55 protein-coding genes, 1 tRNA gene and 1 pseudogene (1 of these 57 only partly in view) are annotated in these 55,884 nt (G+C 65.1%); 37 read left to right on the top strand and 20 right to left on the bottom strand.

Annotated elements, in window-relative coordinates; translation table 11 throughout:
• The 4 genes from E3T19_RS06870 to E3T19_RS06850 form a co-directional block, all read right to left on the bottom strand.
• Positions 1-1,138: the 5' portion of an epoxide hydrolase family protein gene (locus E3T19_RS06870; protein WP_134408418.1), read on the bottom strand. 68 nt of this gene lie to the left of the window's left edge; the window shows 1,138 of its 1,206 coding nt (coding positions 1-1,138); it begins with the start codon at positions 1,136-1,138; its stop codon lies off the left edge, out of view.
• Between the two features lie 1,625 nt (positions 1,139-2,763).
• Positions 2,764-3,648 carry an NmrA family NAD(P)-binding protein gene (locus tag E3T19_RS06860; RefSeq protein ID WP_088456558.1) on the bottom strand — a complete coding sequence of 295 codons (885 nt, stop codon included), beginning with the start codon at positions 3,646-3,648 and terminating at the stop codon, positions 2,764-2,766.
• A 112-nt stretch (positions 3,649-3,760) separates the two neighbouring features.
• Complete coding sequence (locus E3T19_RS06855; RefSeq protein ID WP_134408417.1) at positions 3,761-4,345, bottom strand: hypothetical protein; 585 nt, start codon at positions 4,343-4,345, stop codon at positions 3,761-3,763.
• 250 nt (positions 4,346-4,595) lie between these two features.
• Positions 4,596-5,054 (bottom strand): MarR family winged helix-turn-helix transcriptional regulator, encoded by a 459-nt coding sequence (locus tag E3T19_RS06850; protein ID WP_088456556.1) that lies wholly within the window; start codon positions 5,052-5,054, stop codon positions 4,596-4,598.
• A 156-nt stretch (positions 5,055-5,210) separates the two neighbouring features.
• Here E3T19_RS06850 and E3T19_RS06845 point away from each other — a divergent pair, with 156 nt between their 5' ends.
• On the top strand, positions 5,211-6,026 hold the full coding sequence (locus E3T19_RS06845) for a bacteriorhodopsin-like (protein ID WP_088456555.1): 816 nt from the start codon (positions 5,211-5,213) through the stop codon (positions 6,024-6,026).
• On the opposite strand, the gene E3T19_RS06840 is transcribed toward E3T19_RS06845, so the two are convergent.
• Together E3T19_RS06840 and E3T19_RS06835 are read right to left on the bottom strand one after the other, a co-directional pair.
• The gene (locus E3T19_RS06840; RefSeq protein WP_088456554.1) at positions 5,953-6,126 is read right to left on the bottom strand and encodes a DUF3618 domain-containing protein; all 174 of its coding nucleotides are present in this window, start codon (positions 6,124-6,126) and stop codon (positions 5,953-5,955) included. The two genes, E3T19_RS06845 and E3T19_RS06840, sit on opposite strands and share 74 nt — an antisense overlap.
• Positions 6,127-6,198: 72 nt before the next feature.
• Positions 6,199-7,179 (bottom strand): diacylglycerol kinase family protein, encoded by a 981-nt coding sequence (locus E3T19_RS06835; protein ID WP_134408416.1) that lies wholly within the window; start codon positions 7,177-7,179, stop codon positions 6,199-6,201.
• Positions 7,180-7,328: 149 nt separating this feature from the next.
• Between E3T19_RS06835 and ppk2 the strand changes: the two genes are divergently transcribed.
• Complete coding sequence (gene ppk2, locus E3T19_RS06830; RefSeq protein WP_088456552.1) at positions 7,329-8,153, top strand: polyphosphate kinase 2; 825 nt, start codon at positions 7,329-7,331, stop codon at positions 8,151-8,153.
• Between the two features lie 82 nt (positions 8,154-8,235).
• Here ppk2 and E3T19_RS06825 read toward each other — a convergent pair whose 3' ends face one another.
• From E3T19_RS06825 to E3T19_RS06815, 3 genes are all read right to left on the bottom strand, one after another.
• Positions 8,236-9,666 carry a protein kinase gene (locus tag E3T19_RS06825; protein ID WP_134408415.1) on the bottom strand — a complete coding sequence of 477 codons (1,431 nt, stop codon included), beginning with the start codon at positions 9,664-9,666 and terminating at the stop codon, positions 8,236-8,238.
• Between the two features lie 227 nt (positions 9,667-9,893).
• The gene (locus E3T19_RS06820; protein WP_134408414.1) at positions 9,894-10,616 is read right to left on the bottom strand and encodes a bifunctional 2-polyprenyl-6-hydroxyphenol methylase/3-demethylubiquinol 3-O-methyltransferase UbiG; all 723 of its coding nucleotides are present in this window, start codon (positions 10,614-10,616) and stop codon (positions 9,894-9,896) included.
• Between the two features lie 275 nt (positions 10,617-10,891).
• Positions 10,892-11,170: a hypothetical protein gene (locus E3T19_RS06815; protein WP_088456549.1), complete on the bottom strand. Its 279-nt coding sequence runs from the start codon at positions 11,168-11,170 to the stop codon at positions 10,892-10,894.
• Positions 11,171-11,651: 481 nt separating this feature from the next.
• On the opposite strand from E3T19_RS06815, the gene E3T19_RS06810 reads away from it, so the two are divergent.
• From E3T19_RS06810 to E3T19_RS06795, 4 genes are all read left to right on the top strand, one after another.
• Positions 11,652-11,918, top strand: a complete 267-nt coding sequence (locus tag E3T19_RS06810) for a hypothetical protein (RefSeq protein WP_088456548.1) — start codon at positions 11,652-11,654, stop codon at positions 11,916-11,918.
• An 87-nt stretch (positions 11,919-12,005) separates the two neighbouring features.
• A complete protein-coding gene (locus E3T19_RS06805) occupies positions 12,006-12,959 on the top strand; it encodes a cytochrome c biogenesis CcdA family protein (protein ID WP_134408413.1) in 954 nt (317 codons plus the stop codon).
• The gene (locus E3T19_RS06800) at positions 12,959-13,651 is read left to right on the top strand and encodes a peroxiredoxin family protein (protein ID WP_134408412.1); all 693 of its coding nucleotides are present in this window, start codon (positions 12,959-12,961) and stop codon (positions 13,649-13,651) included. The genes E3T19_RS06805 and E3T19_RS06800 overlap by 1 nt, the downstream gene beginning before the upstream one ends.
• Complete coding sequence (locus E3T19_RS06795; RefSeq protein WP_134408411.1) at positions 13,648-13,932, top strand: thioredoxin family protein; 285 nt, start codon at positions 13,648-13,650, stop codon at positions 13,930-13,932. Before E3T19_RS06800 ends, E3T19_RS06795 begins: the two co-directional genes overlap by 4 nt.
• Positions 13,933-14,035: 103 nt before the next feature.
• On the opposite strand, the gene E3T19_RS19615 is transcribed toward E3T19_RS06795, so the two are convergent.
• From E3T19_RS19615 to E3T19_RS06780, 3 genes are all read right to left on the bottom strand, one after another.
• Entirely contained in the window at positions 14,036-14,380 is a 345-nt protein-coding gene (locus E3T19_RS19615; protein ID WP_134408410.1) for a recombinase family protein, read from the bottom strand.
• Between the two features lie 70 nt (positions 14,381-14,450).
• Complete coding sequence (locus E3T19_RS06785; RefSeq protein ID WP_134408409.1) at positions 14,451-15,062, bottom strand: DUF305 domain-containing protein; 612 nt, start codon at positions 15,060-15,062, stop codon at positions 14,451-14,453.
• Positions 15,063-15,154: 92 nt separating this feature from the next.
• Positions 15,155-15,625 carry a hypothetical protein gene (locus E3T19_RS06780; protein WP_134408408.1) on the bottom strand — a complete coding sequence of 157 codons (471 nt, stop codon included), beginning with the start codon at positions 15,623-15,625 and terminating at the stop codon, positions 15,155-15,157.
• Positions 15,626-15,826: 201 nt separating this feature from the next.
• On the opposite strand from E3T19_RS06780, the gene E3T19_RS06775 reads away from it, so the two are divergent.
• A complete protein-coding gene (locus tag E3T19_RS06775; protein WP_134408407.1) occupies positions 15,827-16,564 on the top strand; it encodes a response regulator transcription factor in 738 nt (245 codons plus the stop codon).
• Positions 16,565-16,704: 140 nt separating this feature from the next.
• The gene (locus E3T19_RS06770; protein ID WP_240632202.1) at positions 16,705-17,694 is read left to right on the top strand and encodes an ATP-binding protein; all 990 of its coding nucleotides are present in this window, start codon (positions 16,705-16,707) and stop codon (positions 17,692-17,694) included.
• 139 nt (positions 17,695-17,833) lie between these two features.
• Here E3T19_RS06770 and E3T19_RS06765 read toward each other — a convergent pair whose 3' ends face one another.
• Positions 17,834-18,262, bottom strand: coding sequence for a hypothetical protein (locus E3T19_RS06765; protein WP_134408406.1), 429 nt, complete (start codon positions 18,260-18,262; stop codon positions 17,834-17,836).
• 198 nt (positions 18,263-18,460) lie between these two features.
• On the opposite strand from E3T19_RS06765, the gene E3T19_RS19355 reads away from it, so the two are divergent.
• Positions 18,461-18,817, top strand: a complete 357-nt coding sequence (locus E3T19_RS19355) for a three-helix bundle dimerization domain-containing protein (RefSeq protein WP_240632201.1) — start codon at positions 18,461-18,463, stop codon at positions 18,815-18,817.
• A gap of 24 nt (positions 18,818-18,841) precedes the next feature.
• Here the strand turns inward: E3T19_RS19355 and E3T19_RS06755 are convergent, their stop codons facing one another.
• The gene (locus E3T19_RS06755) at positions 18,842-19,855 is read right to left on the bottom strand and encodes an NADPH:quinone oxidoreductase family protein (protein WP_241980058.1); all 1,014 of its coding nucleotides are present in this window, start codon (positions 19,853-19,855) and stop codon (positions 18,842-18,844) included.
• Positions 19,856-20,018: 163 nt separating this feature from the next.
• On the opposite strand from E3T19_RS06755, the gene E3T19_RS06750 reads away from it, so the two are divergent.
• A complete protein-coding gene (locus E3T19_RS06750) occupies positions 20,019-20,405 on the top strand; it encodes an MmcQ/YjbR family DNA-binding protein (protein ID WP_134408405.1) in 387 nt (128 codons plus the stop codon).
• Between the two features lie 44 nt (positions 20,406-20,449).
• On the opposite strand, the gene E3T19_RS06745 is transcribed toward E3T19_RS06750, so the two are convergent.
• Complete coding sequence (locus E3T19_RS06745; protein ID WP_166788813.1) at positions 20,450-20,965, bottom strand: SRPBCC domain-containing protein; 516 nt, start codon at positions 20,963-20,965, stop codon at positions 20,450-20,452.
• Between E3T19_RS06745 and E3T19_RS19350 the strand changes: the two genes are divergently transcribed.
• Positions 20,964-21,371 (top strand): ester cyclase, encoded by a 408-nt coding sequence (locus E3T19_RS19350; protein ID WP_241980056.1) that lies wholly within the window; start codon positions 20,964-20,966, stop codon positions 21,369-21,371. The two genes, E3T19_RS06745 and E3T19_RS19350, sit on opposite strands and share 2 nt — an antisense overlap.
• Before the next feature lie 46 nt (positions 21,372-21,417).
• Here the strand turns inward: E3T19_RS19350 and E3T19_RS06735 are convergent, their stop codons facing one another.
• Entirely contained in the window at positions 21,418-21,930 is a 513-nt protein-coding gene (locus E3T19_RS06735) for a MarR family transcriptional regulator (protein ID WP_134408403.1), read from the bottom strand.
• 72 nt (positions 21,931-22,002) lie between these two features.
• Here E3T19_RS06735 and E3T19_RS06730 point away from each other — a divergent pair, with 72 nt between their 5' ends.
• The 13 genes from E3T19_RS06730 to E3T19_RS06670 all read left to right on the top strand — a co-directional run bounded on the left by E3T19_RS06730 (position 22,003) and on the right by E3T19_RS06670 (position 32,793).
• A complete protein-coding gene (locus tag E3T19_RS06730) occupies positions 22,003-23,574 on the top strand; it encodes an MFS transporter (protein WP_134408402.1) in 1,572 nt (523 codons plus the stop codon).
• Between the two features lie 38 nt (positions 23,575-23,612).
• Complete coding sequence (locus tag E3T19_RS06725) at positions 23,613-23,927, top strand: hypothetical protein (protein WP_134408401.1); 315 nt, start codon at positions 23,613-23,615, stop codon at positions 23,925-23,927.
• A gap of 197 nt (positions 23,928-24,124) precedes the next feature.
• Complete coding sequence (locus E3T19_RS06720; protein WP_134408400.1) at positions 24,125-24,859, top strand: hypothetical protein; 735 nt, start codon at positions 24,125-24,127, stop codon at positions 24,857-24,859.
• Between the two features lie 107 nt (positions 24,860-24,966).
• Positions 24,967-25,221 (top strand): hypothetical protein, encoded by a 255-nt coding sequence (locus E3T19_RS06715; RefSeq protein WP_134408399.1) that lies wholly within the window; start codon positions 24,967-24,969, stop codon positions 25,219-25,221.
• Positions 25,222-25,432: 211 nt separating this feature from the next.
• The gene (locus tag E3T19_RS06710) at positions 25,433-25,867 is read left to right on the top strand and encodes a VOC family protein (RefSeq protein WP_088456532.1); all 435 of its coding nucleotides are present in this window, start codon (positions 25,433-25,435) and stop codon (positions 25,865-25,867) included.
• 6 nt (positions 25,868-25,873) lie between these two features.
• Positions 25,874-26,515 carry a helix-turn-helix domain-containing protein gene (locus E3T19_RS06705; RefSeq protein WP_134408398.1) on the top strand — a complete coding sequence of 214 codons (642 nt, stop codon included), beginning with the start codon at positions 25,874-25,876 and terminating at the stop codon, positions 26,513-26,515.
• A gap of 403 nt (positions 26,516-26,918) precedes the next feature.
• A complete protein-coding gene (locus E3T19_RS06700) occupies positions 26,919-27,938 on the top strand; it encodes a C4-dicarboxylate transporter (RefSeq protein ID WP_166788811.1) in 1,020 nt (339 codons plus the stop codon).
• Positions 27,939-27,997: 59 nt separating this feature from the next.
• A complete protein-coding gene (locus tag E3T19_RS06695; RefSeq protein ID WP_134408396.1) occupies positions 27,998-29,332 on the top strand; it encodes a phosphoribosyltransferase in 1,335 nt (444 codons plus the stop codon).
• A gap of 83 nt (positions 29,333-29,415) precedes the next feature.
• Positions 29,416-29,793, top strand: coding sequence for a hypothetical protein (locus E3T19_RS06690; RefSeq protein WP_134408395.1), 378 nt, complete (start codon positions 29,416-29,418; stop codon positions 29,791-29,793).
• 10 nt (positions 29,794-29,803) lie between these two features.
• Entirely contained in the window at positions 29,804-30,235 is a 432-nt protein-coding gene (locus tag E3T19_RS06685; RefSeq protein WP_134408394.1) for a TadE/TadG family type IV pilus assembly protein, read from the top strand.
• Entirely contained in the window at positions 30,232-30,624 is a 393-nt protein-coding gene (locus tag E3T19_RS06680; RefSeq protein WP_134408393.1) for a TadE/TadG family type IV pilus assembly protein, read from the top strand. Before E3T19_RS06685 ends, E3T19_RS06680 begins: the two co-directional genes overlap by 4 nt.
• Before the next feature lie 53 nt (positions 30,625-30,677).
• Positions 30,678-31,319: a hypothetical protein gene (locus E3T19_RS06675; RefSeq protein WP_134408392.1), complete on the top strand. Its 642-nt coding sequence runs from the start codon at positions 30,678-30,680 to the stop codon at positions 31,317-31,319.
• 373 nt (positions 31,320-31,692) lie between these two features.
• Entirely contained in the window at positions 31,693-32,793 is a 1,101-nt protein-coding gene (locus tag E3T19_RS06670) for a DUF475 domain-containing protein (RefSeq protein WP_088456524.1), read from the top strand.
• Here the strand turns inward: E3T19_RS06670 and E3T19_RS06665 are convergent.
• Both E3T19_RS06665 and E3T19_RS06660 read right to left on the bottom strand, forming a co-directional pair.
• Positions 32,790-33,173, bottom strand: a complete 384-nt coding sequence (locus E3T19_RS06665; RefSeq protein WP_088456523.1) for a YciI family protein — start codon at positions 33,171-33,173, stop codon at positions 32,790-32,792. The genes E3T19_RS06670 and E3T19_RS06665 overlap by 4 nt on opposite strands.
• Positions 33,174-33,194: 21 nt before the next feature.
• Entirely contained in the window at positions 33,195-33,833 is a 639-nt protein-coding gene (locus tag E3T19_RS06660; RefSeq protein ID WP_088456522.1) for an MBL fold metallo-hydrolase, read from the bottom strand.
• A 163-nt stretch (positions 33,834-33,996) separates the two neighbouring features.
• On the opposite strand from E3T19_RS06660, the gene E3T19_RS06655 reads away from it, so the two are divergent.
• Positions 33,997-34,072: transfer RNA gene (locus E3T19_RS06655), tRNA-Glu, on the top strand.
• Positions 34,073-34,222: 150 nt separating this feature from the next.
• On the top strand, positions 34,223-34,783 hold the full coding sequence (locus E3T19_RS06650) for a DoxX family protein (RefSeq protein WP_198418772.1): 561 nt from the start codon (positions 34,223-34,225) through the stop codon (positions 34,781-34,783).
• A 77-nt stretch (positions 34,784-34,860) separates the two neighbouring features.
• On the opposite strand, the gene E3T19_RS18910 is transcribed toward E3T19_RS06650, so the two are convergent.
• Complete coding sequence (locus E3T19_RS18910; protein WP_165787985.1) at positions 34,861-35,154, bottom strand: 2TM domain-containing protein; 294 nt, start codon at positions 35,152-35,154, stop codon at positions 34,861-34,863.
• A gap of 199 nt (positions 35,155-35,353) precedes the next feature.
• On the opposite strand from E3T19_RS18910, the gene E3T19_RS06640 reads away from it, so the two are divergent.
• The 6 genes and pseudogenes from E3T19_RS06640 to E3T19_RS19610 form a co-directional block, all read left to right on the top strand.
• On the top strand, positions 35,354-36,235 hold the full coding sequence (locus E3T19_RS06640) for a PP2C family serine/threonine-protein phosphatase (RefSeq protein ID WP_103460412.1): 882 nt from the start codon (positions 35,354-35,356) through the stop codon (positions 36,233-36,235).
• Positions 36,236-36,256: 21 nt separating this feature from the next.
• Complete coding sequence (locus E3T19_RS06635) at positions 36,257-37,615, top strand: FHA domain-containing protein (RefSeq protein WP_134408391.1); 1,359 nt, start codon at positions 36,257-36,259, stop codon at positions 37,613-37,615.
• Positions 37,615-39,330, top strand: a complete 1,716-nt coding sequence (locus tag E3T19_RS06630) for a serine/threonine-protein kinase (RefSeq protein ID WP_134408390.1) — start codon at positions 37,615-37,617, stop codon at positions 39,328-39,330. Before E3T19_RS06635 ends, E3T19_RS06630 begins: the two co-directional genes overlap by 1 nt.
• Entirely contained in the window at positions 39,314-40,039 is a 726-nt protein-coding gene (locus E3T19_RS06625) for a hypothetical protein (RefSeq protein WP_240632198.1), read from the top strand. The genes E3T19_RS06630 and E3T19_RS06625 overlap by 17 nt, the downstream gene beginning before the upstream one ends.
• A gap of 3 nt (positions 40,040-40,042) precedes the next feature.
• Positions 40,043-45,352 carry an Ig-like domain-containing protein gene (locus E3T19_RS06620; RefSeq protein WP_134408389.1) on the top strand — a complete coding sequence of 1,770 codons (5,310 nt, stop codon included), beginning with the start codon at positions 40,043-40,045 and terminating at the stop codon, positions 45,350-45,352.
• A 219-nt stretch (positions 45,353-45,571) separates the two neighbouring features.
• A pseudogene (locus tag E3T19_RS19610) lies at positions 45,572-48,655 on the top strand (cadherin-like domain-containing protein); the annotation flags it as partial.
• A 1,259-nt stretch (positions 48,656-49,914) separates the two neighbouring features.
• Here the strand turns inward: E3T19_RS19610 and E3T19_RS19605 are convergent.
• Positions 49,915-50,034, bottom strand: coding sequence for a hypothetical protein (locus tag E3T19_RS19605; RefSeq protein WP_370294260.1), 120 nt, complete (start codon positions 50,032-50,034; stop codon positions 49,915-49,917).
• On the opposite strand from E3T19_RS19605, the gene E3T19_RS19600 reads away from it, so the two are divergent.
• The 5 genes from E3T19_RS19600 to E3T19_RS06595 form a co-directional block, all read left to right on the top strand.
• The gene (locus tag E3T19_RS19600) at positions 49,979-50,857 is read left to right on the top strand and encodes a fibronectin type III domain-containing protein (RefSeq protein ID WP_370294259.1); all 879 of its coding nucleotides are present in this window, start codon (positions 49,979-49,981) and stop codon (positions 50,855-50,857) included. The two genes, E3T19_RS19605 and E3T19_RS19600, sit on opposite strands and share 56 nt — an antisense overlap.
• A 25-nt stretch (positions 50,858-50,882) precedes the next feature.
• Complete coding sequence (locus tag E3T19_RS06610) at positions 50,883-51,851, top strand: MoxR family ATPase (protein WP_088456515.1); 969 nt, start codon at positions 50,883-50,885, stop codon at positions 51,849-51,851.
• A gap of 101 nt (positions 51,852-51,952) precedes the next feature.
• On the top strand, positions 51,953-53,149 hold the full coding sequence (locus E3T19_RS06605; protein ID WP_166788810.1) for a DUF58 domain-containing protein: 1,197 nt from the start codon (positions 51,953-51,955) through the stop codon (positions 53,147-53,149).
• Positions 53,146-55,623, top strand: a complete 2,478-nt coding sequence (locus E3T19_RS06600) for a transglutaminase domain-containing protein (RefSeq protein ID WP_134408386.1) — start codon at positions 53,146-53,148, stop codon at positions 55,621-55,623. Before E3T19_RS06605 ends, E3T19_RS06600 begins: the two co-directional genes overlap by 4 nt.
• A 9-nt stretch (positions 55,624-55,632) precedes the next feature.
• On the top strand, positions 55,633-55,884 hold a 252-nt coding region (locus E3T19_RS06595; protein ID WP_198418771.1), incomplete at its 3' end, for a hypothetical protein.

Raw genomic sequence — 55,884 nt, 5'->3', positions numbered from 1 at the left:
GGGCGCCATCGGGAGGTCGCGTCGGGTCCGGTTCGGTTAGGAGCCCTTGGAAGAAGGCCCGGATGTTGGCGCTGACGAGTTCGGGTTCCTCTTTAGCCGTGAAGTGACCACCATGAGGGAGCACGGCGAAGCTTCGAATGTCGGTGTACGTGCGCTGGGCAAGTTCACGGGGGTATCCGAGGTCTCCTGTCCCGACGGCGATGCCCGTCGGGACGTGAACGGCACCACGCTTCTCGCGGTGCCGCAGGTGGTAGTAGGAGCGGAATGATGACCCAATGGATTGAGTGAACCAGTACAGCGAAATCGTTCGCAGAAGGTCGTCGCGAGAGAACTTTTCATCAAGAGTGAGTTCGGTCGGGCCGCTTCGTCTGTCGCTCCACGAACGAAACTTTTCGAGAATCCAGGCGGCAAGCCCAGCGGGCGAGTCGTTCAAGGCGGCGGCGACCGTGTCGGGGCGGGTGCTTTGCAGATGCGCATACGCGGTCTCGTCCTCCCATTCGGCGTCAAGCCATGCAATGAAGGCGTCTTCTGCCGCGGAGAGGTCTTTCCGGTCGTCAACCTGGGGCACTGCGGGGTGTGTGACGAAGATACCGAGCACTGAGTCCGGGAAGAGTGACGCCAGGCTATGACTGACGGAGGCGCCAATGTCCTCACCATAAGTGCCGTACCGGGCATAGCCGAGGACATCAGTCATCAGCTTATGTATCGTTCGCGCCGTACTTGTATCGGTGAAAAATCCGGTGGGGGCGTCGGAGAACACGAACCCGGGTAATGAGGGAATGACGAGGTCAAAGTCGGACAAGAGAGTGACGAGCGGGAGCATCTCGGCAAACGAATACGGCCATCCATGGCTCAAGACAAGAGGTACGGCATGAGGATGGGATGACTTCACGTGAACAAAATGGACTAATTGGGAGTCGATGTCAGCAGTAAATTGCGGGAATGAGTTCAACCAACGTTCCTGAGCACGCCAGTCAAACTCGGCTTCCCAGTAGGTGACGAGATTCTGCAAGTAGGACTTCGGAACTCCAGCAGCCCACTCCGCCCCAGGCGTTGGCTCCGGCAAGCGTGTACGAAGAAGCCGATCCCGTAGATCAACAAGATCCGACTCTGGCACCTTGATGTGAAAACTCTTCATCGCAAAACTCTACCGATGGACTCGTCCCACCAACTCTTGCAGCCCGTCGAAAGTCACTCCCGTCGAGATATCCAGTGGGCCGCAGTTCGCCGTCTCTATGACAACCTAGGGCGTTGACACCGACCCTCCCGATCTGCCTGACGCCGTGTCCGCTTGCGCCGACAACACCACACAGCGCACGCTGTCAACTGCAATCGAGTACAACTGGTTAACGAATTCCCCCCAACAGCCACAACCATAAGAAGGAAACTACGCAATCCAACCACTCGGCTCTTGGCTTCTTCGTCGCCTTCGCGTTGCAGGGTTACCCGTTGTTGCCATTGCATTGTTCGCCTTTTCGACCACCTGCCACCAGGATGGAGGCCATTGATGGTCCGGAAGTCGCTCTCCCGAATGCCTGAATGCCACCGTTCCGAAATTCCTGATTCACGGCGACTCCCGGCCGCAACGCTGTGTTCGCCACCGCGACGATGCCCCACCATTCGGTCGACCAAATGCTCCGCCACGGGCTTCTCGGACAAGCCCGACTACAGCTGTGTTGAAGAGTCCTGAAACTGGTGCAGACGATTTCTGGCACCCTTCAATAGACATATCGAATGCGGGCACCTAGGCCACGGGACAGCCGTCCAGCAAGTTCCTTTGACTCGAAACACTACAGATGCGAGACGGGTCCAGATACGAGATAAGTCACCTGCCGCTCGTCGGGTGAACAGGAGGGATCTTTTACGTCTCCTATCCCATGGGTTGCGAGGCGTCTAGCCCAACCGGTCGAAGGCTGATCAAATGATGGGTTCGTGCGCGCGATGGTTATCTGTTGCGTCGCGTGATCGCTGAGTTGGTACCGCGGGGCAGCGTGGAGGGTGGTCTTCAGGCCCAGAGGTTCCGGGTCGACGTGCCCGGCCCTGATGTGAGCAGTGAAGAAATCGCCCGACTGTTCGTCACTCCGCTCGATCTGCTCATGACCGAAAGCGCCGTTGTAAAGAACGTCCGGATCATCGAAGAGGCACACAAGGGCACGAGGGGTGGTCCCGGTGACCCGCGACGCCCTGTCTGATCCGTTAAGACTAGCCGGATTCACCGCAGTGATACCGCGCGCTTCTGAGGTGGAGGTGCCTCGTGGCTCGCTACTGGAACCTCAATTACCAGAACGCGAACAGGCGAACGTGAGCAACTCAGACAAGGGGCAATCTCATCTCGGAATCCTACAGATGCGAGACAAGTCATCTGCCGCTCGTCGGGGGAACAGAAGGGATCTCCTACGTCTCGCATTTCATGGGTTCGGGTCCCATTAGGAGACACAAGGATCGATTCAGCCCAGCCTAATCTTCTGCGTTATAGCTCTAGGTTCGAGATCTCCCGGCAAGAACTTGATCGTCTCCTAACGTCCACCAATCCTCTGGGGAGCGGCACCCGAGAATGATGGACCCGAACACGGGCCAGCTACAAGAGATAAACTCAGTACTCCCTTCGAGAGAGAAGCTCATGAAAAACAAGAATGCTCCTGATGGCGAATACACCGACATGGATACTTCTCACGAGCATCCAACGGACAGGAGCGCGACCTCGTCCTGAAACAGGATCGTCGCACCGCTGAATGCTCTACCGCGGCGCGCGCTCGCTCCGAACTATCGCGGAGACCACACCGAGCGGTCGCGGTGGGCGAACACTGCGAACCCGACTGGGTCGCGACCGAGGACCTGACGGACATCGTCGGTCAGGCCCGCGGCCAGGCCCAGCCGGGCGGTGGTGTAAATCGCCGCAGTGACGAGGACCATGCCCCATGGCATTCCTAACTTCCTGCGGGCATGCACGATATACCGCAGGATGCCGGGCCGCGCGTAGCGGATCGGCCGGCCCAGCTCGTGGGTGAGGATCTCGGCAATCTGTGCATAGGTCAGCGCTTCATTCCCGGTCACCGTCCACGCGGTGTTCACATGCGCTGACGGATCCAGCAGCGCCGCGGCCGCAACGGCTCCGACGTCTTCAACATCCACGAATGCCGTCGCTCCGTTGCGTGCGGGGACCATGATCTCGTCCCGGTCGCGAATATCGGTCAGATGGGTGGTGGACAGATTTTGGTGGAAGAAGGATGCTCTAACGAAAGTCCATGCCACGCCTGAGTCACGAAGCCACGCCTCGATCGCCGCGTGCGGCACGACGGTGTTCTTCTCTGCTCCCTGCAGCGACAGGAACACGATTTGCGAGATCCCGTGGTCGCGGGCGTACTCCAACGCCGGGATCATCTGACTTTTCGGTTTCCCCAAGTGCGGCGGGCGCATGAGGAACATCTGCTGCACCCCCGCAAAGGCGGCTTCCCAGGTAGTTGGGTCGGTGAAGTCAAGAGCAACGGCTTCCACCCGGTCGCCGAATACCCGCCGAACCGACTCGACGCTACGACCGGTCGCCCTCACTCGGGCGCCACCATCCAAAAGCTCCTGCACAACCACCCGACCCACATTCCCGGTCGCGCCGGTGACCAACACCGGATTCTTCCACTCTCGTGCCTGCATTGCGCCCCATCGCCGTCTCCGAGACCTTCACACGTGGGATTCTTCCCCGATGACAGCGTCGGTATGCCCAGTCTCACACCGAAAAATAGGCCGGCTGACCCGGTCTCACGGTTTATGCGAGTTGTGCCAGCCAGGTCAATGCAACGGCGTCACGCTCGGGGGGTGCCACTGTGTCGTCTTCGAACTGCGGCCGCGCCCTGATATCGCGGAGTGCGACAACACCCATACAGGGGATGGCGAGTAAGTCACCTTCACGGAGATCGTCGGGCAGCTCCACCATGCCGCGACCGAGACCGGGGGTTTCGTGAGATTCGCCGGAGAGCAGAATCGCGGTGCTGCTCTTGACCGTCGAGGCTCGCCCGATGAGTCGGGTTTCCCGCCACGTCGCGTCCACATTGTCCAGGCACGCGTCGATGAGGACCACACGTGCGGCGTCGAAGTTCCTCAGAACCGCAGTGACCTGCACGACGACGACGGCGGCGTCCCGGTACGGCGATCTCCGCCCGTGAGTGCCGGGGATGACGGCGGTAGCAGTATGCACGCACGGGGTTTGGCACACGTCGACGAGCCGCAGCATGGACACGCCGGAGACGATGACATCAGTGGTGGTGGCGTGTGAAGATTCGGGCCACGCATCGATGTAGAGAGGATCGGCGAGCGTACGCCGGAGGGACGGCATCATCGCGGTGAGAGTCATGAGCCAGACCTCATTCCCAGATCGCTGGGTCTAAGGGGCTCCAATGTGGGGCTGTCAGGAGTAGTCATTCTTCAGTCCTAACGGACACCCGGGCGCAACACCGGTCCCCTAACGGAAGACATACGGGAAGTTCACGGAAATCAACGGTGCGGCGGTGGGGGAGGAGGCGGTGTAAAGCACCCGGCAAGCACAATGGGGCGTGAGTTTCAGCGTGCCGTTTCCGGCAACGAGCACGTCACTGCTCTGAGCATCAGGGGCGCGCAGACCGGCTGCGCACCTCGGCTGCGACCGAGGTGAGGGCCTCGGTGAAGGCGGCGAGCTGATCGGCATTCAAACTACTGGTCGAGGCGGCGAGCATCTCCGAGAAGTCCCGGTGGATGCCGCCCATCACCTCGTGCCCGAGCGGGGTCAACTCCAAGTAGAGGCTGCGCCGGTCGCCGGGGTGATCCACCCGGTGCAGCAGGTCCGCGTCGACTAACCGGCGGGCGATCGCGGTGATCGCGCCCGTGGTCATGCCTAGGTGTGCGGCCAGCTCCTTGGGCGTGATGCTCACCGACCGACCCACCCGGAACAGGGCGCGCAGCTCGGTCGCGCTCACACCGACATCCTGCGCGATGCGCTGGCGGTTAGCGTCGAGGGCGCTCACGAATGCAGTGGCCGCCGCCGGAAAACCGGTGAGGGTATGCGCGAGTGCTTCGGGTTGGGTCATGTCTCCTCCGGCCTACGTGGGGCCAAGCCCCGCCCACGCGGCGTTGTGAAGTAATCGTACCCAATTCACCCCAAACAAGGTGAAAATGTAGTTTACTGAGTAAGTCACTTAGTGGCTAAGGCAAATCAGGCACCGTCAAAACCGATGGAGTAGATCATGATTCCCGATATTCTCTCGCCCGGCCAGTACGACACGGTCTACAACTCCTTGTCCCTGGTCATCGCCGCCCAGCTGTTCACGGCGGTCTTTCTGCTCATCTCGCTGCCACGCATCCTGCCGCGGTATCGCCAGGCCATCACGGTGGCCATCGTCGTCTGCGGCATCGCGGCCTACCATTACTTCCGCATCTTCGACTCGTTCAAGGCGGCCTTCGTGACGGAAGGCGTCGGCGGCCAGGCCGACTACAGTCAGGCGGTCGGCGAAGGATTCAACGAGGGCTACCGCTACGTGGACTGGCTCCTCACGGTACCGCTGCTGCTGGTGGAACTCATTGCCGTGCTCGCATTGGCCCGGTCCGTGCAACGTGGGCTGCTAGTGCGGCTCGTTCCGGCCGCCGCGCTCATGATCATCCTCGGCTACCCCGGAGAAATCAGTGGCGACAACGGCATCCGTGGCCTGTTCGGGCTGCTGTCCACCATCCCGTTCGCCTACATTCTCTATGTGCTGTTCGTGCAGCTGGGTAAGTCGCTGAACAAACAACCCGTGGGCGTGCGCCGCATCCTGAGCCAGCTGCGTTTCTTGCTGTTGCTGAGCTGGGGTGTCTACCCGATTGCCTATCTGTTGCCGTTGCTGGACATCGCCGGTCCTGATGCCTGGGTCTACAAACAGGTCGGCTATTCGATCGCCGACATTCTGGCAAAGGCCGTCTATGCGCTGATCATCTTCCAGGTGGCACGCATTAAGTCTTTCGACGACGACCCCACGTTCGCCGGTATTGAGCGCTCCCGCGATGAGGCGCCTGCGCGCGTCTGACTTTCTGGCGGTCCACGATCTTGCTGGGCGTGGCTTTGTCAGCAAGTGTGTCGACATCGGCGCTAAGGCCCCGACGGGTGACCTCGAATGGGCAGGTCACTCGTCGCGGTTCTCCGCGTGATGCAGATACTCCGCCGGCAAGTTCTGGGTGGTGTGGTTGGTGCGAGGATTCTTATGCGGTTGTGACTGGAATGCGGATGCGGAGCTTGCTGGGCTCGATCCAGGCTTTGAAGGCAACGGCTTTGCCGAACGCGTCGCCGTCGAGTTCTATTTCCTCGGGTCGAGAGAAGCGTGCGGTGAACTCAGAGCCGGTTTCATAGCGCAGGTCGCCGTCGTTCTTCTGTTCCCCGGCGAGGGCCTTGCCCGCTTTGGTTCGACGAACGATGCCGTTGGTCCAGGCCACTTTCACCCATAACCTGATCCAGCCCAGTGCACCGCCTGGCCGGGTCATCATGACATCGAACAAACCGTCATCCAGCACTGCTTCGGGCATCAGCAAGATATTGGCCGGCAACGATCCGCAGTTGCCGAGGATCAGGGTGTGCACCGTTGCTCGCTTGGCAGCGCCGCCGTTGATCTGGAATCGCATGTGCAGCTCATCCGGGTCACGCAGAGACTTGACGATTGCTTTCACATAGGCTGCCCAGCCGGCTTTTGCCTTGAGATCTTCGTCAGTGTTCGTGATCATCTTTGCGTCAAGGCCCAAACCTGCCATCACCACGAACGCGTGCTCGTCGCGCGACTTGTCGTCTCGCTCGATACGAATCATGCCCAGATCAATGGCGCGATCCTCACCGGTGAATGCTGCGCGCACGCTCTCGTGCATGTCACTGAGGGTGAGGTCGAGATTGCGCGCGAGGAGGTTGCCCGTTCCGGAGGGTATAAGCCCAACCGGCACGTCGTGCCCGCGAACGGCCTCGATGACAGCGCGCACGGTACCGTCACCGCCGGCGACGATGATCAGATCAACGCCGAGTTCCAACGCTTTCGCGGTCACGCCCTGGCCGACATCGTCGACGGACGTTTCAAACCACACGCTCTCAGACCACCCCCCGGCCGCTGCCTCCGCATTCACAGCGTTTCGGAGGGCATCGAGATCGACCTTGACGGGGTTGTAAACGACAGCGGCGTTCCGAAGCGTGACATCACTCATTGAGCCACTGTAAACCAGGCAGTACAGAGATGAGCATGCTCGCAGGGAACGAATCTGCGCTCTAACCTCGCGCTTGTCGCCGCACAGGATTTATGATCGTCCCGGCCGCGTGTTTCGGGCTGCCGCCGTAGGTCGATGAAGGGACAGCCGTGTCGAAGTCGAAGAAAACAGGTGCGGTCAAGCGCGTTCCGAAACCTCTATACGAGGATGAGCTGGAACGGTTGCAAGCCGAGCTCGTAGGCATGCAGCAATGGGTCATTGAGACCGGGGCGCGGGTGCTGGTCATCTTCGAGGGTCGAGACGCCGCGGGCAAGGGCGGCGCGATCAAGCGGATCGTCCAATATTTGAATCCGCGCTCCGCCCGGGTCGTCGCACTTCCCACTCCGAGCGAGCGAGAGAAGGGCCAGTGGTATTTCCAGCGCTACATTGAACGGCTTCCCACCGCCGGGGAGATCGTCTTGATGGACCGCTCTTGGTACAACCGTGGTGGCGTCGAACGGGTGATGGGATATTGCACCGATGAGCAATACCGTCTGTTTCTCGAGCAGGTGCCCTTGGTGGAAAAGATGCTCGTTGACGAGGGGATCATTCTGGTGAAGTTCTGGTTCTCTGTGTCTGACAAGGTCCAGGAAGACCGGTTCCGTTCTCGACTGGAAGATCCGATGCGCCGGTGGAAACTCTCCGAGACGGACCTCTTTTCGATTACCCGCTGGGAGGACTACTCGCGAGCCAAGGATGACTTGTTCGCTGTCACGGACCTTCCGTTTGCACGGTGGTGGACGGTTGAGAGCGATGACAAGCGTGCGGCACGAATCAACTCAATCAAGCACCTTCTGTCCAACATCCCCTATGAGCACCGGGTGCCGGACGAAGTGACTATTCCCGATCGCCCGGAAGCAAATGACTACGAGCGGCCCCCGAAGGATGAGGCGAGCCTGGTCACTGATCACGCCAACACTCTGAAGAAGAAATAGGGAGGTCTCATGCTTCGCGCAGGGTGCCCCGCGGCTCGCAGGGCGTCAGGCGAGTTCACGGTGACCCGGCGGGTTCGGCGGGTCAGCTCGGCGTCGAAGTAGCGCTTTTGAGCGCCAAAGCAGATCGCCGACCTTCCAGGCGCAGTTCCATTTCGCTCATGACCACCGCAGCGAGGTCGCCGAGGGTGGCGAGTTCCTCTTCCGAGGCCTGGCGCGGTTCGAAGTCGAGAACGCACAGAGTGCCGAGGTTGTGTCCGTCGCGGGTGCGCAACGGCACCCCGGCGTAGAACTGGAGGCCGAAATTGCTGGCGACGAGGGGATTAGCCAGCGTCCGGGGGTCGAACCGGGCATCCTCGACGACCCAGGGCACGTCGTCCAGGATCGCCGAGGCGCAGAGCCCCGGGTGCCTCTCAATGTGGTCGATCTCCAGGCCGTGGTGGGACGTGAACCAGATCCGGTCCTGGTCGACGATCGTGACGAGCGCGACCGGAACGGAGAACACTCGGGCGGCAATGGCCGTGACGCGGTCGAAGGCCCCGTCGGCCGGTGCTTCCGGCAGTCGATAGCGCGCGACCGCGAGCATCCGGGCTTCTTCGGTCGAAGGCGCGGAAATCGCCGCCACATCTCGGTGCCGGCCGGTCTCGGCAGCGACCATCTGGCGAAGCGCCACGACCAGATCGTGGATGGAGGGGCGGTCCTTCGGGTCGCGGGCGGTCATTGCAGCCAGCAGCGCCCGCCATTCCGGGGCGATGCCGGGCGGAATGGAGGGGTCTTTTCTGAGCCGGGCCAGCGCCGACGGGATCGGGTCGCCGGGAAACGCGATGGTGCGAGTGAAGCACTCGAGAAGAACGAGCCCCAGCGAGTAGACATCGCTGGCCGAGCCGAGCGTCTGACCCCGCGTCTGTTCGGGGCTGAGGTAGGCGGCCGTGCCCGTCGTCACGGCGTCCGGGTCTCGGCGGTCGATGGCGCCTACCAGGGCGATGCCGAAATCGGTCAGCTTCGCGCGGTATCGAGCGCCGCCGTGGTTGTAGTCGACAAGCAGGACGTTGGCCGGCTTGACGTCCCGATGCACAACACCCCGATGATGGATGTACTGCAGGCCTTCAGCCAGGTCGTAGCCGATGTGCGCTATCTGACGAGCCGAGAGAGTGCCCCGCTCGAGCTGGACCTTGAGATCCGCGCCGGTGACGAGCTCCATGACGAAAAAGACACGTGGCCGGCCCACATCCGTGCGGTCGACACCCGCATCGAGCAGGGTGACGAGGCTGTGGTGGCTCAGGCTCGCCAAGAGGTTCACTTCGTCTTCCTGACGACGGATGTCCTTCTCGGTTGTCGCGGACGCCTCGAAGACCTTCACCGCGACATCACGACCCAGCGTTTCGTCCCTGGCGCGGTAGACAGAGCCCTCGCCGCCTCGACCGATCAGTTCCAGCAACCGGTAACGTCCGCGTAGTCGCGGTGGTCCGGCTGCGGTGACCTCAGGTGAGCGCCCGGCCAATGTGATTGCGTCCATAGTGAACCCTTGTTTCGTGGCGCCTCCACCACAGGCGGTCCGGAGTATCCACTTCTAAGACGTAGCTCGAGGCGAATGTGTCACGCCCGCCACCAAAATTGCGGGCTGCATTTCGCATCTGCGTGTCTGATCGATTCCGTTCGGCAGCGTCGGACGGACTCCTTCGGCGGAGCGGGCTCTTGAAGACTGCTATCCGTCGGTACGATCGATTTCACGACTTGAGTGATTCAACCGGTAGCCCGGCGTAGTCTGCTGCGAAATACTGGCCGGCGGACTTGGGAGGACGACGGTGGTGCCGTCCAGACGGCCGTGTACCGCCAGAACAGGCTGCGCCGCAGGGTGACACCGGGCAGCACCCGTCGGGCAACGGCCTTGACCTCGGCGTATGTTTCCGTGGGCGGCTGGATGGGGGAGCGCATGTGAGCGGGCAAGCGGACGGCCGGGCGCGGGTGCAATGCCAAGCCGACCAGCGGATTGAGCAGTGTCGAGATCAGCGACAACGGGATGTCGCGAGCGGTTTCACGGGCGACGCCCACGATGACCAGACGGCCTCCTGGAGCGACGAGCAGGCTCGCTCTGCGCAGAGTTTCCTGAAGGGGGAGGTGGTGGAGTACCGCCACGAACGTGATCAGGTCATACGGGGTGTCGCGGACTTCGGCCCACGTCGATCGGCTGATCACCACGTTGCGGAGCTCCCGCGTGTTGTAACGCGCCGCTTCTACGCTGGCCGGGTCTGGTTCGATGCCACGCACGTCGGAGAGCTCGCGGGACAGGCGTTCGACCAGATGCCCGGTGCCACAACCGACGTCGAGTGCGCGTGACCCTCCGCGGTTGTGAACGCGTCGGGCCTGATAGACGATCCAACCTGAGTAGGCATCGTTGTGCGACCAAGGATGCCGGTCGTTGAATCGGCCAAGCGCCTGAAGTACCGGGGAGGTCAATTGTGCCATCACGCGTCATGATAGCGACTCCAGGACTGGAAGGAGCAGCCGGAACTGTGTCAGCGGTGAGGCGATCGATTTCAAGACGCGCAAATAGCCCTCTCCGAGTCGGACTGGGGGAGATGACTCTGCCGAGCGCGCAACGTCATCCTCCGTGGCCGGTCGTTGAAGCTCTCGCCGCAAACACGATCGCGTTTCCGAAATTCTTGGCGTGTGGAGTGGTCAGGCTGCCAGAAGGCCCGGGCGCTCCCACCGTCCGTTACTGACTGCTCTGCGGGCGTTCGCTAATGACGAGTGTCGTGGTCGTCGTGGTCGTAATATTCCCGACTTCCTGACTTAGCGAGGCCGCGGCTGACCATGTAACCGATGGTTAGGAGCGTGGCGTAGAACCAGGCATCCTGAGCGCCGAATCCCTCACCGTCGTCTCCGTTGTCCACCATGGCCGATGCGATGAACAACCCGACGAGTATGACCACATACGCAATGAACTCAGTGGTCTTGAATGCAGCCTTCGTCTCAGTTGAGAGCCGCGTGACGCGGCCCCTGTTGGTGGTGTTGCTCATGGTACGTTCCTCGTACTTTCAGCTTGTCATTTGGTGCTTTAGAAAAATGCAATCACAAGTCGCAAAAGTTGGCAATAACTCATTTTCCCCTTCTCGGGCGTCCTGAGGTCGGTCGGCGCCGCTGCGACGGTCGATCTCACGAGGCCCTGGTTTGCGGCGCCACAGCGTTGTCGCCGTTCAGCGATGCGTAAACGAAGTCTCCGGGCCCACAAACCCTCGAACCGGACGCTCCTTCTTTATCGTTTCTTCGTCAAACCTGCATCGAGAAGCGCGGGTGGAGGAACCAGAGTCATGACAGGACATTCCAGCAGGAGGAAGTAATGGTCATGAGCGAGTGGCCGATTCTCGCCGGAATTTGTGTGGTGTTCGTCGTTCTCGGGGTGTGGGCGATTGCTCGGATCTTCCCCATAAACGGCCGAGGCAAAAACACACCACCAGGGGACGCAGTCCACCCAACCGAACCCCAGAGAAGAGAAGGTCCATGAACGGGCACAACCACGGTGGCAAGTCGCATCTCATCGGCATGATTCTGATCGGTGTCGTTATTCTCGGCGGCCTGCTCGTGGCCGGAAGATCGATCGGCGAGGCACTTCCCCTCGCAGCGGTTCTGGCGTGCCCCGTGACGATGATCGGGATGACGTTCATGATGATGCGCAGCAAAAACAAGGACGCTGCCGCCCCGCGGGAATCACCCGTCCACAGCGACACCGGCTCCAACGAAGCCGCGAAGACTACGACCCAGGCTTGACCCTCGGGCGTCCGCCCGTCCGCCCGTCCGCCCGTCCGCACGGCATCGGCACGGCGGTGAGTCCGTGCACTTTTGAAGGAGCAATACATGGAGCAGGTCCTGCTCTCCACCACAATCCTCGCCTCGTTCTTAGGCGGCATCGTCGCCCTGCTGGCCCCCTGTTGTGTGTCGGTCATGCTGCCGGCGTTCTTCGCGTCAAGCTTCCGCCGTCGCGGCCCGATCCTGGGAATGACACTTGTTTTCGCTGCCGGTGTCGGCACGATCATCCTGCCCATTGCGTTGGGGGCCGCGATCGTTAGCCGCGCCCTGGCGCAGTACCACTTCTGGATTTTCAGCGTGGTGGGAATTGCCATGGTCGTCGTAGGTGTCGCCACGTTGGTGGGGTGGAAGTTGATGCTCCCGATGCCGTCGGGGAAGAGTTCAGGGTCAGGAATCGGTTCCGTGTACGGGTTGGGCGTGTTTTCTGGCGCGGCGAGTGCCTGTTGTGCACCAGTCCTGGCCGGAGTTGCCGCGATGTCCGGGGCGGCGTCGTCGATTTCTACGGCAGCGCTGGTCGGTATTGCCTACGTCTTCGGCATGGTCGCTCCGCTCTGTGTCCTTGCGCTGGTGTGGGATCGGAAGGACTGGAGCAATAGCCGGCTGCTCACGGCGCGCACTGTCGCCCTGTGGCCCGGCGGACGACGGCTGCCGCTGTCGCTGTCGAGCCTGTTGTCCGGTGGCTTGATGCTCGGGATGGGTATCGTCACCATGATCATCGCGGTTCGCGGCATCGGCATGGCACCCGACGGCTGGCAGGTTCGGGTCACCGCCTGGCTCAACCACACAGCTGTGGTTATTCAGCAGTCCGTCGGCTTCATCCCCGGCTGGCTCTCGGCCCTCGTGGTCTTCATCGCCCTCGCCACCCTGGTGTGGAAGGCGCTGCTCGCCCGACGCCCACAGGGAGGTCACACCTCTTCCGCGACAGAGCCAGATACGGCAGAGCAGGTAGCGGCCGGTTCGACCGCTCCGGCCTGTCACGACACCGCAAAGGAATCACAGTAATGGCATCACGCAACAAGAAGCGCGCCGCAGCGATGCGGCCTCTGAAAATGAACACCAACCGCCTTGCCGTGCTGATCGGTGCCGGCGTGGTCGTGGCCATTTTCGGCGCCTTTTTCCTTATTCTCGCCCAGGAGCCCTCCGGACCCGCCCAGCCGGCCCAGTCCGCTCCTATGGTCAGGAGCGACGATGCGGCTGACTACGCGGTGGGATCTCCGGGGGTGGGAGAGATGGCCCCGGGATTCGCAATGGAGTCCACATCGGGGGACACCGTGGATTTGACTGACTACGCGGGCAAATCGGTGCTCTTGTACTTCCATGAGGGACTGGGCTGCCAGCCCTGTTGGGACCAGATGCGTGACCTGGACGCCGAATCCGATCAGCTCACTGCCGTCGGAGTCGACGCCGTGCTCACAATCACCAGCGGGCCGGTAGACCTGATCGCGCAAAAGATGGAAGATGACAAACTCGCCTCCGTCGCCCTGGCGGACACGAAGATGGACGTCATAAAAGAGTACGGGGCGAACGACTACGGCATGATGGGCGACTCCCGCGCCGGACACAGCTTCATCCTTGTCGGGCCTGACGGCACCATTCAGTGGCGAGCCGACTACGGTGGCGCCCCGGATTACACCATGTACGTGTCCATGACCGACCTTCTCGCCGACATGACGGCTGCCGGGGTGAACGGATGATGATGGTCACCGTCCTGACCCAAGAGGCCTGCCCCTCCTGCGTGAACGCGAAAAACACCTTGGCGCAACTCGCCGACGAGTATCCCTTCAACATCGTGGAGATTCCGTTGGCATCAGCCGAAGGCCGAGATCTTGCGAACCGGGTCGGCATCGTTTTCGCCCCGGGCATCTTGATCGACGGCGAGCTGTTCAGCTACGGTCGCTTGTCCGAAAAGAAATTGCGCCGCCATCTCTCCTCAGTGGAGTGGCCCACCGCACGCCCACCCGCGGGCCCCAGCTGACGGAGGCATAGGCGAACGCACTGGCGAGCTCGTCATTGTCGTTGACGGTTACACCCAGGTCCAGCTCTCCCCGCAGGCAAGGACGGTAGCGCCTATGGAGCCTTCAACCTGGGCAAGCGAGAAGGACCCGGCCTGAGGGGCCGGTCGTATCGATCGCCGGTTCCGCTAACGAACGAAGTCCGATGCCGCGTTCGCCGAGCTCGTGAAGGAGTGAAATCAGACGATCGTCACGAGCCAACCGATCCAACTGGCTGAGTTGGCAAACCAACAAGACGTCACCGGCCCGCAAGCAAGCCAAGCAGGCTGAGAACTGCGGCAACGACGCCCTATTCTTCGACTCGCCGTGGTCCACATACACGCGCTCCGCGCCGGCCGCGGTCAACGCGATTTCTCGCTCATCGACTCTCTGCTTGCGCGTTGCACCACGCGCGTACCCGATGACAGTCATCTTTACCTGCTTCGCTCGCGGAATCCGGGGTCCGACCGCTCGCGTGTCACGGTCGCTCCTGAACCTGGGGCTACAGTGTGGCGAGGATGCCGTTCATGACATCAATCTCGGCGGTCTGGCTGTTCACGATGTTCGTGGCCATGTCCACAGCGTCCGGGAATTGTCCCTCGTCGATCTCGGTCTGAGCCATCGCGATTGCGCCCTGGTGATGAACGATCATCTGTTCGAGAAAGAGTCTTCCAGCGTCTTCTGAGGGCGCGGACTCGAGGGCGTTCATATCGTCGTCAGACATCATGCCGTCCGTGCCGTGATCCATATCGGACATATCCATTTCGCTGGAGCTGGTGTCATCCATGCCCCATGCGGATAGCCAGGATTCGAGCTGCTGGATTTCGGGCTCTTGAGCGTCTTTGATCTCGGTGGCCAGGTCCACGATGCGCTGGTCGATCTCGTCTTTCGCGAGAAGGTCATCGCTCATTTCGACGGCCTGTTCGTGATGGGGGATCATCATCTGGGTGAACTCGACGTCCGCGTCGGCGAGATCAACCGATGAGGCGGAGGACTCGGGGGAGCTGGGGGCGGCGGATGAGCCGGTGTCGGTTGTTCCACCAGCGCAGGCGCTGAGAGTGAGTGCAGTCGCGACGGCTGCGGCAGCAAGAAGATAAGTATGTGGCTTGGGCATTGTCAATCCATTCGGAGTCAGACGTGAAAAATCGGGTCGCCATACGGCGTGGTGAAGGTAGGCGTCGAGTGACGCTAAGGCCATTGCTGGTTTTAGGTGCGACTGATGGAGAGAACGACCAAGCTAGGCCTGAAGAGATGAAGCGCGGGGCCCTGATAGCGAGAGACGACCCGCCCGCCCGCCTCGAGCAGACGCCGATACGTGGCCGGCGAGCTGGCAAGAATGATGAGAGCCGCTAAGACCAGTATCAGGGCGCAGGTTATCGCCCACACGGCGCAATCGAGCATGCCGTCGGCGCTACCGAAAAGGCCGACTTCTGCATGCACGACTACTGGGAGCATCGGCGCCGTCGCCGCGACCGCCACGTCAGTTCCGAAGTCAGCGGCCCTCGGGACGGTGTCGGAATGTGCAGTGGACTCGGCTGCCCCCGAACCTACGCCGTGCTCGCCGATCATGGAGTGCATGGCCAGCAACATGGCTGCCATGACAAGAACCGCCGTGAACGCATAGGCGACTACAGGCCTTTGGTGACGGTCAGCTACGGAATTGCCGTGCGGGTTCATGTCACCTCCAGTGTCGACAAACCAGGTTGAAATCGCGGGTACCCAAAACCGTATCGACACTTGACAAAGTTCAGCTGGGAATGGCGCGGTGCAGCTCAGCTGAAATCCATTGATAGGTCTTTTGACAAAGATTGACTGGGGATATGGGCGGCAGCCGCTCATCAGAGCGGTCCGGGATGAACCCGGAGGGACAATGAGACCATGATGTCAACGACCTTCAGGCCACAAACCGCTGCGGAGCCGCGGCCGCGAGTACTGGTGGTCGACGATGAGGTGCCGCTGCTCGAGTTGGTCGCCGGCTACTTGGAGCGAGATGGGTTCGACGTGCAGACGTCAGCTGACGGCCAGTCTGCGGTGACGACGGCACGAAACTGGGCCCCCGCCATCATCGTTCTCGACTTGGGCCTACCAGGGATGGACGGCATTGAGGTTTGTCGTACCGTGCGCACCTTCACCGATTGCTACATCATCATGCTGACCGCCCGGGTTGACGAAATCGACAAGCTGGTCGGCCTCTCTGTCGGAGCAGACGACTACCTGACCAAGCCTTTCAGCCCGCGAGAGCTCGTGGCTCGAGTGCGCGCTATGCTCCGCCGGCCCCGCCCCAGCGAACAAGCCGCCGCGCTCGGCACACCGCCTCTTGTCTTTGGCTCCCTCCAAATCGACGTCGGCGGCCGCGAAGTCCGCCGAAGCGGTGAAGCGGTGGACCTGACCCGCACCGAGTTCGAGGTGTTGGCGGCATTGGCCGGTCAACCTCGAATCGTCTTCTCTCGGCAGCAACTCATTGATGCCGTATGGGGAGACGGCTGGATGAGCGATCCGCACCTTGTGGATGTGCATATCGGGCACGTACGACGCAAGATCGGTGATGATCCGGCTTCACCGGTTTTTATTAGGACGGTGCGTGGCGTCGGCTACCAGATGGGCGTGGGAGCGTGAGCAGAACACGCACACGGGTCCCTGGCCCTAGGGACCTCAGCGCCCGCCTACTTGGCGCCATCCTCGTCGTAGTTCTCGTCGGAGTCGCAACTGCCTGGGTCGTCGTCGCAGGGATCGGCCCAGCCATTTTCCACGTTCACATGATGGGCACGGGTGGTTCTGGGGCTAACTCGACGGTGCATGCCGAGGAGGCATTCCGGACGGCATCAACGCTCTCCCTAGCCGTGGCCCTCATCGCTGCTCTGGCAGCGTCAGTCGGGGTGAGCCTGTTTCTCTCCCGCCGGATCACCCGGTCCCTGGCACCCGTCACTGAAGCAGCTGGCCGGGTGGCTGACGGGGACTACACCGCGCGTATCCCCGCTGTGGGACTAGGCAGTGAGTTCGACGACCTCACTGCGGCCTTCAACTCGATGGCCACCGATCTCGGTCGGATCGAAGCGACCAGAACGAGGATGCTGGGCGACCTGGCACACGAAATGCGCACCCCCATCACCACGATCGGTGCCTACCTGGAGGCCATCGCCGATGGCGTCCAGCAAGCGGATCCGGCAACCCTCACGATGCTGGGTGACCAGGTCACCCGTCTGGCACGGCTTAGCCAGGACGTCGCCATCGTGACGACCGCCGAAGAAGGCCGACTGACAATGCACCGACGACGCCTGCTCGTTTCTCAGGTCGTCGCGGATGCAGTGGCCCAGGCGACAGCGCAATACGCTGCCCAGAACGTGACGCTGACGGTCACTATGTCCGGAGGCGCCCGGGACGCGGCTGTCGATGGGGACAGCGATCGCATCGGTCAGGTCCTGACAAATCTCCTCGACAACGCGGTTCGACACACCCCGTCCGGGGGCGAGGTCGTGATCTCCGCCGCGGTAGTCGGCGGCAGGGCGGTGGTCGCCGTCTCCGACGAGGGCGATGGAATTCCGGCCGACCACATTTTGCATGTTTTCGAGCGGTTCTACCGAGTGGACGCCAGCAGGGACCGCGCACACGGTGGCTCCGGCGTAGGCCTGGCGATCGCTAAATCCATCACCGAGGCCCACGGTGGAAGCGTTCGAGCAGAAAGCGCGGGTGTCGGCCGAGGAGCGACCTTCACCGTTGAATTGCCGTTGCTCAGCCAGAATCACTAAGGCCAACCGGTTACAGAGGTCGAGCTCAGGTCACCAATATTCAGGGGCGAATCTCGGTGTCTACACGTCGACAAACCTCGGTGTGAAAGAAACGGACACCGCATCGGTTCCTGACGGGCGGCCAGAATATGGCGATACATCAGCCGATGCTGGCAACTGTCACGTGGATGCTATCGATGCGCGTGATCGAACTGGCATCGAGGACCATGGCGATCGAGTCAAATACGAGCCGGCACACTTCGGTGGCCGGCTCAGAGCTGACGGCCCGAAAAGCCACGGACACGTTTATCCCCGCGTCTCCCATGGTGACGGCAACCAGGTTGGACGTGCGTTCTCGGTGCGTCAGCGCGTCGACAATGGCACCGACAATCGTCGCGACGACGGGCTCGGTCGGATACAGTGAGTCCACTCCAGGAACGGCTCGCACCACCGATTCCAATTCTGAGGACAGCGTGTAGGCGAGGTTAGCGGCATCAGTTACAGAATTCGCCGCGTCTTCGGTTGTCTCGACAGAACTGGTGTTCCTGGATGCGCCACCGATGCCGGGGCGAGGCGGGCTGTCAAGCATTTATGCTCCCCCGATCGTTGCGGATAAAACCGCTGCCGGGGTCTGGGGCAACACTCAGACCCTACGGCGGAGCGGACTGTGAGTCAATTTTCGCCGTCATCAGGGACGCAACCATTTCGCCCTTTCGGCTTCGCCTTTCGCCCACATTTGGCACTGCCAGCTGTTGTCGGGGGAGGGCCACCAGTAGAGAATGTCCACATGAGCGAGCTAGATGAAACTCAAGCCATCGATCAGGTGATTGATCGGTTGGCGGAACGGTTCCCGAGTCTGGAGCGCGGCCATATCGCGGACGTCGTCGACGAGGAGCATGGGAAGTTGGATGGGGGTCGGGTTCGTGACTTCGTTCCGGTCCTTGTTGAGAAGGCCGCGAAGAAGCGGCTGAAGAAGGAAGCGAAGGAGTCGAGCGTTGTGGTCGAACAGCTCGAAGCGCTGGGTCCGGTGCCGGACGGTGACCAGGCCCTGGACCCGATAGAAGTCGAGCGCGCAAGTCGTGAGGGACATCGTGGGCCCCTGCTTGGCGATCTACTGGGAGGCACCGGCGCCAACGAACGCTGATGCGCGCCAACCTGAGGGAGTGGTCTAACTCGTAGCCGCCCATCCGTCGCCACTGACACGAAGAACTGTCTTTCCGAGCGCGCGGCGCTCATCCAGCGCGGCGATTGCTTCCGGTGCCTGGGTGAACGGGACGACCTCGCCGATGACCGGCGCGAGCGCACCCCGGGCGACATCAGGAACAAGCCGCGCCCACTGGTCTTGGAGAGACACCGACGGTGAGGGCATGAGGCCTTCCCAGGCGACACCAACGATCGTCGTGTTGGTCAGCAGAAGGCGGTTCACCCGAACGGTCGGGATGCTCCCTCCGGTGAAACCGAGAACGAGCAAGCGGCCGCGGGTAGTTAGCGCCCGCAGCGAATCAGTGAAGCGCTCACCGCCCACCGGATCCAACACCATATCCACCCCACGCCCATCCGTGATGCGGCGGACCTCGGTGAGGAAGTCGAAGGGGGAGATGACGTCATCCGCACCGATGCTTCGTGACAGTTCGGCCTTCTCAGGCGTGGAGACCACAGCGATGACGGATGCGCCCCGTAGCTTCGCCTGTTGGGTGAGCGCCACTCCGAGCCCGCCCGCGGCGCCGTGGATTAACACCGTCTCACCGGCACGAAGATTGCCGCGCTCTCCCAAGGCGAATTCAGCGCTGAGCACATTTATCGGCATCGCCGCACCCTGGATGAAGTCGACACTATCGGGCAAGGGCAACACCCGATCGGCAGGGGTGACGACGTACTCGGCAAACCCGCCGGAACCAGCTACGCCAAGGACCCGGTCGCCGGCGACGAATCCGGAATCGGGATCAGCGTCAGCGATGATGCCGGAGAACTCACATCCCACAGTGAATGGAAGCGGAACTTTCAGCTGATACTCGCCGCGCGACTGCAGCACGTCAGGGTAAGCGACACCGGCGGCATGTACTTCTACGAGTACCTCTCCCGGGCCGCGGCTCGGGATGGGGATTTGCTGCATCTGCAGCAGTCGTGGTCCGCCGTGCGTTGTATTTCGCAGCGCGTGCATCATCGTGCGGTGTGGACTCATGACTCAATCATCCGCCGGTGGATGGCTCGATCGATTCACCTCACCCGTTGTCGCGTCCGACCGGGAGTATCCCCGCGGGAATTTCTATCGGCCGAGCCGTCTGCTGGAATGGGAGCGCAGCCGCGGCACCGTGCGGAGCGAGAGAGACCTCAGGAGGGTGACCATGAGGGGCGACACGCTGCGGCAGCATGCGCGTAACCGCGTCTGGGAGCTCCCGGGGACCACGTTGGAGCATCCGTTCGGGCCGGATTGGGACGTCTTCAAGGTGCGCGAGAAGGTCTTCATGCTGATGACCGAGATCACCGGTGAGCCGATCGTTATCCTCAAGGCCGACCCGGAGGACGCAAGAGCTCTGCGCGAGCAGTACGCGGATATCACCCCCGGCTACCACATGAACAAGCAGCACTGGATCACCTTGCATCCCGACGGAACCCTGGAGAAGGATCTTGTCGACGACCTCGTCACCGAGTCCTATCGGCTCGTCATTGGGAACCTGCCCCATGCCCAGCGGCCGGTCGACCCCCGAACGTTCGGCCAGAGAGAACTGTGACCCCCTCGGGAGAGTGACGTCACCAGCACGCCCGCGACGCCGGCCTAGCGATGGATTGATGCCCGGCTCTCCACCCGGCTCTTCAACGATTGATTGAACGCGACATACCCTCCCGCATTGTGACTCTTCGCGAAGAGGCCTTCGAAGGGCCTGGTGAGGACGCCGGAAAAGGTCTCGGTGTTGGTTACCTGAGTGCTGCCGTCGGTCTTGCGGACGAGGGTGAAGTTGTGCTCGCCGAGGAACAGGGCCGCCCTGATAATCGTCGCCGACCATTGCAGTTCCTGGCTCTCGGTGACAGCGGTGACCGTCGATGTGAACCAAAATCCAGGCATGCGCATTTTGGGTCTGTTCCCGACTTCTGGGACCCCGTCCACACGAGAGAAGTTGCTCCAGTCGCCGTAAGCAGGGAAGTCGGAAAGGACGTCCCAAACCTCTTCGGGTGTGGCCGCGATGTCGATCGTGGGGCTGGAGCGTTCCGGTGGGGCGCGGACGTCAATCGGCAAGACCAGTTGGCCCTCACCGAGAACGACGATCGCATCGGAGAAGAAAACGGGAAACATGGACAACACCCTCGCCGTTTCTGACCGGGATGGGGCGAACATGCTCGTCGCCGACTGGGTCGCCATGTGGAACGGCGACGAAGCGATCGCCGAGGAGATCATCTCCGACGACAACCGTGTTCACGCCGCCATGTTCGATGGGGGCGACAGCGCCGTGGGCGGCGTCTCCGGAATGAAGGACCTCGTCGTGCAGATGGGAACCCTCATGTCCGACCTCGTCTTCTCGATCGACGTCGGTCCCCTCGTCGACGGCGACCACGTCGTGGTCCGTGGGGTGGCAACCGGACACTACGGCGGCGGCATGCCCGGGGGTCGGAGCGCCGGTGGGCAGGGTAATGACCTTCCACGGCACCGACATCCTGCGAATCGCGAACGATCGGGTCATCGAATATTGGCTCAACGCTGACACCCTGGACCTCATGACTCAACTGCCGGTCGGCGCCGGCTGACCATCACTCGTCAGACGAAGACGAGGTGAGTGTCGCAGAGTGCGTCTGGAGCTCGTCTGCTGCGGCACGCAAGTATCGGCTGATCGCGGCCTGCTCCTCGGGCGAGAATTCGAGTGCGAGGCTGTCCAGCGCGGTGAAGAGCGGGGCGAGCTCTCCGAGGATGCGACCCACGGCGGAAGCCTGCGGCACTAGGTTGACTCGACGCCGGTCAGTCGCATCCCGGGCGCGCGCGATGTGGCCCGCAGCTTCGAGGCGGTCCGCCAGTTCGGTCGCCGAGCCGGTACTGATGCCCAAACGGTGGCCAAGTTCGGCCGGCCCGAGCTGGGTTCCTTCCAGATCCATGATGTGACCCATCGCCTCGAAGTCGAGGGCGCGCAGTCCCACCTTGGAGGCCAGGGCGTGCTCGAGCTGGGACGCGGCGCGATTCACCGAGCGCAGCGCCCACGACAGTTCTGCAGCCGACATTCTGCTGCGCTCGACCTGCTCCGCTCCCGGGATGTCGCTGTTTTTCGCCATGGCCACATCATAGTTGACATTTCCTTCCGTAACGGAGACACTCGGTAAAGGAGCTAAAGGAAGGGAATAGTCATGACCGCACTCCCACCCACCACTGCCGCACCGCACATGCCGCTCAACCCGACTCAGCTTCGTGGGCTGCTTGTTGTGCTCTGTGCCGCCCTCGCGCTGGTCGTTGCGGGCAACTCGGCACTGGCGATCGCCTTGCCCGACATCGCGATCGACCTTGAGGCTGACCAGTCCGAGCTGACCTGGATCATCGATGCGTACGCCCTGACCTTCGCCGCCCTCCTTCTCACTGCGGGCATCGCCGCTGACCGAGTCGGGCGGCGCACGATTCTCGTGATGGGCTTGCTGATCTTCGGGGCGGCCAACGTCGCGTCAGCGTTCGCGCCCGACCCCGGCTGGTTCATCGCCCTGCGGGCCATTGCCGGGGTGGGCGCCGCCGCGGTCTTTCCCGTAACCCTCTCCGCGCTCGTTGATGCGTATCCGCCCGAGCGACGAACCTTTGCCATCGGAGTGTGGTCGGGGGTCAGCTCTGCCGGCGCGGTGGCTGGCACGATCATCGCCGGTGCTCTCCTCGAAGCGTATTGGTGGGGAAGCGTGCAACTGGTGTTCGGCAGCGTCGCCGTTGCCCTGATCATCCCGGTACTGATGCTCGTTGCGCAGAATCGCAACCCGCGGCTTTCTCTCGACCCGTTGGGCGCACTCTGGTCGATCATCGCTTTGGCTGGGCTCGTCTTCGGCGTGGTTGAGGGCCCTCAGCGCGGATGGCTCGACCTCGTCACCCTGCTGGCGTTCGCCGTCGGCGCTCTGGGTTTCGTGGCGTTCGTCGTGCACCAGTTGCGTGCGAAAGATCCGTCGCTCGACGTGAGGCTGTTCGCCAATCGTGGACTGGCCGCGGGATCCCTCATCGTCACCGTTCAGTTTTTCGCCTCGCTCGGGTTCTTCGTGCTTTCGCCGCAGTATCTGCAAATCGTGTTGGAGTACACGCCGCTCGGAGCGGCTCTGGCCCTGCTCATCGTTCCCGTCGGCGTCGGCGCAGGCATCGGGATATCGGCCGCACTCGAAAGGAGGTTTGGTGCACGCGTACCCGGCTCATTGGGCCTGCTGCTCATGGGGGTCGGGCTCTTCGTCTGCGCAGCGGGCCTGGCCGGCGGGGTGGATGCTTCGATCTGGGTGTTGGGAGCCGGCGTCCTGGTGTTCGGCATCGGGTTTGGCATGGGGATCACCCCCGGAACCCAACTCATCATTGAGGGTCTCCCCGCGGAGCGGCGCTCCGTCGCGAGCGCCGTCAACGACATCACCCGCGAGGTCGGCGGCGTGCTCGGAATCGCCGTGCTCTCGAGTGTCCTGATCAGCTTCTACCGGAGCGACATCAAGCCGGCGCTTGACGGGATTCCCGACCAGGTGCGCCAGGTCGTCGACGCCGGCGCCGGTGCCGCGATCGGCATCGCCGATTCGTTCGGCCCGGAAGGCGAGGCCCTCGCACGTGCTGCCCGGGAAGCGTTCGCGGTCGGGTTCAGCGCGGCGATGCTCGCCGGGGCCGTGACCCTGGTCGTAGCGTCGATCATCACCTTCCTCATCGCACCCGCTCAGCACGAAGTCGCGACGGGTGAATTCCCAGCAGACGCCCACCGGTAGTTAACCTGGTGCTTACCTTGCGGGCTGAGGATTACATCATGATCACCATGACAGCCATCGTGCGCCCGGTCGAATCGCTCCGTAGTTTCCCGCAACTGGGCCAGAATCTTCGTCGGCACTACGAACACACACTGTTGTTTACGGATCAAATGTTCGTAATCTTTCCCGGCATCGGTGCGGTCCTCGTGACCGAGCACTCCAGCAGGTATCGATTCGACATCGTGGGAACCGATCAGGCAATCGCCGACCATCGCGTCATGAAGCTTGAGGCCTACATACTGAACGAAACCGGCGGTCAACGCATCCGGTTTGATTGGGCCAAGGCCGCCTACGTCCCTGTGCCCTTCCGGTAGGCAGCACCTCGCACAGGCGGACCGGTGTGACGGCCAGGCTCGAGGAACGAGCATGTAGACGACGTGCAGAGCACCGGACACCACGGCTCCCAGCATGAAGCCGCTCCGGTCGGTGCTCCGGGCTTTTGTCCTGTCAGATGACGGCCCCTAACAGGTAGCCCCTTTCCTCCTGTCCCGCCCGCGCGGATAATGAGGACATGGATGTGCCGCCGGCGCCCGGCGAGTTCGACGAATCCACCGAGTTGGAGCGCCTGCGGCGACGCGCGTACGGACGGAATGCCGACATCGCGGGGGATGCGGCGGCTCGGGCTCGGCTCACCGAACTGGAGGCCGCGGTCACCGACCCCGACCCTGACTCACGGGCGGTCACCGAGAGCGACCCCGCCGAGGGTCCGATCGCGGATTCCGTTCCCATCGGCGAAGCCCCCGCGGCGCCATGGTGGCGCCGCCGCCGAAGCTGGCTGACGATCCTCGGCGGGACCATCACGACCCTCGCCCTAACCGCGGCCATCGTCGCGTGGATGCAGCCATCTGCGCCGGACTACGTGCGCACGCCGAACTACGCATTTCCCCCGGACGCCATTCTCGGGCTGGTGTCGGAGGGCACGGAGGCCGATGAGCCGAACGACCCGCACGGCACTCTCAACCGGCTGGGGCTGAATGCCGATGCGATGCGGCGCTACGAAACCTACGGGTACCTCACCGTCTGGAGCGGGAAATCTCGCTACGGTTCTACCTGCCTGCTCGTGGCCCATCCCGTTCAAGGGCTCAACGAGGGGATCGGTGCCGAAGCGTGTTCCCCCGACGGTGACGAGACCATCGCTGACCTAGCGCAGACGACGCGCAGTCTCACCCGGTTCGTGCTCAAGAGTGACCATGTCGATGTTTACGAGTACGTGCGGCCCGCGGAGCCGGGCCCGCCGCCAGGCTGACCAGACGCCGCGAGCTGATCCGGTCGACCGGTGTCCGCGTGCCCACTAGCGTGAGTGTCGGGGGATCAATGACCTGTGGTATCTCTTCATAGTCTCTCGGCAATCTGGTGCGCCGAGCGGGCCGGTCGAGCCGATGGCACTATCTGGCCGTCAGGCTGCCTGCGCCGCTGCCGCACCTCATCCTCGACGCGACCTCGAACAACAGGCTCGGCAGCGACCTGCCCACCGGAGTCGATCGCGCCCAGCGGTTGTCTCTTGAGGGAGGTTTCGACCGGTGGTTCCACCTGTATAGGCCGGTCACGTACCGGTCGGACGTGCTCTACCTGCTGCCAGCGCTCGTCGATATCGGGATGAACGGGTAACCGGGCAGGAGGTCGCCCCGGTTCCTTTTTTGCACGTTGCTCTACGTCGTGCCCGGGATCTTCGCGTTTGCCGGGCTGATGTCCATCATCGACGGCAGGTAAGACCAGGCCGGGCGCCCAACCCTTGACACGCTACTTGTTTTTTGCAAGTGTGGATGGTGTCCATCTCCGGACCCCTCAGTGATACCGAACCCACGAAAGGAAGAGCACCATGACTTCGATGTTCGTCAATCTGCCGGTGACCGATCTGGATCGCGCGAAGGCCTTCTACACGGCGATCGGATTCACCATCAACCCGCTTTTCACTGATCACAACGCGGCCTGCGTCGTCGTAGAGGAGGATCACAGCGCGATCATGCTGCTGGTCCGCGCGTATTTCCAAACCTTCACCGAGCTTCCCCTCGGTGACCCGGCCGTGAACCCGTCGGTGTCGACCGCAATCTTCCTGGACAGCCGGGAAGCGGTAGACGCCAGCGTCGCCGGGGGCGTCGCAGCCGGAGGCACGGAGGCGCAGGAGCCTTCCGACTACGGCTTCATGTATCAGCGTCAACTCACTGACCCCGACGGCAACATTGTCGAGTTCGGCTACATGGAGCCGGTCGCCGCCGAGCAGGGGCCGGGCGCCGTCCTGAACCAGCAGGCCTAGCCAGCGATGGCTGCACGCGACTATGGGCAGTACTCCGGTGTCTCCCGCGCCATGGAACTCGTGGGCGAGCGCTGGGCCCTGCTCATTGTTCGCGACCTGCTCGTTGGGCCGCGCCGCTATGGAGAACTCGCCGAGGGACTGCCTCGCATCCCGAGCAACATCCTGGCGGCGCGACTCAAGGAACTGCAGTCGGCCGGTGTGATCCGCCGGGCACCGCGCTCGCGCGTGATCGTCTACGAGCTGACGCCGTACGGCCGCGAGCTCGAGCCCGTTGTGCTGGCGTTCGGCGCCTGGGGCTTCAAGGCGATGGGTGAGCCGCGGGATGAGCAAGTCATCACTCCCGACTCGCTGACGATGGATCTGCGAACGACGTTCCGCGCCCAGGTGGCAGCGAAGCTGCCCCCCACCGCCTACGCGGCGCAATTCGGTGGCGCCGAGCTGCTCATCAGGGTAAAGGGCAGAACCCTGGACGTGACCCGCGGGGACGGACCAGCAGACCTCGCCTTTGTGGCCGGTCCGGACATCCACCTGCTCATTCTGGGTGAGCTCGCACCGGCTCGTGCGATCACAACGGGGGTGATCAAGGTGCTACATGGACGTGCCGACCTGCTCGACCGTTTCGCGAGCACCTTCAATCTGGTCGCCTGATCACGAGCGCGACCGCGTCGTCCGGCGTAGCTTGGGGGGCAAACGGCGTCACCTTGACCTGAGGGAGCTGAAGATGAAACGACGACTTCGATGCCGGCCCGGGTTGCACAAATGGGTCATCAAGCAGGACTCGCCGGACGCGCCGAGGTACCACGGCTGCCGCTTCTGCGACAAGATCAGGGACGACAGACAGCCCATTGCCGACCTTGGCGGCGGCTTTTGAGTCTCCGGGTGTTGCACCGAGTGCTTCAAACTCCGAGACTCGAAACCATCGGTTCGGTCGAGCCTCACTGTGACGAAAGTCCCGCTTCACCCCGCGTAGCGTTGACCGGGCGGGATCGACATGCCTGACGATGTGGGCACGACGCTCACCAGCCACGTCCGTCCGCGAGGAGACAACGCCATGACACCTGCGCCGAGGTCGCGCGTCCGCAGCACCCGCACCGGTCGGGCTCCGCTGAGCAGCCTTGGCATCCCGTTCGGGCTGTCCGGCCTGGCCGGCACCTGGACCATGGCCGCACACACCTCGCTCACGCCGAACATCATCGCCGAGGGAATGTGGATGCTCGCGGCAGCCGCCTGGATCGTCGTCGTCACGAACTACCTCCGGCGATCCGGTTATCACGGCGGCAGCATCGGCGAGGATCTCCGCGACCCCGTGCAGGGCCCTTTCGCGTCGCTCGCACCGACGTCGGCGTTGTTGGTCTGCACCCACTACGCGCAGTATTTCCCGCTCGCCGGCCGCATCGCCACGGGTGTATTCATGGTGATCGGCCTGCTCTTCGGCACCTGGTTTCTTGCTCAGTTCGCTCTCCGCGAGCGCAGCATCGACAGCATCCACGGCGGCTACCTGTTGCCCACCGTCGCCGCAGCGTTCATCATCGGGCAGGGGGCAGGCACGTTCGGCTGGACGTTGTTGGGCGAAGCGGCCATCGCTGTCGGTATCTTGTTTTGGCTGATGCTGGGCACGATCATCCTGGCGCGGATGGCGTTCCGCCCGGCGCCGCCCGACGCTCTCCTGCCGACCTTCGCGATCTGGTCCGCACCGCCGGCGGTCGCCGGAAACGCGTGGTTCGCGGTCAACGGCGGCCGCGTCGACCTGGTCGAGACGATGTTGCTCGGTGCCTTCGTCGTGCTGATCCTCGTGCAACTGATGATGCTGGGCACCTACTGGCGGCTGCCTTTCACCCTGGGGTTCTGGGCATTCACGTTCACCGCGGCCTCCAGCGGAACCTATACGGCACACTGGCTGGCGCTCTGGGGCGGTCCAGGCCACGCGGTGTGGGCGTGGCTCGCCACTGGGGTCGCCACGATGCTGATCGGGAGCATCGCCGTGCGATCCGTCGCCCTGCTGAGCGGTCGGACTGGTAAGCCGAGCTGGGCCGACCCGAAGCCGGGAGAGTCGGGCCCGTGTAGTCCGTGATGGTCGCACTCTGGATGTGATGTCTAGCGGCAGAGGGCGTGCGGGACGATCATGGGCCGATGGTGCTCTTCACTGATCGCGTGGAAGCCGGTCGTCGACTGGCCCTGCAGCTCGACTACCTGCGTGGGCAGGACATTGTGGTACTCGGCATTCCCCGCGGGGGAGTGCCGGTGGCGTACGAGGTCGCCGCGTCACTCGACGTCCCTCTCGACGTCATCGTCGTGCGCAAGCTCGGCGTGCCCTTCCAGCCCGAATTCGCGATGGGCGCCATCGGCGAGGGCGGGGAGCAACTCATCGACGAATCGACCGTGGCCTTGACCGGGGTGACCGACGCCGAGGTGAGCGCGGTCGAAGCTCGCGAGCGGGTGAACCTCGACGCGCGGGTCGAGCGACTTCGGCCGGGCCGCGACCGGATCCCACTCGATGGCAAAACCGTCGTGATCGTGGATGACGGGGTGGCTACGGGGGCGACAGCACGAGTGGCGTGCGACGTGGCCCGCAGGTTCGGCGCCGCGACCGTGATCCTCGCGGTGCCCGTGATCGCCGCCTCGACCCTGGCGGAGATGACCGGCGCTGACGACATCGTCTACCTGGCGGCGCCGGAGACCTTCTGGGCGGTCGGCCAGTTCTACACCGACTTCTCGGCCACCACCGACGACGAGGTCGCTCGGCTGCTCGACGAGGCGGCACGGCGGCTCACCGGGCCGTCGGGTGCTGGCGACTCGGACCTCGAGCCGGGGGTCGACGACGAGGTCGAGATACCCGTCGACACAGTGCCCCTGAACGGGCATCTGCACCTGCCCGCGTCGCCGACCGGCGTGGTGCTCTTCGCCCACGGGAGCGGCAGCAGCCGGCACAGCCCCCGCAACCAGTACGTGGCCGATGTGCTGTTCGAGGCCGGGCTGGGCATCCTCCTGTTCGACCTGCTCACGCCGGAGGAGGAGCTGGACCGGGGGAACGTCTTCGACATCGAGCTGCTGGGCCGGCGATTGGTCGCCGTCACCGGCTGGCTGACCGACCGGTCCGACACCGCCGGATGCCGGATCGGCTACTTCGGTGCCAGCACCGGAGCCGCCGCAGCCCTGTGGGCGGCCGGCGATGCCGAGACTCATATTGCCGCTGTCGTGTCTCGCGGGGGCCGGCCCGACCTGGCCGAAACGAGACTACCGCTGGTGACCGCGCCCACCCTGCTCATCGTCGGCGGTGCCGATATCACCGTGCTGGAGGGCAACCGCGAGGCACAGAAACACCTGCGCTGCGAGAACCGGCTGGCCGTCATACCCGGCGCCACCCACCTGTTCGAGGAACCGGGCGCCCTGGGCGCCGCCGCCGAATTGGCCGCCGACTGGTTCGCCGGCCACCTGGTGCCGCCGAACACCGCGGAGCCCGCCTAGGAACCAAGAAGTTTCCCGATCAGATGCAAAAAAGGCGCCATCCGGGGCCCCCATGCCGTATGGTCCCCCCTGGGGGAACAACAATGAAGCTTCGACTTGCCGTGAAAGATGTGTCCGGGGTGGTGGGTGAGGTCGTCGTGACGGCGGATGTCACCGCCGCGGTGAGTGACATCGCCAGACACCTCTCCAGCCGAACGGTTCGCGGAACACCGGGGTTCTCGGCAGACACGGCCGGCGCCCAGCCCCCTGGGCTGGCCCCGGACCTCACCCTGCGAGCGGAATACCCTGGCCTCGTCACCGAAGTCCGCCGCCGCGCCCGTCTGGTGCGCTCCACCGGAGACGCCGACCTGCAGACCGTAGAGTGGATCTTCCTCGTCGTCGGCATCCTCGTGATCGCCGGTATCGTCATCGCCGCGGTGACGGCGTTCGTGCAGGCCCAGGTCGGCAAGCTGCCGGGCTAAGCCGCAGACCATGGCCAGACGACCGCGTTTCCGCACCACCCTCACGGCACTTCGTCGTGAGGGGGCGTCAGAGCGCGGTTCACAGACGGTGGAAGCCCTCATCGTGCTGCCGATCCTGTTCGGCGTCTTCTTCGTCATTGTGCAGGGTGCGGTGTGGTTGCACGCCGGCAACATCGCCCAGGCCGCAGCGTCCAGCGCCTACAACGCGGCCCGGCTGTATGACGCCGTGGCGGCGGATGGCGTGGCCGCCGGCACCGCTTCTGCCCAGCAGACCGGCACTGTGCTCGACGGTGCCGTGGTGGTGGTGGATAGCACGATCACCACCGTGACCGTGACCGTCACCGTCACCGTCAGCGGCAACGCACCCACGCTGGTTCCCGGCTGGGACACCCGAGTGGAACGCACAGTGTCCGGACCGGTAGAACGGTGGATCACACCATGAGGCTACGTCGATGGCTGCGCGGGCGGCTGCACGGCTCCGGCGAGCGCGGCTCGATGTCCGTCGAGCTGGTGCTGATCGCGCCGGCGCTGGTCCTGGTCATCCTGCTGCTGGTGGCCGGCGCCCGGGTGGCCCTGGCCGGCAACGCCGTCGAATCCGCCGCTGTCGCCGCGGCCCGGGACGCGTCGCTGTCCCGCACGACCGCCGGCGCCCAGGCCAGCGCACAGCTGGCCGCGCAGACCTCGGTGGCGCAGTCCGGCCTCGCCTGCGCGGACTTCAGCGTGTTCGTTGACGACAGTGGGCTCAATGTTCCCCTGGGGGAGGTAGGCACCGTGAGCCCCATCACCACCACGGCGAGCTCGCCCGTGGACGCCTTCCGGGAACGACCATGACTTCTCGCCGACTCATCGCATCTGATGTACTTCCAGTCCTTCAAAGGAGCACCATGACCACGCTGATCACCCCGATGTCAATCAGTCAGAAGCGCACGTTTGGCCTTTTGGGCTCGTCCCTGGTGGCCGCAGTGATTCTGGCAGGTTGTTCGAGCCCGGCACCACAGGCTGCGCCGACCCCTGAAGCCACCGCCGCGACAGCTACTCCACAGAGCTCGGCGGCTCCCGCGCCGACACCCACCTCATCGGCTGCTCCCACGAGCGAGTCTGAGGCTGTGGTCGCGGCCGAGGCGACCCTCGCTCAGTTCGTTCAGATCATGAACGCTGTTATTGCGGAGAAGGGAGTTTCACCCGAGCGAATCAACGCGGTTGCAGTCCCTCCAGCAAATACCTCTGTCATCACCACGGCTCAAGCCATCGCCGATCAGGGCTACGTGGTCACCGGGGGAATCACCAGCACCGTAGAGGACTCATATTCTGGGGGCCTGGAAGCGGATGGGACGACCGTCCCCTTCGGATCTGTGATGATCACCACCTGCTACGACAGCTCCACCCGAACGGTCACCCTGCCCAGCGGGGAGGCTGCACCCCAGCCACCGAACCCGCGTGGTTTGTCGACAATAACTGTCGTATATAGCCCCGCCGCGGGTGCCTGGTTTGTGAGGTCGTTGGAGGACACAGGTGAAGCTTGCTAAACAACAGACGTCTGCTCCTCCTCACCTTGCTCAATGGAGCACTCGTTGCAGGAGCAGTTGCCGGCGCTCCCATCGCGGCCTTCGCCGAGACCGCACCCGGTCTTTACTGCAACGAGTTCGGGAGGAGATCACCGGAGCCGTCCTGGACGCCGCCGACGAGCTTGCCGCGCGGGCCCGGATCTCGGGCGACGCCGACAGTGCTGCCCTCGCCGCGAGCGCGCGCGGGCTCGTCGAGCCTGTACCGTTGGTCGAGCCTGCGGCGTTAGTCGAGCCTGTCGAGACCCGGTGAGACAGGTCAAAAAACTGCATCGTCGCGCAAAATTTGTCAGAAAGGATGCGGAGAGCCCGAACGGGTGATCCCAACCAAGTCAGTATGAAAACCTTCTTCCACCACTTCTCGTGGTCGCTCATCGTGTCCTTGATAGCGCTCGTCATCGCGCTGGTTTACGGCGGCTGGGCTGCGGTTGCCCTCTGCGTGATCCTTGGGCTGATGGAGATCTCACTGTCATTCGACAACGCGGTTGTCAATGCCAGGGTGCTGGAGAAAATGTCGGAATTCTGGCAGAAGATCTTCCTCACGATCGGCATCCTCATCGCCGTCGTGGGGATGCGCCTGATCATGCCGCTCATCCTGGTGTCCGCAACCACGGGTCTGTCTTTCGGCGAGGTCATCACCCTGGCCCTGCAGAAGGGTGACCCGGCCACCGTCGGCACCTACGGCCACTATCTGCACGATGCCCACCCGCAGATTGCGGCCTTCGGCGGAATGTTCCTGCTCATGCTGTTTCTGGACTTCATTTTCGAAGAGCGGGACATCACCTGGCTCAGCTGGTTGGAGAAGCCGCTCGCACGGGTTGGAAAGCTCGATTCCTTGTCCTACGTTGTCGCGCTCGCAGCCCTGCTGGGCGGAGCTGCCATTGCCGACGATGCCTCTGTGGTCCTTGTTGCCGGCGTGCTCGGCCTCATCACGTACGTTCTGGTGAACGGACTCGGGTCATTGTTCGAGGGCAGCGACGCGGCCGAGGCAGTGTCGGACACCACACGCGGCGGCGCGTCCACGCTTGCCGTGCTCACCGGCCGGGCAGCGTTCTTTTCTTTCCTCTACCTCGAAGTCCTCGACGCCTCTTTCTCGTTCGATGGCGTCATCGGCGCGTTCGCAATCACCGCGGACCCGATTATCATCCTGCTCGGTCTCGGTCTGATCGGCGCGATGTTCGTCCGATCGCTCACCATCTTCCTGGTGCGCCAGGGCACCCTCAACGATTACATCTACCTCGACCATGGCGCCCACTGGGCCATCGGTGCGCTCGCGGGCATCCTGCTTCTGAGTATCGGTTTTGAGATCCCGGAGATCGTCACGGGTCTCATCGGGGTGTTCCTGATCTGCGCGGCCTTCCTCTCGTCGGTTCTCGTGAACCGGCGCGAATCGGCCGAAACCCTGGTCAAGGCCCCTGAACTCGTCGACAGTCCCTAGCGTCGGTTCTCGCCGCGCCAGCGACCGTCGTGGAAGGCCAGGGCCGCCGGGCGCACCTCGACGACTCCGTAAAGTGCGGCAGGGCACTTCTCCGCCCATTCCAGCGCGGCGGCCCGGTTCGGCACGTCGATCACGAAGCAGCCGGACAGGGATTCGACGGCGTCGATGAATGGACCGTCGCGCACCTCCCTGCTGCCGCCGCGGAGCGTCACCGTGGTTGACTCCGCGGCGGGCCTGAAGATATCCGCTGCGACCAACGCGCCTGATTCCTGTAACGACGCCGCGTACGCGTCGAACAGCTCCCGAAACGGCGGCAGCTCCTCCTCGGAGATGTCGCCCTCCCTGGTCTCAGCCTTGATGATGAGCAACGAGAAGCGCATGAGATCTCCTTCGATATGCGGTTACAAGTCGAGCGATTCGTGGGGTTCGAGCGGGAAGAAGGTGCCGCCGTTCTGTTCCGTGGCGGACTTGATGCGGGAGCCGGCGAGGTCCTTGCCGCTCCGCGACAAACCCATCTCGTGGGTCGGAAAGCTGCGCACCGGCTTGATCGCGAGAACGTAGTCGATGACCTCGCTGATCTTCAGCCACGGCGCCCCTGCCGGGACGGCCAGGGTCTTCACCGTGACTCCCTCGGGGATGGTGAACGCATCACCGGGGTAGAACAGCTCGTCGTTCACGAGCACCCCCACGTTGTCGATCACCGGGATGGACGAGTGGATCACGGCGTGCTTCTGGCCGAAGAACCGCAGCGTGAACGGGCCCGCCTCAACGGTGTCTCCCTCGGCGACCACTGTCACGGCGATGTCACCGGCCGCCGCGGCGACACCGGTCGGCCCGTAGATGGGAACGCCGGGGTTCATGGCCAACACCCGGTTCAACTGCTCGGGTGTCCAGTGGTCGGCGTGCTCGTGGGTGATCACGATCGCGGCCGCATTGGCGGTCTCGGTCAGCGCGGTGGTGAACGAGCCGGGATCGATGAACAGCTTCTGCCCTGAGGCTTCGAGGACGAGTGCGGCGTGTTCGAGTTTGGTCAACTTCATGTCTCGAGCTAATACCCAAACCAGACCGCGGGCAACGCGCGACACGCGCATCCTGCGAGCACCCGCACCCGCACCCGCACCCGCACCCCGCACGACGCGCGGACGACGCGCTCGATTTGAACTCGGTAACCAGGCTGTGGCATACTCGTGAAGTTGCAAAAACGGCCCCATCGTTTAGCGGCCTAGGACACCGCCCTCTCACGGCGGTAACACCGGTTCGAATCCGGTTGGGGTCACCAACGCCCGGCCTCCTTCTCACGAAGGAGGCCGGGCATTTTTGTTTTGGGACGTTCGACCCTGTCGTTGCTGAACGCCGGCTGGGAATCTGGGACTCACAGCCCACTGTCAGACGACACGGGCGACACCAATCGACCCAGAGGAAACCTCCCATGGCCACCAGCACCACTCGCGGGGCAGCGGTCACCGCCCCCGCCGCGACGACCGGCACCACCCTGCTCCAGCGTCGAACCCTCGCGGTGCTGCGACTGGCCATCGGATTCATCTTCCTCTGGGCGTTCCTCGACAAGACCTTCGGTTTGGGCTTCTCCACTCCCGCCGAGAGTGCCTGGCTCAACGGTGGAACCCCGGCGCAGGGCTTCCTGAACAGCCCCGGCGTCACCGGGCCGCTGCAGCCCTTCTTCGTCGGAATCGCCAGCCCGCTGGTGGACTTCCTCTTCATGCTCGGCATGATCGCCGTGGGACTCGCCGTCATGCTCGGTGTGGGTCTGCGGGTCAGCGCCGTTGCCGGCAGCCTCATCATGGTCTTCATGTACCTGGCCGAGTGGCCCTTCGCCGCCGGCGCGGCCTCGACCAACCCGCTGGTGGACTACCACATCATCTACGCGCTGGCTCTGATCGTCGTCGCCGTCTTCGCGGCCGGCGACACCTGGGGCTTCGGCAAGACCTGGAAGGCACTGCCGATCGTGCAGAAGTACACCTGGCTGATCTAGCCAGTCAGCACGCAGAAGTACCTGGCCGGCCGCCCCTCGGGGTGGCCGGTTCTGTTCTGCCCGCAGCCGGCCGCAGGCTACTTGGCGGCGCCGCGCTGGTTGCCGCGGGTGATTCGGGCGACTTCGTCGTCAATGGCGTCTTCGGTGATGATGCCCCGGTTGGGTCCGAAGGCGTCGAGGCCGATGAAGAAGGCGGCGATGCCCATGCCGCCGATCGGCCAGATCGGCCAGAAATACCCGCCCGGATCCGTCAACAACCACACGGCGATGACGATGAGAGAAACCCCGAGCCAGACGCCGCAATAGTTCCAGAAGTCACGGCGCGCCTTGAGCCGCTTTGTCGCGAGTTTGCGGAGTTCTTCGTTGTTCATACCGCGAGGGTATCGCCGGTACGGTGCCGCGACCATCCCCCGACCGGCCGAGGTGGCCGAAGGGGAGTGCGACGCCCGTATTTCCCGATCAGAGTGCGTCTGAACAAGCCCAGGGTATTGGTACGGTGGTACCTCGACTTCCCCCGAACAGGGCGGAAGCGCTCCGAATCGGAGCCGGACGGATTTTTTCGGAGTGCACATGGCAGTCAACGGCGAGAGTGCGATCACCCTCGGCGACTCGAGCGTGCACTTCAGCTTCAGTGCCGGCAGCGACGTCGGACGGGTGCGCAAGGTCAACGAGGACAGCTATCTGGCCCAGTCACCGGTGTTCTTTGTCGCCGACGGCATGGGTGGTCACGCGCACGGTGACGCCGCCAGCCAGACCGTCATCCGGGTCTTCGACGACCACATCGAACAGGGCGTGCCCTCGACCCCCGAGCGGATCCTCGACGCGATCCACTCGTCGAACGACGCGGTGCGCGACCTCAGCGCTGCTGACGACTTCGGTACCGCAGTGTCCGGCACGACCCTCACCGGCGTCGCGTTCGTCGATGCCGGCGACGACGTCGGCTTTCACTGGATGGCGTTCAATATCGGTGACTCCCGTATCTACACCTGGGATGGTCGTACCCTCGAGCAGCTCAGCGTCGACCACTCCGCGGTTCAGGAGATGGTGGACGCAGGCTTGATCAAGGCGATGGATGCCGAGAGACACCCGGACCGCAACGTCATCACCCGCGCTATCGGGGCCGACGAATTCGTCGACGCGGATGTCTGGCTGTTGCCCGCGACCGGACGCCACACCTTCCTGCTCTGCTCCGACGGTCTCACCAAGGAACTGTCGGTCGTCGAGATCGCGGAGCTGCTGGCCTCGCACGCCGTTCCCGAGGACCTCGGATCACTGGCCGACGTGCTCGTCGCCGCTGCGCTGGCCAAGGGCGGCCGGGACAACGTCACCGTCGTCATCGTCGAGTCGACATGGGGTGATCCCGGCCCGGACAACGATGTGACCCGCGAAAGCCCGGCGGGGTTGCACCAGAATCTTGAAGATACGCGGCCACGCAACACGAATCCGGACTGAAGAACGGCAATGGGGGGATCTGTGCTTTCGTACGACGACGACAACCGGGGCGGATGGCTGGCGGCAGCGACGGGGGACCGTCTGGTGCTCCTGCCCGCCGCCGATTCCGCCGCCGGCGCCCGCGTCTGGGCGAGCCTGGTCGGTGCCGGGTCGAGCGAGCAGGGTGCCCGCGCCGTGCTCGACGAACTCACCGCCGGTGGCCTGTCCAAGACCCCGCCGTTCGCTCTTCTCACCTGGGATGACTCCGTGCCGGCGACGGTACGGGTCTTCGTGCGCGGAGAAGTCGAGGTCGTTCTGACCACGGCCGACGGTGACCTGTCGATCGGCGGCCTGGGCATCTCAACCTGGGTGGAGCGCTCCGTAGCGGACGTCACCGCTCTCTCGGTGACCGCTGTGCCCGTTGTTTCGGATGCCGACCCGATCGGCACGGATGACCTCGCCGCCCTGCCACTCGGGGCCGGCCTTCCCCTCCGGGCGGGCATGGTGCGCACCCGTCGCCTGCGCCTGGCCGTCGACGGCGCCAGTGCGGCGTCGCCGACTCGGGCCGAGCCGACTCGAGTCGAGCCCGTTCGAGTGCAACCGACCGCGCAGATCGTGCCGCCGCCGGCAGCGCCGAAGACCGCACCGCCGCCGCTGCCGCCGGCCCGCCCGATCGCCGAACCGGCCAGCGAGCAGACCATCTCCGACATCCCGGCGGCGGAGCCTGCCAACGCACCGCCCGCCGAGCCCGCCCCAGAGCCCGACGCCGACCCCGCCGGCGGCTACGACCATTTGTTCGGTGCGACCGTGATGCGCGGTGTCGAGCAGGCGGCCGTGCGGCCTGAAGCCGAGGCCGATGACGACGAGCCCGTCGCGCCGGCAGTTGTCGCGCCCTCCGACACCGACCCGGACGACGACGACCCGGACGACGACGAGCTCGACGGCGACGAGCTCGACGGCGACCTGCCAGGCGACCACGACGGCCACACCGTGATGAGCGGTGACATCCAGAGGATGCGCGCTTCGCGTCGCCGTATCGCCGCCGAACCAGCCGCCGTCGCGCCTCGGCTCTACCTGCTGCTGCCCAGCGGGGTGCGGGAACCGCTCAGCCAGCCGATCCGGGTGGGTCGGGCGCCGAGCGTCAGCAAGATCTCCGGTGGCCTCGTGCCCAAACTGGTGAGCCTGGGCGGTGCCGACCAGGATGTGTCGCGCAACCACGTGCACTTCACCGTCGAGGGCGACACCGTCGTCGTCACCGACCTGCATTCCCGCAACGGCACCCTGGTCGTGCTGCCGGGCAAGCCGGCCCAGAAGTTGCGCCAGGGCGAACCCACCGCGGTCATCGTGGGCACCGTCATCGACCTCGGTAGCGGCATCACCCTCACGGTCGGCCAGGAGTGATGCGCCGCGCACCTTCCGTCGCCCCGGAACTGCCCGGCTACGAATATGTCTCCGTCCTCGGCTCCGGCGGCTTCTCCGACGTGTTCCTCTACCAGCAGCGCCTGCCCCGGCGCCGGGTCGCAGTGAAGGTCCTGCTCACCGAACAGCTGAACCCCTCCACCCAGGCGCAGTTCGTCGACGAAGCCAACCTGATGGCGCAACTGTCGACCCATCCGTACATCGTCACGATTTACCACGCCGATGTCGCGGGCGATGGCCGGCCGTACTTCGTGATGGAGCATTGCTCGGGCCCGAGCTTGGCCGAACGTTACAAGCGCCAGAAATTCGGGGTCGAGGACGCCCTGCGCACCGGAGTGCGCCTGGCCGGCGCGATCGCGACCGCCCATTCGGCCGGCATCCTGCACCGCGACATCAAACCGGCCAACGTTCTCACCAACGACTTCGGCTGGCCCGCCCTCACCGACTTCGGCATCTCGTCGAGCCTCGACGAGGAACTGCCCGTGCAAACCAGCACCGGTAACCACCGCCCGGCCGGGTCGGAGTCCACCGGCGCCGGAGAAAGCCAGTCGGTCGGCATGAGTGTGCCCTGGTCGCCGCCGGAGATGTTCGAGGACGACCCGCGGCCCGACGTGCGCAGCGACGTCTTCTCGCTGGCCGCCACCATCCACACCCTCCTGGCCGGACAGACGCCGTTCGAGATCCACGGGCGGTCCAACGGCACCCTCGATCTGATCGGTCGCATCGAACGCGGTGCCATCACCCCCATCGGCCGTGACGATGTGCCGCGCTCGCTCGTGGCCGTACTGGCCAAGGCCATGGCCACCCGGCGCGACGACAGGTTCGCCACCGCCGTGGACTTCGCTCGCGCCCTCCAGCGGGTGGAGCTCGAACTCGGTTACGCGCCAACGGGTATCGACATCCCCACCATCGCGGGCACCGAGCACGGCAAACCGGATGCGCCGGCCGGCGACGACGAGACCCGGGCGCGTTCCGTGGTGTCAATCGTCGCGCAGGCCCCGGCTCCGGCCCGGGCCGCCCCGGCGACGCCCGCAGCGCCGCACGCCGAACCGGATCAGGCGGACGCGACACGCGTGCGCGGCGCCCGGGTGATCGAACCGGGCAGCGCCCCATCCGGCAGCGCTCCCGCCAGGAGCGCCGACGCCGGCACGCCCGCCCCCGGCACCCCCAGCCCGGCCAAGGAAGCCACCGTCGTACGCCCCCGCGACTCGGTACGAGCACAGGAACCCGTCGCAGCGCCCGCCGCCGCCGACGATGCCCCGATAGAGAACGCATCCGGCCGTCGCCGCCTGGTGATGATCGGGTCCATAGCCGCGGCCGTGCTCCTGATCGGCGCCGTGGTCGCCGCGGTCACCCTCACCGGCATCGACAACTCCGCCCTCACCCCCAGCGCCTCTCCGGTACCGGCCAAACCGGACAGCGTGAATTCCGCCGCCGGAGTGCCGGCGCCGGTCCTCGAGGGCACCGCGACCTCCGAAGACGGCAGTCAGGTCACCTTCACGGTCAGCAACCCGTCCCCGTTGGACGGCGACGTTTACAGGTGGGCTCGCGCCGAAACCCCCAACCAGCCCAAGCTCAGCACTGTCGCCGACATCACCGTTGACGGCGTCGTGCCCGGCAGCACGGTCTGCGTGGACATCTACCTGCAACGCACCGACGGCAAGATTTCGGAGGCCAACCGTGCCTGCAACCGCTGAAATCACGCCGGTGCAGCCGCTGCGGATTGAATTCTGCGGCGAGTGGTACGGGGTGGAGCCCGGAGCGGACTTCTCGATCGGGCGCGAGTCCGACCTCACCATCGACGACAATCCGTATCTGCACCGCACCTTCCTGCGGCTCTACGAGGACTACGGAATGTGGTGGATCGCGAACGTGGGCAACCTCTTGTCTGCGACGGTGTCGGACACCACCGGCACGGTGCAGGCCTGGCTGGCGCCCGGTGCCAAACTGCCCATCGTCTTCCAGACCATGCACGTGATGTTCAGCGCCGGCTCGTCCACCTACGACTTCACCATCCACGCCGAGTCCGACTTCTACAACACCTCGCTGTCGGCCTCGCACGAGGGCGGTACCACCACCATCCTGCCCGTGACCCTCACGACGAGTCAGCGCCTGCTGATCGTGGCCCTGTCCGAGAGCATCCTCACCCAGGCTGTGCCCGGGCGGGGCGCCATTCCCAGCTCGGCGGAGGCCGCGGCCCGGCTGGGCTGGAGTATGACCACGTTCAACCGCAAGCTCGACAATGTCTGCAGCAAACTCGACAAGCTCGGCGTCGCCGGGCTTCGCGGCGGTACCGGCCATCTGGCCACCAATCGGCGGGCTCGACTGGTGGAGTACGCCGTCGCCACCCGGCTGGTGAGTCTGGACGATGTTGTCCTGCTCGACCGGGCGGCCGAGGGGGAGTGACCGGTGGGGACCCTGAGTTCGTGGTTGCGCGGCCGCAAGATGTCGGCTTCGGTAGTGGCCCTGTCGGTGATGGCCGGCGTGCCGCTGTCGTTCGCGGTGCTGCACGAGGGTTTCCCGGTGACGGATGTCGACCTCTCGGCCCGTGATGTGTGGGTCACCAACGGCAAGCAGCTGCTGGCCGGCCGGTTGAACCGGCAGATCGAAGAGCTCAACGCCTCGGTCAACGCCGCGTCCAGCGCCTTCGACGTGCTGCAGAACGGCGATGACGTCTTCCTCATCGATAGCAGTGTGGGCTCGATCGAACGTATCGACCCCGCCTTCACCACCCTTGGCGAACGTGTCGACGTGACGCCCGGCTCCGAGGTGCTCCACGGCGGCGACTCGATCGCCGTGATGGCCCCCTCCGGTGACGTGTGGGTACTCAACGCCGCCGGCGAACTGAGCTTCGACCCCAAAACCACCGACCCGGTGATGGAGCTCGGCGCGGGCGGTCACATCGCCGTTTCGCAGGACGGCGTGGTCTTCGGCGCATCATCGACCGAAAAGAGCCTCTTCAGCTACGACCCGTCCTCCGAAGACACGGCCCAACCGGTAGCGAATGACCTGCCGAAGCTGGGCGAGTTCCAGATTGCGGCAGTGGGGGACACCGCCGTTCTGCTGGACACGGAGAACCATCGGCTCGTTGTCGACGGTGAGAGCATTGAGGTCCCCAAAACCGCCCTGAAGTTGCAGCAGACCGGGGCCGAGAACGACGTGGTACTGGTGGCGACCACGAAGGCGCTGCTGAGGGTGCCTCTGAACGGCGGCGACATCGTCACGGTCGACGCGAAGCTGGATGCCGCCGTGACCGATCCGAAATCGGTGTCGGCACCGGTGTGGTTGAACGGGTGCGCGCACGCGGCCTGGGCGGGTGCCCAGCGTTACCTCGCCGACTGCGACGGCTCCGAGGTGTTGCGAGAGACGATCCAGCAGCCCACCCAGGGGTCGGTGCTGGAGTTTCGGGTCAATCGTGATGTGATCGCGTTGAACAACCTCTCCAACGGCAACGTGTGGCTGGTGGATTCGAACATGCGCCTGGTCGAGAACTGGGAAGAGGTCACCCCGCCGGAGGAGTCCGACGCTGAGGACGGCACCGAAAAAGCCGCCCAACAGTCCTTCGAAGACACCATCGCTGAGCGCACGAATGTGAACCGGGCGCCGCTGGCGCGCGACGACGCGTACGGGGTGCGGCCGGGCAAGACCACGGTGTTGCCGGTGCTGGAGAACGACACCGACCCCGACGGTGACGTGCTCACGGTCACCAACATCAGCGGGTTCTCCCCGTCGCAGGGCAGCCTGGATTACATCGACGGTGGCCGGGCCGTGCAGTTCACTCCCGCCGAGGATGCGGCCGGAACGGTGTCGTTCCGCTACACGGTCGCCGATGGTCGCGGCGCCGTCGCCGAGGCGCAGGTGAATGTGACCATGCGTCCGTTGGGGGAGAACCTGGCCCCGGTGTCGAACCGGGCCGGCGCCATCAGCGTGGAGCAGGGCCAGCTGGTCAGCTACAACGTGCTCTCGGACTGGATCGACCCCGACGGTGACGACATCTACCTGGTCTCCGCCTCGCCGACCACCGGTGACGGTGTGCGGTTCGGCCCGGAGGGTTTTGTCACCTTCGAATCCAAGACCGCCGAACTGGGGGTCAAGGAGGTGCAGTTCGTCATCTCCGACGGCTTGCTCACCGCCACCGGCGTGCTGACCGTTGACGTGAAGGCGGCGGGCACGCTGAACCCGGTCGGGACACCGGACTTCAGCACAGTGTTCGTGGGGGAGACGGCACTGATTGAGCCGCTCAAGAACGATGTGACTCCGTCGGGAGCCCCATTGGCGTTGATCGGGGTCAACGAGGTGCCCAACGACCTCACCGCCGTGCCGAACCTGGAACGTGGCACCATCGCCGTATCGTCGGGCAAGGCCGGCAGTTACGTCTTCACCTACAGTCTCGGCGCCGGCGCCACGTCGAGCGTCGGCCTGATCCGCGTTGACGTGATTGAGAACCCCGCGGAGATCCTGCCTCCGATCGCCGTCAAAGACACCGCTTACCTCCGCGCGGCCGAACCCGTCACGATCCCGGTGCTGGACAACGACGTCTCGCCCAGCGGCCGGGTGCTCGCGGTGCAGTCCGTGGACCTGAGCAGCACCGATGACCTCGTCACGGTCGAAATCCTCACCAACACGGTGTTGCGGGTCACCGCATCCGCGGCCCTCACGCAGCAGGTGCAGTTCACCTACACGATCAGCGACGGCGAGGGCACGTCAACCGCCGGCGTCACCGTTGTGCCGGTGCCGCCGCTGATCAAGCATCAGCCGCCCGTCGCGGTCGACGACTCCGTGAGCGTGCGCGCTGGGGACATCGTGAGTGTGTCGGTGCTCGACAACGACTACCACCCCGACTCCGCCACCATGACGGTCGCCCCCGACCTGGCCGACACCGCCGACGCCGGCGGGCTGGCCTTCGTCACGGGCAATCAGGTGCGCTACCAGGCGCCCACCGAACCCGGCGCCTACAGCATTGCGTACACGATCTCGGATGCCTTCCAGGAGACCGCGACAGCCATCGTGCGGTTCACCGTGATCGCCGTGAACGTGGCGGACAATCAGGCGCCCACGCCGCTGCCGTTGACGATGCGCACGTTTGCGGAGTCGACGATCAAGGTGCAGGTTCCGTTGGACGGCATCGACCCCGACGGCGATTCGGTGTACCTCACCGCCGTCACCTCTGCTCCCACCTTGGGCCGCATCGTGGACCAGGGCAGTGATTTCTTCATCTACGAGGCCTACCCCGGCACTGCCGGCACTGACTCGTTCACCTATCAGGTCGCGGATACCGTCGGTGCGACGGCCGAGGGCACGGTGCGGATCGGCGTGATCCCCCGCCCGGTGGCAATGCTGCCCCCGAACGCGGTTGATGACGCCATCGAGATCAAGCCCGGCCGCAATGGATCGATCCCCGTCGTCTTGAACGACTCTGATCCCAACGGGTACAAGCTGACCCTGTCGAAGAAGCTGCCCGAGGTGGACCCCGGCATCACGGCCACGGTCGACGGCAGCCGGGTGATCGTGGAGGCACCCGCCGAGGAAGGCACCTATACGCTGCGGTACGAGATCACCAACGGGCACGGCGGTGCCGATACGGCGTTTGTGCAGGTGAAGGTGACCGAGGACGCGAAGGCGCAGTACCCGGTCGCGATCGACCACTTCGTCGAGCCCGACCAGGTCCTGGCCGGCACGCCGATCGACGTCCCGGTACTCGACGGCGCGGAGAACCCGAGCGGTCTGATCGAGGACCTGGTGATCACCCTCGAGGGCCCGAACGCCGGCAACGGCGCGCTACAGGCCGACGGCACGGTTCGGGTCGAACCGTCCACCGACCGGCAGGCGATCGCGTACAGGCTCACGAACGAGCTCGATCAGCTCAGCGCCACGGCATTCATCATCGTGCCACCGCAGCCCAAACCCGTGGATCCGGTGAATCAGCCGTCCACCGAGCCCACACCAGAAGAAGAGCAGTTCCCGCCGCCGTTCCTGAAAGACATCGGCCCGCAGGTCGTCAAGATGAACGGGTCCAAGTCCTGGACCATCGGCGACATCGTCGAGGTGCCCTCCGGCCGCCCCGCGCTGCTGCTCAGCGCCACCGCGACCAACAGTGACGGTTCAAAGGTGGCCGGCGGCTCCTCGTTGAGCTTTGTGGCCGCCAGAGACTACCGCGGCCCGGCGTCGGTGACCTTCGTGGTCACCGACGGCACCGGCGCCGACGACCCCGCGGGCAACCAGGCGACCCTCACCATCCCGATCACCGTCGGCGACCCCGACTTCGAAGACGTCGCCCCCACCTTCACCCCGCCCAAAGTCACCCTCGAGGCGGGCGAGTCCGCAACCGTGGTGAACCTGCGCTCATCCAGCGGGCATCCGAACCCGGCCATCATCGAAAACCTCAGCTACGGCGCCCTGGCCGGCGCCACAGCGGATGTCGCCGCCGCCATCTCGGGGGCCAACCTCACGGTCTCCTCCCCACTCGGCACCCAACCCGGCACCAGGGTGCGCCTCACCTTCAGCGTCACCTACCGGGAGTTCACCATCCCCGGCTCGGTGGATGTCACTGTCGTCTCCTCGACCCGGGCCGTGCCGCAGGCCGTGGACGACGCCGGACCCAACGGCGCCGGCATCGAAACGACACCGAGTTCGGTCGTGCAGGTTCCCGTGCTCGACAACGACTACAACCCTTTCGCGCAGGACGGCAAACCACTCACCGTGGTGTCCGCGACGATCGAGCAGGACGTCAGCGGAGGTAAAGCGTCGGTCTCTTACACCGCGAGCGGGGTGACCATCACGACAGGACCCGGTGCCACCGGCACCCTCACCGCCGTGTACCGCATCCTCGACGCGACCAAGGACCAGGCCAGAGCCACCCAGGGACGCATCACCCTGGTCATCCGGGACCGTCCCGATGCCCCCAACGCGCCCACAGCAGCCGAGGGCAATGCCGCAGCCACCATCAGCTTCGCGGCGCCCTCCTCGAACAATTCTCCGATCACGGGCTACACCATCAGCTGGACCGGCGGCTCCAGGAATGTGACCAGCGCCGGCACCTACGACATCACCGGACTCACCAACGGACAGAGCTACGCGTTCCAGGTGACGGCCCAGAACGCCAAAGGCACCTCGAACGCCTCGGCATCCAGCAACACGGTCACCCCCTACGGAGTGCCCGGTGCTCCCGCCAGCGCCAATCTCACGGCGTCGGCCACCGGCAACGGTGCGCTCGGGCTCAGCTGGGCCGCACCGGGCAGTACCGGAGGGCGCGGGGTCAGCGGCTACAAATACGAGTGGGTCACCGGCGGCGCCGCCAACGGCTCGACCAGTGGCGCCACAACCGCCTCGGCCACCGGAACCGCGACCACGCAGTACCAGTACCGGGTGCAGGCCTGCAACCCGCGCGGTTGCGGCGACTGGACCACATCGAACGCCGCGACACCCACGACACCGCCACCGCCTCCGCCGGCCTGGGCACCGACCCACTACGGCTTCTCGGTGACCCAGCAGGCCTGCCCGGAACCGGACTCCACCTACAACAAGCCCGTCACCAACGGCAATTCGGGCTGCACCATGAACGCCCGCGGCTACCTGCAGCCCGGAACCGTGATCGATGCGATCTGCCTGTCCGTGCGCAACGGCAAGAACTGGTACTACTTCCAGATCGAAGACCGCAGCTACGACGGCTGGTTCATCCGGATCTCGGACACCAACGGCACGATCATTCCGAATTGCTGATGAACACGCACGAACGGGTACCCCTGCCCATCCGGGTGGCCCCCGTTCGCGTGTTAGCGTAAGAGCCGGTCAGGGGACAGTGCCAAAGGTCACGGCGCGATAGGCCATACTTTTTCACGTACACGCATCAACATCACATTTGGGGGAAATCGGGTGGGGACCCTCAGTTCGTGGTTGCGCGGCCGAAGGGTATCGGCATCCGTGGTGGCTCTGTCGGTGATGGCGGGCGTGCCCCTGTCGTTCGCGGTGCTGCACGAGGGTTTCCCGGTGACGGATGTCGACCTCTCCGCCCGCGATGTCTGGGTCACCAACGGCAAAGAGCTGCTGGCCGGCCGGTTGAACCGGCAGATCGAAGAGCTGAACGCCTCGGTCAACGCTTCATCGAGCACCTTTGACGTGGTGCAGGACGGCGAAGACGTCTTCCTGATCGACGGCAGCGCGGGCACCATCGAACGCATCGACCCGGCCTTCACCACCCTCGGCGAACGCGTCGACGTGGCCCAGGGGTCCGAGATCGCCTACGGCGGCGACTCCATCGCGGTGATGAACCAATCCACCGGTGAGGTCTGGGTGATCAACGCCGCCGGCGAACTGAGCTTCGACCCCAAGGCCACCGACCCGGTGATGAAACTGGGCAAGGGCGGCCACATCGCTGTCTCGCCGGGCGGCGTGGTCTTCGGCGCCTCCAAGACCGACAAGACCCTCACCCGCTTCGACCCGACGGCCGAAGAACCCGAGTCCGCCGAATCCGACCTGCCCAAGCTGGGCGAGTTCCAGATCGCGGCGGTGGGGGACACCGCCGTTCTGCTGGACACGGAGAACCATCGGCTCGTTGTCGACGGTGAGAGCATTGAGGTCCCCAAAACCGCCCTGAAGTTGCAGCAGACCGGGGCCGAGAACGACGTGGTACTGGTGGCGACCACGAAGGCGCTGCTGAGGGTGCCTCTGAACGGCGGCGACATCGTCACGGTCGACGCGAAGCTGGATGCCGCCGTGACCGATCCGAAATCGGTGTCGGCACCGGTGTGGTTGAACGGGTGCGCGCACGCGGCCTGGGCGGGTGCCCAGCGTTACCTCGCCGACTGCGACGGCTCCGAGGTAATGCGGGAGACGATCCAGCAGCCCACCCAGGGGTCGGTGCTTGAATTCAGGGTCAACCGTGATGTGATCGCGTTGAACAACCTCTCCAACGGCAACGTGTGGCTGGTGGATTCGAACATGCGCCTGGTCGAGAACTGGGAAGAGGTCACCCCGCCCGAGGAATCGGACGCTGAGGACGGCACCGAGAAGGCGGCCCAGCAGTCGTTTGAGGACACCCTGGCCGAGCGCACGAACGTGAACCGGGCGCCGCTGGCGCGCGACGACGCGTACGGGGTGCGGCCGGGCAAGACCACGGTGTTGCCGGTGCTGGAGAACGACACCGACCCCGACGGTGACGTGCTCACGGTCACCAACATCAGCGGGTTCTCCCCGTCGCAGGGCAGCCTGGATTACATCGACGGTGGCCGGGCCGTGCAGTTCACTCCCGCCGAGGATGCGGCCGGCACGGTGTCGTTCCGGTACACGGTCGCCGATGGTCGCGGCGCCGTCGCCGAGGCGCAGGTGAACGTGACCATGCGTCCGTTGGGGGAGAACCTGGCCCCGGTGTCGAACCGGGCCGGCGCCATCAGCGTGGAGCAGGGCCAGCTGGTCAGCTACAACGTGCTCTCGGACTGGATCGACCCCGACGGTGACGACATCTACCTGGTCTCCGCCTCGCCGACCACCGGTGACGGTGTGCGGTTCGGCCCGGAGGGTTTCGTGACCTTCGAATCCAAGACCGCCGAACTGGGAGTCAAGGAGGTGCAGTTCGTCATCTCCGACGGGCTGCTCACCGCCACCGGCGTGCTGACCGTGGACGTGAAGGCGCCCGGCAGCCTCAACCCCATCGGCACTCCGGACTTCACCACCGTGTTCCTGGGCGAGACCGCCCTGATCGAACCACTCAAGAACGACGTGACCCCCTCCGGTGCGCCGCTGGCCCTGATCGGGGTCAACGAAGTGCCCAACGACCTCACCGCCGTGCCCAACCTCGAGCGCGGCACCGTGGCCGTCTCCGCGAACAAGGCCGGCAGCTACGTCTTCACCTACAGCCTCGGCGCCGGCGCCACCTCCAGCGTCGGCCTGATCCGGGTGGACGTGCTGGAGAACCCCGACGACGTGCAACCGCCGATCGCGGTCAAGGACACCGCGTACCTGCGCGCCGGCGAACCGGTGATGATCCCGGTCCTCGACAACGACGTCTCACCCAGCGGCCGGGTCCTCGCCGTGCAGTCCGTCGACCTGACCGCAACCCAGGACCTCGTCACCGTGGAGATCCTCACCAACACCGTGCTGCGCGTCACCGCCGCCGCCGCGCTCACCGAGCAGGTGCAGTTCACCTACACCATCAGCGACGGCGACGGCACGTCAACCGCCGGAGTCACCGTCGTGCCGGTGCCGCCGCTGGTGAAGCACCAGCCTCCCGTCGCGGTGGACGACTCGGTGAGCGTGCGCGCCGGCGACATCGTCTCCGTTCCGGTGCTCGACAACGACTACCACCCCGACTCCGCCACCATGACGGTCGCCCCCGACCTGGCCGACACCGCCGATGTCGGCGGACTGGCCTTCGTCACGGGCAACCAGGTGCGCTACCAGGCTCCCCAGGAAGCCGGTTCCTACAGTGTCGTGTACAGCATCATCGACGCCTTCGCCGAGACCGCGACGGCCACGGTGCGGTTCACCGTCACCGCCCTGGACGATAAGAACAACCGGCCGCCCACCCCGCTGCCGCTGACCATGCGCACCTTCGCCGAATCCACCATCAAGGTGCAGGTGCCGCTGGACGGCATCGACCCCGACGGCGACTCGGTGTACCTGAAGGACGTCACCAGCGCCCCGGAGCTCGGCAGGATCGTCGAGGCGGGCAGCGATTTCTTCATCTACGAGGCCTACCCGGGCACGGCGGGAACGGATGTCTTCACGTACCAGGTCGAAGACACCCTAGGCGCCACCGCCGAAGGCTCCGTGCGCATCGGCGTGATCCCTCGACCGGTCGAACTGCTGGCGCCGAGCGCGATCGACGACGCCATCGAGATCAAGCCTGGCCGCACCGGATCGATCCCGGTCGTGCTCAACGACTCCGACCCCAACGGCTACAAGCTCACCCTCTCCGAGAAGCTGCCCGAGGTCGATCCCGGCATCATCGCCACCGTCGATGGCAGTCGCGTCATCGTGGAAACGCCCGCCGAGGAGGGCACATACACGCTGCGCTACGAGATCACCAACGGGCACGGCGGCGCCGACACGGCCTTCATCCAGGTGAAGGTCACCGAGGACGCCAAGGCTCAGTACCCCGTGGCGATCGACCACCTCGTCGAACCCGAAGAGATTCAGGCCGGCCAGGCCGTCGACATCGACGCGCTCGAGGGAGCCGAGAACCCGAGCGGCCTGATCGACGAGCTGGTCATCAGCCTGGAGGGACCCAACGCCGCCTCTGGCGCCATCCAGTCAAACGGCGTCGTGCGAGTCGAGCCCACCTTCGAACGTCAGGCGATCGCCTACAGGCTCACCAACGAGGTCGACAAGCTCAGTGCCACCGCGTTCATCATCGTGCCGGCCATGCCGGAGCCGAACACCCCGAAGCCGACTGATCCCGCGAACGCCGAACCGACGCCGGAAGAAGAGGTGTTCCCGCCGCCTTTCCTGAAGGACATCGGCCCGCAGGTCATCAAGATGAACGGCTCGAAGAGCTGGTCCCTCGCCGACATCGTCGAGGTCCCCTCCGGCCGCCCCGCCGTGCTGCTCAGCGCCACCGCCACCAACAGCGACGGCTCGAACGCCATGAACGGTTCCACGTCACTGAGCTTCGTGGCCGCGGCCGATTACCGAGGGCCCGCCGCCCTGACCTTCGTGGTGACCGACGGGACCGGTGCCGGAGACCCCAAGGGCAACCAAGCGACCCTCACCATCCCGATCACCGTCGGCGACCCGAACTTCGAGGACGTCGCTCCGACCTTCACCCCGTCCAAGGTCACCGTGGAGGCCGGCGAGGGTGCGCAGGTCGTGAACCTGCGCAACTCGACAGGACACCCCAACCCCGACATCATCCAGAGGGTCAGCTACGGATCGCTCAGCGGAACGAGCGGCGCCGTCGCCGCGACCCTCGCCGGAGCCGACCTCACCATCTCCTCACCGCTGGGCACCCAGCCGGGCGCCAAGGTGAAGCTCACGTTCTCGGTCACGTACAAGGAATTCACCATCCCCGGCTCGATCGAGGTGACGGTGGTCTCGTCCACCCGCCCCGTTCCCCAGGCCGTCGACGATGCCGGCCCCAACGGCGCAGGTATCGAAACCCGGCCGAGCACCTCGGAGACTGTGCCCGTGCTCAATAACGACTACAACCCCTTCGCCAAGGACGGCAAGCCGCTCGTGGTGATCGGCGCGGTCATCGAACAGCAGGTCGGCTCCGCTTCCGTCGCGTTCACCGGCAACGACGTCACCATCAAGACCGGCTCGGGCGCCACCGGCACTCTCACGGTGGTCTATACGATCAAGGACGCCACCGGCGACCCGGCCCGCCAGACCAAGGCCAGGATCACCTTCGTGATCCGCAACAACCCGGATGCCCCCAAGGCGCCGACCGCGGTCGAGGGCGACGGCAGCGCCACGGTGAGTTTCACCGCCCCGTCGTCGAACAACTCAGAGATCATCGACTACACCATCTGGTGGGGCGGCGGCTCCACGACAGTGAAGAGCGCCGGCACCCACGACATCACCGGCTTGACCAACGGGTCCAACTACGACTTCACCGTGACCGCCCGGAACGCCATCGGAGACTCCACGCCGTCGGCCTCGAGCCCAACCGTCACCCCTTATGGACTGCCCGGGGCGCCTGCCAGCGCCACGCTCAGGGCGCCCGGGCAGGGCACCGGGGCGCTTGAACTCACCTGGTCTGCACCCGGCAGCAACGGCGGGCGCGGCGTAACTGAGTACCACTACGAGTGGGTTCAGGGGCGTAGTGGATACCGCTATACGTCCGCCCTTTCGGCGTCCGATACCGGAAACATCGACCAGCCTGCCCAGTACCGGGTTCGGGCCTGCAACCCGCGCGGCTGCGGCGAGTGGACGTCCTCGAACACGGCGACTCCGCAACCCGAACCGCCGCCGCCCCCGCCCCGGGCGTATGTGTGCAAGGGCGCGAACGCCCCGGTGGGTAACTACGTGGAGGTTCGGTACGAGTACTTCAAACCCGGCAACCACCGGCTCACTACCGCAATCAACGGCGATTCGAGCGCGTTCACCAACATCGGGTACGACCTGAACGCCAACGGCAAGGTACGCCTCCAGAACTGGCTGGGCGTGCGGGTGGGCGGCGAGAACATCAAGGTGATCATCGGCGCCGGTGCGCCCACCGGTATCCCCGAGACCAACACCATCTCCGGCACGGCCTGGAACAACCTGGCGCCCAACACATGCTCCGGCTAACGAACGAGAACAGGAAGAACATCACATGAGCGTCACCCAAGAACAGGCAGACTGGTTCGCCGAAGCATTCGGCAAGCTCGTCGGCAACGTCGAACAGGCGATCCTCGGCAAGGACCACGTGATCCGGCTCGTTGTCGCCGCGATGCTCACCAACGGCCACGTGCTGCTGGAGGACTTCCCCGGCACGGGTAAAACCGTGCTGGCCAAGGCCCTGGCCAAGACCCTCGACGGCACCAACTCGCGCATCCAGTTCACCCCTGACCTGCTGCCGTCCGACGTCACCGGTGTCACCATCTACGACCAGGGCAAGGGCCTCTTCGAGTTCCACAAAGGACCGATCTTCGCGTCGATCGTGCTCGCCGACGAGATCAACCGGGCCAGCCCCAAGACCCAGTCCGCTCTGCTCGAGGTGATGGAAGAGGGCCGGGTCACCGTCGACGGCATCAGCCACGAGGTCGGTAGCCCGTTCATGGTCATCGCCACCCAGAACCCCGTCGAGCAGGCCGGAACGTACACGCTGCCCGAGGCCCAGCTCGACCGCTTCCTGTTCAAGACCTCGCTCGGCTACCCGGATCACGACACCGCCGTCACCCTGCTGCTGGACTCCTCGAACCGGTCCAGGGACGCCGGGATCACGCCGATCATCGCGTCCAGCTCGGTCACCACCATGGCCCAGCTGGCGTCCGAGGTGTTCGTGGACGCCGCCGTGCTCGGCTACCTCAACGAGATCGTCACCGCCACCCGCACCGACGTGTCCTCGACCCTCGGCGTGAGCATGCGTGGCGCCCTCGCCCTGGCCAGGGCGGCCAAGACCTGGGCCCTGTCGCAGGGGCGCACCTTCGTCAGCCCCGACGACATCCGCGACCTGGCCATCCCGGTGCTCGCGCACCGCATCATGGTCGACCCCGAAGCCGACTTCGCCGGCGTCACCGCCGAAGACATCGTCAGCCGGATCCTCGTCGAGGTGGCCCCGCCCGCCTTCCGCGCAGCATGAGACGGGCCTCCGAGCGCGGGCCCGTCAGGATCTCACCGGCCAGACACGCCCTGAGATCGGTCGGTCGCGCGCTCGGGGCCGGTGCCTCCCACGCCTGGCGGTTGCTCCGCCAGGTGCTCGCCGTCGTGCTGGGGCGCATCCGCCCCGTCGTCGATGTGATCGGCCCGGCCGGCCGGTTGGTGCTGCTCTGCGCGGTCACCGCGTTCATCGTGAGCGCCGTGTTCGGCTGGGTGGAATTCACCTACCTGGCGACCACCCTGCTGGCCGCCGTGCTCGTTGCCGTGCCGTTCATCATCGGTCGGGCCACCTACGCCGTCGAGCTGCAGCTGAACCCGCACCGCGTCGTCGCCGGCGAACGGGCCCTGGGGCAGATGACCGTCACGAACTCGGGGGAGCGCGCCCTGCTGCCCGCCCGCATGGAACTTCCCGTCGGCACCGGGCTGGCGGAGTTCGTCATCCCCGGGCTCGCACCGGCCGCCGTGCACGACGAGCTGTTCGCCGTGCCCACCCAGCGCCGCGCCGTGATCGTCGCCGGCCCCGCCGTCTCGGTGCGCGGTGACCAGCTGGGCCTGATGCGGCGCACCGTGCGCTGGACCGAGGCCGTTGAGCTGTTCGTGCACCCGGTGACCACCCGGATCGCCTCCTCGGCCGCCGGCCTCATGCGTGACCTCGAGGGTGAGGTCACCAAGAAGATCACCAGCGACGACATCTCCTTCCACGCCCTGCGCGCGTACGAGCCCGGCGACCCGCTGCGCAATGTGCACTGGCGCACGTCCGCCCGCACCGGGCAGCTGATGGTGCGTCAGTTCGAAGAGACCCGGCGCACCCAGCTCACCATCGTGCACACCTCCGAGACCGCGTACTACGCCTCGGACGAGGAGTTCGAACTCGCCGTGTCCGTGACCGCATCGCTGGCGCTGCAGATCATCCGCGACGGCACCGGCCTCAGCGTGGTCACCGAGAAGCTCGCCCTGCGCACCGCGACCCCGGTGTCCCTGCTCGACGACACCTCCAGGATCGACGCCGTGTCCGGCCTCTTCCCGAGCCTGCGGGAATTCGCGCGGGCCGCCACCCGGCGCCTGCCGCCGCCCAGCGTGGTCATGATCATCGCCGGTTCGCTGATGGACCTCACCGAATTCCGGGCCGCGCAGACCCTGTTCGGTAAGGACGCCACCACCCTCGCGTTCCGTATTAACCCCGGGGCGCAGTCCCGGCTGTCCACGGTGTCCGGCCTCACGGTCGTCACCATCGGCGATCTGGCCGACCTGCCCAAACTTCTCCGACGGGTACACCGATGAGCCGCTTCACCCGCCCCCGTCCGACAACGCGGGCCAGGACCGCGCCGGCAGCCAGGCCACGCCCCGACCGGCCAGCGGGACTGCGCGCGGCCTGGCGGCCGTTCCCGCGGGCCGCCTGGACCGACGTCGCCGTGCTGAGCCTGCTGTCGTTGCTGGGCGTGCTGGGCCTGGAGACCTCCTTCGGCGACTACAACTTCCTGGTCGCCGGCCTCGGCGGACTGATCGTGGGAACCGGAATCGCCGTGCTCGGCTACGCACTGCGGCTGGGTGTAGTCACCAGCGTGCTCGCCGCCATCCTGGCGTACTTCCTGCTCGGCACGCCGTTCACCATGCCCGGCGAAGCCCTGCTCGGCGTGTTCCCCAGCATCTCGTCCACCGCCGGCCTGGCGTTGGGCGCGGTCTTCGGCTGGAAGGACATCGTCACCCTCGGCACGCCCGTGGAAGCACCGTATTACATGCCGGTGCTGCCCTACTTCGCGGCCTGGTTGATCGCCCTGGTCGGCACCATGCTGGCCAGCCGGTGGCTGCCCGGCCGCCGGCGCACAGTCTGGCGCACCGGTGTTCTCCTGATCGGGCCGGTCCTGCTGTATCTGACCGGCATCCTGATGGGCACCGACAAGACCTTCTACGCGGGCCTGCGCGGTGTTGCCTTCGCCGTTGTCGCCATCGTCTGGATCGGCTGGCGCCGCACGAAAGTGGAACGCGCGGATGCCGCGGGCGCAGCTCGGCTGCTGCGACGCAAGCTTCTGGGCACCGCCACCCTGGTCGTCGGAGCCGTGCTGATCGGCGCTCTCGTCGGCGGTGTCCTGGCACCGGAGACCAAGGACCGATTCGTGCTGCGCGAGGAGATCCAGCCGCCGTTCGATCCGCTCGAGTTCCCGAGCCCGTTGGCCGGCTTCCGGCAGTTCACCAAGACCCTCGCTGACACCCCGCTGTTCTCCGTGACCGGAATGCAGCCCGGAGAGACCCTGCGGCTGGCGAGTATGGATGCCTACGACGGCAAACTGTGGAATGTGGCCGCCGCGGACACCCTGGTGAACGGCTCCGGCAGCTTCCGCCTCGTGGGCCGCACCATCCCCGAACCGGCCTTGGTCACCAGCAGTGCGAACAGCACCGTCACCGTCGACGTCGTCGGGTACGAAGACGTCTGGCTGCCGGTGATCGGGTATCCGGCCACCGTGGACTTCGACGACGCGGGCAGCCAGGAGGAGGCCGAGACCCTGCGCTACAACGCCGATAGCGGCACCGCCGTGCTCACCACCGGTGTCGAACCCGGTTATGAGTACACGGTGAACGCCATGCTGCAGCAGACCTACCGGGATGAGGACCTCCAGGACGTGCCCGTCGCCGACGTCACCCAGCCTGCGGTCGAGAACATCCCCGACGTCGTCGTGGCCAAGGCCATCGAGTACGCCGGCACGGCCGATACTCCCATCGACAGTCTCCGGGCGATCGAACAGGCGCTCAAGACCAAGGGGTTCCTCAGCCACGGCCTGGCCTCTGACGGCATCCCGTCCAGGGCCGGCCACGGCGCCGACCGTATCAACGAACTGTTCACCCGCACCCAGATGGTGGGCGATGAGGAACAGTACGCCGCCGCGATGGCCCTGATGGCCCGCAGCCTGGATTACCCGGCCCGCGTGGTGATGGGCTTCGCGCCCGATGTGCCCGAGGACGCCGGCACCGTGGAGATCACCGGAACCGACGTGACGGCCTGGGTGGAAGTGGCCTTCGAAGGCGTCGGCTGGGTCGCGTTCTACCCCACCCCTGACCAGACTGACGTTCCGCAGGACCAGACCCCCAAGCCCAAGACCGAGCCCCAGCCGCAGGTGCGTCAGCCCCCGCGCATGGACAACGAAGCCGACGACCTGCTGACCGCCGTCGAAATCGACGACACCAAGGACGAGGACAAGGACAAGGACTTCGAGCTGCCCGGCTGGGCCTGGATCGTGATCGGCTCGATCGGCATCCCGCTGATACTGATCGGTGTCCCGTTCCTCGTCATCGCCGCGCTGAAGTCCCGCCGCCGCCGCAATCGCCGAACCAAGGGGACCGGCGATGAACGCGCCGCCGGAGCCTGGTCCGAGCTGGCGGACGGCTTTGCCGAGCTTGGTTTCGAGGTGCCACGCGCGTCGAGCCGTCGTCAGGTGGCCGTCAGCCTGGAAGCGCAGCTGGCCGCCCAGCTGCTCAGCCCCGACGGCACCGGGGAGATCGTCGACGCCGCGGAGTTCGTGGCGCCGCACCGGCTGGTGCCGGTAGCAGCTTCCGTCGACAGCGCCGTGTTCGGCGGCGAGCAGGTCAGCGACGAGGTCGTGGAGAGCAATTGGACGGCGGCACTGGCCTGCCTCGCCACCGCGGGGGAGTCCGCCGGGCGCCTGCGCCGGATTCTCGCCAGGTTCAGGCTCCGCGCCAAGCGGGACTGGAGCCAGGTGAACCTGCGCGGCAGCCGTGGCCCCGGCACGGGCCGAAGGTAGAGTTGCACCGTGGAAAATCCGGACTTCATTGTTCCCCCGCCGGGCATGTTTCGCTCGAAAGACGCTGAGGCTGACGCCGAGGTCGACGAGGAATCAACGGCGCGGGTGCCGCACAAGAACCTGATCGGCGCCATCCCGCCGGCGCCAGGGGGTGGCGCTCCGATGGTCGCCGACAATGCGGCGCCGCCGACCGGCCCGCCGATGCCCACGGTGGGAGCCGCCCCGCTGGCCGGTGCCCCCGCGGTCGCGCCGCCGGGGGCC

Origin of the sequence: Cryobacterium sp. TMT4-31, assembly GCF_004403385.1 — a bacterium.
In the GTDB taxonomy this organism is placed as follows: domain Bacteria; phylum Actinomycetota; class Actinomycetes; order Actinomycetales; family Microbacteriaceae; genus Cryobacterium; species Cryobacterium zongtaii.
The sequence above is the reverse complement of the archived record's forward strand: the minus strand, read 5'-3'. Positions and strand labels throughout refer to the sequence as shown.

What these genes read in the sequence shown, in the direction of transcription:
- E3T19_RS06680 (WP_134408393.1), top strand. Translation starts at nt 30,232, where the DNA reads ATGAGGCTACGTCGATGGCTGCGCGGGCGGCTGCACGGCTCCGGCGAG.
- E3T19_RS06700 (WP_166788811.1), top strand. Translation starts at nt 26,919, where the DNA reads ATGACACCTGCGCCGAGGTCGCGCGTCCGCAGCACCCGCACCGGTCGG.
- E3T19_RS06850 (WP_088456556.1), bottom strand. Translation starts at nt 5,054, where the DNA reads ATGACCCAACCCGAAGCACTCGCGCATACCCTCACCGGTTTTCCGGCG.
- E3T19_RS06795 (WP_134408411.1), top strand. Translation starts at nt 13,648, where the DNA reads ATGATGATGGTCACCGTCCTGACCCAAGAGGCCTGCCCCTCCTGCGTG.
- E3T19_RS06630 (WP_134408390.1), top strand. Translation starts at nt 37,615, where the DNA reads ATGCGCCGCGCACCTTCCGTCGCCCCGGAACTGCCCGGCTACGAATAT.
- E3T19_RS06730 (WP_134408402.1), top strand. Translation starts at nt 22,003, where the DNA reads ATGACCGCACTCCCACCCACCACTGCCGCACCGCACATGCCGCTCAAC.
- E3T19_RS06825 (WP_134408415.1), bottom strand. Translation starts at nt 9,666, where the DNA reads ATGGACGCAATCACATTGGCCGGGCGCTCACCTGAGGTCACCGCAGCC.
- E3T19_RS06690 (WP_134408395.1), top strand. Translation starts at nt 29,416, where the DNA reads ATGAAGCTTCGACTTGCCGTGAAAGATGTGTCCGGGGTGGTGGGTGAG.
- E3T19_RS06815 (WP_088456549.1), bottom strand. Translation starts at nt 11,170, where the DNA reads ATGAGCAACACCACCAACAGGGGCCGCGTCACGCGGCTCTCAACTGAG.
- E3T19_RS06640 (WP_103460412.1), top strand. Translation starts at nt 35,354, where the DNA reads ATGGCAGTCAACGGCGAGAGTGCGATCACCCTCGGCGACTCGAGCGTG.
- E3T19_RS06770 (WP_240632202.1), top strand. Translation starts at nt 16,705, where the DNA reads ATGATGGGCACGGGTGGTTCTGGGGCTAACTCGACGGTGCATGCCGAG.
- E3T19_RS06660 (WP_088456522.1), bottom strand. Translation starts at nt 33,833, where the DNA reads ATGAAGTTGACCAAACTCGAACACGCCGCACTCGTCCTCGAAGCCTCA.
- E3T19_RS06765 (WP_134408406.1), bottom strand. Translation starts at nt 18,262, where the DNA reads ATGCTTGACAGCCCGCCTCGCCCCGGCATCGGTGGCGCATCCAGGAAC.
- E3T19_RS06810 (WP_088456548.1), top strand. Translation starts at nt 11,652, where the DNA reads ATGAACGGGCACAACCACGGTGGCAAGTCGCATCTCATCGGCATGATT.
- E3T19_RS06820 (WP_134408414.1), bottom strand. Translation starts at nt 10,616, where the DNA reads ATGGCACAATTGACCTCCCCGGTACTTCAGGCGCTTGGCCGATTCAAC.
- E3T19_RS06650 (WP_198418772.1), top strand. Translation starts at nt 34,223, where the DNA reads ATGGCCACCAGCACCACTCGCGGGGCAGCGGTCACCGCCCCCGCCGCG.
- E3T19_RS06860 (WP_088456558.1), bottom strand. Translation starts at nt 3,648, where the DNA reads ATGCAGGCACGAGAGTGGAAGAATCCGGTGTTGGTCACCGGCGCGACC.
- E3T19_RS06735 (WP_134408403.1), bottom strand. Translation starts at nt 21,930, where the DNA reads ATGGCGAAAAACAGCGACATCCCGGGAGCGGAGCAGGTCGAGCGCAGC.
- E3T19_RS06845 (WP_088456555.1), top strand. Translation starts at nt 5,211, where the DNA reads ATGATTCCCGATATTCTCTCGCCCGGCCAGTACGACACGGTCTACAAC.
- E3T19_RS06725 (WP_134408401.1), top strand. Translation starts at nt 23,613, where the DNA reads ATGATCACCATGACAGCCATCGTGCGCCCGGTCGAATCGCTCCGTAGT.
- E3T19_RS06780 (WP_134408408.1), bottom strand. Translation starts at nt 15,625, where the DNA reads ATGAACCCGCACGGCAATTCCGTAGCTGACCGTCACCAAAGGCCTGTA.
- E3T19_RS06675 (WP_134408392.1), top strand. Translation starts at nt 30,678, where the DNA reads ATGACCACGCTGATCACCCCGATGTCAATCAGTCAGAAGCGCACGTTT.
- E3T19_RS06610 (WP_088456515.1), top strand. Translation starts at nt 50,883, where the DNA reads ATGAGCGTCACCCAAGAACAGGCAGACTGGTTCGCCGAAGCATTCGGC.
- E3T19_RS06755 (WP_241980058.1), bottom strand. Translation starts at nt 19,855, where the DNA reads ATGAGTCCACACCGCACGATGATGCACGCGCTGCGAAATACAACGCAC.
- E3T19_RS06720 (WP_134408400.1), top strand. Translation starts at nt 24,125, where the DNA reads ATGGATGTGCCGCCGGCGCCCGGCGAGTTCGACGAATCCACCGAGTTG.
- E3T19_RS19615 (WP_134408410.1), bottom strand. Translation starts at nt 14,380, where the DNA reads ATGACTGTCATCGGGTACGCGCGTGGTGCAACGCGCAAGCAGAGAGTC.
- E3T19_RS19355 (WP_240632201.1), top strand. Translation starts at nt 18,461, where the DNA reads ATGAGCGAGCTAGATGAAACTCAAGCCATCGATCAGGTGATTGATCGG.
- E3T19_RS06705 (WP_134408398.1), top strand. Translation starts at nt 25,874, where the DNA reads ATGGCTGCACGCGACTATGGGCAGTACTCCGGTGTCTCCCGCGCCATG.
- E3T19_RS06685 (WP_134408394.1), top strand. Translation starts at nt 29,804, where the DNA reads ATGGCCAGACGACCGCGTTTCCGCACCACCCTCACGGCACTTCGTCGT.
- E3T19_RS18910 (WP_165787985.1), bottom strand. Translation starts at nt 35,154, where the DNA reads ATGAACAACGAAGAACTCCGCAAACTCGCGACAAAGCGGCTCAAGGCG.
- E3T19_RS06775 (WP_134408407.1), top strand. Translation starts at nt 15,827, where the DNA reads ATGATGTCAACGACCTTCAGGCCACAAACCGCTGCGGAGCCGCGGCCG.
- E3T19_RS19350 (WP_241980056.1), top strand. Translation starts at nt 20,964, where the DNA reads ATGGACAACACCCTCGCCGTTTCTGACCGGGATGGGGCGAACATGCTC.
- E3T19_RS06600 (WP_134408386.1), top strand. Translation starts at nt 53,146, where the DNA reads ATGAGCCGCTTCACCCGCCCCCGTCCGACAACGCGGGCCAGGACCGCG.
- E3T19_RS06665 (WP_088456523.1), bottom strand. Translation starts at nt 33,173, where the DNA reads ATGCGCTTCTCGTTGCTCATCATCAAGGCTGAGACCAGGGAGGGCGAC.
- E3T19_RS06750 (WP_134408405.1), top strand. Translation starts at nt 20,019, where the DNA reads ATGAGGGGCGACACGCTGCGGCAGCATGCGCGTAACCGCGTCTGGGAG.
- E3T19_RS06745 (WP_166788813.1), bottom strand. Translation starts at nt 20,965, where the DNA reads ATGTTTCCCGTTTTCTTCTCCGATGCGATCGTCGTTCTCGGTGAGGGC.
- E3T19_RS06855 (WP_134408417.1), bottom strand. Translation starts at nt 4,345, where the DNA reads ATGACTCTCACCGCGATGATGCCGTCCCTCCGGCGTACGCTCGCCGAT.
- E3T19_RS06785 (WP_134408409.1), bottom strand. Translation starts at nt 15,062, where the DNA reads ATGCCCAAGCCACATACTTATCTTCTTGCTGCCGCAGCCGTCGCGACT.
- E3T19_RS06805 (WP_134408413.1), top strand. Translation starts at nt 12,006, where the DNA reads ATGGAGCAGGTCCTGCTCTCCACCACAATCCTCGCCTCGTTCTTAGGC.
- E3T19_RS06835 (WP_134408416.1), bottom strand. Translation starts at nt 7,179, where the DNA reads ATGAGTGATGTCACGCTTCGGAACGCCGCTGTCGTTTACAACCCCGTC.
- E3T19_RS06670 (WP_088456524.1), top strand. Translation starts at nt 31,693, where the DNA reads ATGAAAACCTTCTTCCACCACTTCTCGTGGTCGCTCATCGTGTCCTTG.
- E3T19_RS06695 (WP_134408396.1), top strand. Translation starts at nt 27,998, where the DNA reads ATGGTGCTCTTCACTGATCGCGTGGAAGCCGGTCGTCGACTGGCCCTG.
- E3T19_RS06710 (WP_088456532.1), top strand. Translation starts at nt 25,433, where the DNA reads ATGACTTCGATGTTCGTCAATCTGCCGGTGACCGATCTGGATCGCGCG.
- E3T19_RS06800 (WP_134408412.1), top strand. Translation starts at nt 12,959, where the DNA reads ATGGCATCACGCAACAAGAAGCGCGCCGCAGCGATGCGGCCTCTGAAA.